The organism is Micromonospora sp. CB01531 (assembly GCF_001905095.1).
Taxonomy (GTDB): Bacteria; Actinomycetota; Actinomycetes; order Mycobacteriales; family Micromonosporaceae; genus Micromonospora.
On sequence record NZ_LWLS01000096.1, the window covers coordinates 1 to 54,670 of the forward strand.

A 54,670-nucleotide genomic window follows, 5' to 3' on the forward strand; every position below is an offset into this window, starting at 1 on the left:
TGCCAACGGCTGACCCGACAGCTCCCATTAGGCGGCGGGGGCGAGGAACTCCAGGCGGTTGCCGTGCGGGTCGTGGGTGTGGAATCGGCGCATGCCGGGGATCTCCTCGTCGCCCCAGAACACGGGGTGGCCGGCGGCGACCAGCCGGGCGGCGAGCGCGTCGAGGTCGGGGCGGAGCAGGGCCGGGTGCGCCTTGCGGGCGGGCCGGAAGTCGTCCTCGACGCCGAGGTGCAGTTCCGCGCCGTACCCGGTGAACCAGCAACCACCACGGGCGGCGAGGACCGGCGGCTTGGCCTTCTCGACGAGGCCGAGCAGGCCGACGTAGAAGGCCCGGGACGTCTCCTCGGAGCCCCGTGGGCAGGCGAGCAGGACGTGATGGATCATCATGGCACCTCCTCGTCCCGAACCCTGGCACGAAGTTGCGCGAGTAGCAAGACGGACGTACGGTTTTGTTGAGCGCCGAGCGCAGGTAAGTGTCGCCTAACCACGGCAACACCTGGGCCGGTGCGACAGACTGCTCAGGACTACTCACGGTCGCTGGTGTGAAGGAGTACGACGTGGCGAGCCTCGACACCTTCGGTGCGAAGACCCAGCTACGCGTCGGAGACGCGAGCTACGAGATTTTCAAGATCGGCAAGGTGGAGGGCCACGACCGGCTGCCCTACAGCTTGAAGATCCTGCTGGAGAACCTGCTGCGGACCGAGGACGGCGCAAACATCACCGCCGACCACATCCGCCAGCTCGGCGCCTGGGACCCCACCGCCGACCCGAGCGTGGAGATCCAGTTCACCCCGGCCCGGGTGCTGATGCAGGACTTCACCGGCGTGCCCTGCGTCGTGGACCTGGCCACCATGCGGGAGGCCGTCCGCGACCTCGGCGGCGACGCCACCAAGGTGAACCCGCTCGCCCCGGCCGAGCTGGTCATCGACCACTCCGTCATCGCCGACCTGTTCGGCCGCGAGGACGCCTTCCAGCGCAACGTCGAGCTGGAGTACGAACGCAACAAGGAGCGCTACCAGTTCCTGCGCTGGGGCCAGACCGCGTTCAACGAGTTCAAGGTCGTCCCGCCGGGCACCGGCATCGTGCACCAGGTCAACATCGAGTACCTGGCCCGTACGGTCATGGAGCGCAACGGCCAGGCGTACCCGGACACGGTCGTCGGCACCGACTCGCACACCACCATGGTCAACGGCCTGGGCGTGCTGGGCTGGGGCGTCGGCGGCATCGAGGCCGAGGCGGCGATGCTCGGCCAGCCGGTCAGCATGCTGATCCCGCGGGTCGTCGGCTTCAAGCTCTCCGGCGAGATGCCGGCCGGCACCACCGCCACCGACCTGGTGCTGACCATCACCGAGATGCTGCGCAAGCACGGCGTGGTCGGCAAGTTCGTCGAGTTCTACGGCCCCGGTGTGAGCGCGGTGCCGCTGGCCAACCGGGCCACCATCGGCAACATGTCCCCGGAGTACGGCTCCACCGTGGCGATCTTCCCGGTCGACGCCGAGACCGTCCGCTACCTGGAGCTGACCGGCCGCGACCCGCAGCAGGTCGCGCTCGTCGAGGCGTACGCCAGGGAGCAGGGCCTCTGGCACGACCCGGCCCGCGAGCCGGAGTACTCGGAGCGCATGGAGCTGGACCTCGGCACCATCGAGCCGTCCCTGGCCGGCCCCCGGCGCCCGCAGGACCGGGTGCCGCTGGGCAGTGCCAAGACGCTGTTCCGCTCCGCGCTGACCGACTACGTGGCCGAGGAGGCCGCCGGCGTGGCGAAGGAGCTCAGGCCGGGCGTGGCGCGCGAGCAGCTGCCCCGCGGCGCCGCCGGCCCGGCCGACGAGGCCAGCGCCGAGTCGTTCCCGGCCAGCGACCCGCCGGCCAACGAGTTCAGCGACCCGGCCGACGAGCCGCGCGACCTGGAGACCGCCGCGGCGGGTGCCGGTGGCCGCGCCACCAACCCGATCCGGGTCACCGGCGCCGACGGCGTCGAGTACGAGCTGGACCACGGCGCCGTGGTGATCGCGGCGATCACCTCCTGCACCAACACCTCCAACCCGCAGGTCATGATCGGCGCCGCGCTGCTGGCTCGCAACGCTGTGGAGAAGGGCCTGTCCCGCAAGCCGTGGGTGAAGACCACCCTGGCACCGGGCTCCAAGGTCGTCATGGACTACTACGACCGGGCCGGCCTCACCCCCTACCTGGAGAAGCTCGGCTTCAACCTGGTCGGCTACGGCTGCACCACGTGCATCGGCAACTCCGGCCCGCTGCCGGAGGAGGTCTCCGCCGCGGTCAACGAGGGTGACCTCGCTGTCGTCTCGGTGCTCTCCGGCAACCGGAACTTCGAGGGCCGGATCAACCCGGACGTCAAGATGAACTACCTGGCGTCCCCGCCCCTGGTGGTCGCGTACGCGCTCGCCGGCACCATGGACATCGACCTGGCCAACGAGCCGATCGGTGAGGACAGCCAGGGCAACCCGGTGTTCCTGCGGGACATCTGGCCGAACAGCGCCGAGATCCAGGACGTCATCGCCTCGGCGATCGGCGCCACCGGCTTCAGCTCCGCGTACGCCGACGTCTTCGCCGGCGACGAGCGGTGGCAGTCGCTGCCGACCCCGACCGGCGACACCTTCGCCTGGGCCGGCGAGTCCACCTACGTCCGCAAGCCCCCGTACTTCGAGGGTATGGAGCGGGACCCGAAGCCGGTGCGGGACATCGCCGACGCCCGAGTGCTGGCCAAGCTGGGCGACTCGGTGACCACCGACCACATCTCCCCGGCCGGTTCGATCAAGGCGGACTCCCCCGCCGGCAAGTACCTGGCCGAGCACGGCGTCGCCCGGCACGAGTTCAACTCGTACGGCTCCCGCCGGGGCAACCACGAGGTGATGATCCGGGGCACCTTCGCCAACATCCGGCTGCGCAACCAGCTGGTGCCGGGCGTCGAGGGCGGGTTCACGGTCAACCACCTGACCGGCGAGCAGACCTCGATCTACGACGCCGCGATGGCCTACCAGGATGCGGGCGTCCCGCTGGTCATCCTGGCCGGCAAGGAGTACGGCTCCGGCTCGTCCCGCGACTGGGCGGCCAAGGGCACCATGCTGCTCGGGGTCAGGGCGGTCATCGCCGAGTCGTACGAGCGGATCCACCGCTCGAACCTGATCGGCATGGGGGTGCTGCCGCTGCAGTTCCCGGTCGACACCACCGCCGAGTCGCTGGGGCTCACCGGCACGGAGACCTTCTCCATCGCCGGCGTGACCGCGCTGAACGACGGCGAGACCCCGCGTACGGTGAAGGTCACCACCGACACCGGTGTGGAGTTCGACGCCGTGGTCCGGATCGACACCCCCGGTGAGGCGGACTACTACCGGCACGGCGGCATCCTGCAGTACGTGCTGCGTCGCATGATCGCCAGCTGACGGCGTACCCCGGAACGGGCCCCTTCCCGCGCTTGCGGGGAGGGGCCCGTCGGCGTCGTACGGGGCCTCGTCAGTCGGCTGCGGTCCGGCCGGTCATCGCGCCGGACTCTCCCCGGTGGCAGGTTCCCGGGTCGGCGTGGCGACGAACCGGCCCACCCGGGTGACCAGCATCGCCATCTCATACGCGATCAGGCCGACGTCGGCGTCCTCGGCGGCCAGCACGGCCAGGCAGGCGTTGCGCCCGGCCGCCGTGACGAAGAGGAACGACGACTGCATCTCGATGATCGTCTGCTGCACCTGGCCGCCGCCGAAGTGCTTGCCCGCGCCCCGGGCCAGGCTCTGGATGCCGGCCGCCATCGCCGCCAGATGCTCGCCGTCGTCCCGGCTCAGCCCCCGGGACGCGGCCATCAACAGGCCGTCGGTGGAGAGCGCCACGGCATGTTCCGCCTGCTTGACCCGGCCGACCAGGTCATCCAGCAGCCATGTCAGATCCGCGCTCGAAGCCGTCTGCTGCCCCACTCGTCGTCCTCTTTTCCCCTGCTGGTGTGCCGTGCTCGTCTGGGATGCGCCGGTTCGGCGGCCCCGTCAGGTCGCCTGCTCGTGGGAGATGCCCGGCGCACGGCCCGCCGCGCCGGTCTCGGCTTGGCGGGCGGCCGCCACCGGCGCGTCCACCGTGCTCCGTCCCATGCGGACGGCCGGCGACAGCCGCGCCGGCAGTCGCTCCCGGTCACCCGCCGACAGTCCGGACACGCTGGGCCTTGTTCCCGCCGGCGTCTGCGTCACGTTCACCGGGTCGTCCCCGGATGCCCCTGACGCCGAGCAGGAAGACGCCGCCCCGGCCGGGCCTGGGCCGGACCGAGGCGCGACCGGCGACACGAGCAGGGCGAACAACCCGGTACGGAGACTCCTACTACGGGAACCCATCACACCATCCTGGCCGGCCATTCGGTCACGTGCCCGATGGCGTACATCGACCCATCCGATCGACACCGGCGCACGCTAGCAGCGTCCGGACCTTCACTCAAGCGAACCTGATCATGGCGCTGCGAGCCGGCCCAGCGGCGCGCAGCGAGGAGAACCCGGGCGCGGCACCGCCCCCTGTGCCAAGCTTCGGGGCATGGACGACAAGACCATCCTGAACCGGATCTCCGAACTCGTCGACGAGGAGCACCGGCTGCGCGCGGCCGCGCAGGAGAACGAGGCCGGCACCGACGACACGGCCCGGGACCGGCTGCGGGCCCTGGAGGAGTCCCTCGACCAGTGCTGGGACCTGCTGCGCCGCCGCCGGGCGGCCCGCCAGGCGCACGGTGACCCGGAGGCCCAGGGCGCACGCCCGGTCACGGAGGTCGAGCGCTACCTCCAGTGACCGGCGGTCCCGGCGGCACCAGGCGGTGGCAGCGCCGGCGGCCGGGCCGACGGACCACGCACCGGCGTCCCGGGCGGGACAGCACCCGCCCGGGACGCGGCGCGCTCAGCGGATCCCCGCCTCCCGCAGCAGCAACTCGGTCAACTCGACCGGATCGGTGTCCGCGGCGGGCAGACCCCGGGCGGTGAACCAGGCGCCGACCACCCGGACGTCCCGGGCCAGGAACTCCGGCCCCTGCGGGTTGGCCACCACGTCGACCACCTGCGGCAGGTCGATCATGACCAGCCGCCCCCGGTGCACCAGCAGGTTGTACGGGGACAGGTCGCCGTGCGCGTACCCGGCCCGGGCCAGCACGACCAGGGCGTCGACCAGTTGCTCCCACAGGTCGCGCAGCTCGACGCCCTCGGGGCGAAGCTGGGCCAGCCGCGGCGCGGCCTGCCCCTCCTCGACGTCCCCGACAAACTCCAGCATCAGTTCGGTGCCCAGCAGCTGGACCGGGTACGGCACGGCGATGCGCCCGGAGGCGGCGCCGATCTCCCAGAGCCGGGCCAGGGCGGCGAACTCGGCCGCCGCCCACTGCCCGGCGATCATCTGCCGGCCGAACGCGGTCCGCCCGGCCATCGCCCGGTTCTCCCGGGACCGCCGGACCCGGCGCCCCTCCAGATAACCGGCATCGCGGTGGAACAGCCGGTGCTGGGCATCCCGGTAGCGCTTGGCCGCCAGCAGGCAGGAGCGGTCGGTGCCCGGCACGGCACGGCGGACCAGATGGACGTCCGCCTCCTTGCCGGTCTTCAGCACGCCGAGTTCGGTGTCCTTCGCGGCCAGCTCCGTGACCAGCCACGCGGGATGCGGCTCGGGCCCGTGCACGGCCTCGTCCCAGGAGGACCAGCGGTCCTCGGGGACGGGCTCGTCCTCGGGTTCGGCGAGGGCCGGCTCGGCGTGCCGGCCCCGCTTCAGGAAGTACGGTTCGTCGTCGTCGAAGCGGCTCTTGCCGCGGCCACGGCGCTGCGGCGCCGGGAAGTCGTTATCACGCACGGGTGGGTTGATCCTTCGATCGAGGCTGGTGGAGGCAGGTGGAACGACCCTGCAAAGACGGCCATGACCGACCTCCTCTCCTCGACCGGGCACCGCCCGGCTGCGCCCTTGCGCGGCACCATGCTCACCGCCGGACGCGGGCGGGTCAACCGATTTACGCCGCGCGGATGACGGCGGTCAGCCGGCCAGTACGGTGGCCACCGCGGCGATCAGCCCGTCCACCGTGCGGGTGGGGGCGAACCGGTTGTCCGACCAGCGGCGGCCACGGTGCAGCCAGACGCTGGGCAGGCCGACCGAGGTCGCCCCGCCGATGTCCGCCTCCGGGCTGTCCCCGACCACCCAGGCGCCGCGCAGCGGCATCCGGGCCCGCTGGGCGGCGAGCGCGAAGATCCTCGGGTTGGGCTTGCTGACCCCGGCTTCCTCGGAGATCACCCAGTCGGCGACGTACCGGTCGAGGCCGGTGCGGCGGATCTTCGCGTCCTGCTGGCGTACCGCGCCGTTGGTGACCACCACCGGCACCCAGCCGGCGTCGTCGGCGATCCGCAGCGCGCAGGCGACCAGCGGGTCCAGCCGGGTGTGGGCCACCAACCCCTCGTGCAGCTCCTCGACCAGGTCGATGGAGGGGATCCGCAGCTCGTACCGGTCGCGGATGGCGTCGGCGACGTCCCACCGGTCGGTCAGTCCGTCCGCGTCGACGGAGACCAGCCAGTCGAGGTCGGTGGGCGGGGCGCCGATGCCGTCCAGGAAGCGCTTTCCCCAGGCGCGGAACGGCCCATCCCGGTCCAGCACGGTGTTGTCCAGATCGAGCAGGAGCAACGGCACGCGGAGACCTTACGGGACCAAGGTGTCCGGCCGACAGGGCCGGCGACCGCGCCTTGTCAGGCGCGCACGGCCACCCGCGGAAGCCCCTGGTCGGCAGGGCGGTCGGTGAGCATGGTGTGCGCGGCGCGGGTGGCCGCCAGCGCGGCCGGGTCGAGGGTGGCCACCAGCACGTCCTCCCCCGTGTCCGCGCCCCGGGCGAGGGGTCGGCCCTCCGGGTCGTACACCGCGGCACCGCCGTTGAACCGCCACGGGTCGGCACCGTCGACCGCGTTGGCGAAGACCACGTACATGGTGTTGTCCAGGGCCCGGGCGGCGTAGTAGAGGTCGCGGCGGTGCTCCGAGCCGGCCAGGTAGCCGCTCGGGCAGAGGTAGCCGTGTGCGTCGTCGGCGGCGGCGGCCCGGCCGTGCTCGGGGAAGCAGCCGTCGTAGCAGATGCCGAGACCGAACCGCCAGTCGTCGACCAGCAGGGTGGCGCCGCGCCGGCCGGGGTCGAACAGCTCGCGTTCGCCGCCCCAGAGCTGCTGCTTGTCGTACGCCGCCCGCACCGCGCCGGCCGGGTCGACCACCAGCGAGGAGATGGTGCGTCGCCCGTCGGGGTGCCGGACCGCTGCCCCGACCACCACGGTCGTCCCACCGTCCCGGGCGGCCTGCCGCAGCGGGTCGAGCCGCGGGTCGTCGACCCAGCCGTCCGCGTCGGCCGCCACGTGGGTGCCGGCCGGGTCGGCCGCGAGGGTCGGCGGGTGGTACGCGGGCAGGAACAGCTCCGGCAGCACGACGATCCGGGTGCCGGCGGCCCGGCCGACGAGGCGGGCGGCGGTGGCGGCGTTGCCGGCGACGTCGCCGGGAACCGGCTCGGCCTGCACGGCGGCCACGGTCAGCGGGTGGGCGGGCGCGGTCATAGGCCGATCCTAACCGGGGCGGGATCCCGGGGTGATCATGCGAAAGCGCATCTCAAGCCGTACGTACGGTTTGCATCGGCGGGACCCACCTGGGACGATCGGTGCGTGCCCAGAGTAAGCCAGGACCAGCTCGACGCGCGCCGGCAGGAGATCCTCGCCGCCGCGCGCGCCTGTTTCGCCCGGCACGGCTACGAGGGTGCCACGGTCCGCCGCCTGGAGGAGGCCACCGGGCTGTCCCGAGGCGCCATCTTCCACCACTTCCGCGACAAGGACTCGCTCTTCCTCGCCGTCGCCGAGGACGACGCGGCGGTCATGGTGGAGACGGTCGCCCGCAACGGCCTGGTCCAGGTGATGCGGGACCTGCTGGCCCGGGCGGTCTCCCCGGACACCACCGGCTGGCTCGGCAGCCAGCTGGAGGTCTCTCGGCGGCTGCGTACCGACCCGGCGTTCGCCAAGCGCTGGGCGGAGCGCTCGGCGGCGATCGCCGAGGCCACCCGGGAACGCCTGCTCCGCCAGCGGGAGGCGGGGGTGCTCCGCGACGACGTGCCGATCGACGTGCTGGCCCAGTTCCTGGAGCTGGCGTACGACGGGTTGGTGCTGCACCTGGCGATGGGCCGCCCGGCCGGTGACCTGGGGCGGGTCCTCGACCTGGTCGAGGAGGCGGTCCGCCGCCACTGACCGCCCGCGCCGAATCTCGGTCCGGCAGCTCGGTCGACGGGCCGGATGCCCCCTGGCGGGTCTGCTCCACAATGGGCCGCGACCCCCTCGCGACAGGAGCAGAGAGAATGACCGTCCTCGCCGCACCGGGCGACACCTGGGGCATCCCCGGCCCCGTCTTCCTGCGCTGGTACCTCCTCGCCGCGGCCGTGCTGGTCGTGGGGACCCTGGTGCACCGGTTCCGCGCCCTGGCCGGCACTCCGGTCGACGGGGGCGCCGCGCAGCTCGGGCCGCAACAGGCCGCGTACCTCAACGGCGGCGACCAGCTGGCGGTCTGGACGGCGCTCGGCGGGCTGCGCCACGCCGGCGTGGTGACCGTGACCCCCGACCGGCGGCTCACCACCGCCGGCTCACTGCCAGCCGGGGTAACCCCGCTCGACCAGGCCATCTTCAACGCCGCCGCGCGCGGCGTGCACTCCCGGGAGCTACGCCACGACGAGTGGGTCACCCGCGCCCTCGAGCAGCTCCGCGACGGCCTCCAGCAGCGCGGCCTGGCGCTCGGACCGGACCAGCGGAACGCCCTGCGGCGCGGGCCGATGCTGATCGCCGCCCTCCTGGCGCTCGGGGTGATCCGGGCGTTCGTCGGCCTGTCCAACGGGCGGCCGGCCGGCTTCCTCCTGCTCAGCCTGGTGCCGCTGTTCATCGCCTTCCTGCTGCTCGCCCGGGTGCCCCGGCGCACCCGCGCCGCCGACCGGGCTCTCCACGAGCTGCGCAACCGGCACACCTGGCTGCGACCCTCCGCCGCACCCGCGTACGCCACGTACGGCCCGTCCGCCGCGGCGATGGGCGTGGCGCTGTTCGGCACCGCCACCATCTGGGCCATGGATCCGGGCTTCGCCGACCAGGCCGAGATCCAGCGCCAGGCGCTCGGCGCGAGCGGTGCTGGGTCGGCCGGTTCGAGCAGCTCCTGCAGCAGCGGGAGCTCGTGCGGCGGAGGCAGTTCCTGTGGGGGCGGCGGCGGATGCGGTGGCGGCGGGTGCGGCGGATGACCAGCGCCTCGCCGGAGCCCACCCCGACCGGGCCGTACGGGGTCGGCGTCGGGTGGCGACCGGAGATCGCCGGATTCGTGGCCGGCCTGCCCGGGCTGCGCTTCGTCGAGGTGGTGGCGGAGACGGTCAACCCGGCCGGCCCGCTCCCCGACGGCCTCGCCGAGCTGTGCGAGCGCGGGGTCACCGTCGTACCCCACGGGGTGAAGCTCTCCCTCGGCGGTGCGGAACCGGTCGACCCGGCCCGGCTGGCGCACCTGGCCGGCGTGGCTGCGGCGGTGAACGCCCCGCTGGTCAGCGAGCACATCGCGTTCGTCCGGGCTGGCGGTCTGGAGGCCGGTCACCTGCTGCCGCTGCCGCGCAGCCGGGAGGCGGTCGCCGCGGTGGTGGCGAACGTGCGGCGGGCGCAGGCCGAGCTGCCGGTGCCGCTCGCCCTCGAGCCGATCGCCGCGCTCTTCGACTGGCCGGACGACGAGCTGGACGAGGCCGACTTCCTCACCGAGATCCTCGACGCCACCGGGGCGCTACTGCTGCTCGACCTCGCCAACGTGCACGCCAACGCCCGTAACCGGGGCGGCGACCCCCGCGCGCTGCTGGACCGGCTGCCGCTGGACCGGGTCGCCTACGTCCACGTGGCCGGCGGCGCCGAGCAGGGCAACTTCTACCACGACACGCACACCGACCCCGTCCCCGTCGAGGTGCTCGATCTGGTCGGTGAGCTGTGCGTCCGGCGCCGGCCCCCGGCGCTGCTGCTGGAACGCGACGGCCACTACCCGCCCGCTGCCGAGCTGCGCGGCGAGCTGGACGCGCTCGCCGCCGCCTCCGGCTATCCGGTGGTCACATGACCCGCACCCGCCGCGACCGCGCCGCCGGGGCGGATCCGGCCGCCCCGGGCGCGACGCGACCCGCCGCTCCCCCGGCCGGGCCGCCGCCCGCGCCCGGTGCCGCCCCGGCCGATTCGGGCGAGGGCCTGGCCGCACGACAGGCGGAGCTGGTCGCGGCGTTGGTCGCCGGTGGGCCGCTGCCGCCCGGGTTCGCCCCCGGGCCGGTGGCGGCGGCCCGCAGGGCCCTGCTGCGTAAACGCGCGGGCGACGTGGCCCGGCACTGGCCGCTGCTCGCCGCCGGCCTCGGCGCCGGCTGGTCGGCCACGTTCGCCGAATGGGCGGCCGGCCGGCCGACGAACGGGTCGCTACGCGACGGCTGGGACCTGGCCCGGGAGCTGCGCGACCACGGCAGGCTCCCAGCGCTGGGCGCGGAGGAGCTGGCCAGTCGCGAGGCCACCACCCGCTACGACGGCCGCACCACACCCCGCCCCCGCCGGCTGCCGGCCGTCGCCCGGGCCGGCGGCGCCGTCGCGGTGCAGCTCGCCGGTCGGGTACGCCTGCTCCGTCCGGCCCACCGCTGACAGCCGGTTCCGGGTACGGCAGGATCGGACACATGGATCTCGGACTCGCCGACCGGGTGTACGTGCTGACCGGCGCCTCCCGTGGCCTCGGCTTCGCCACCGCCGAGCAACTCGTCGCCGACGGGGCGCGGGTGGTGATCTCCGCCCGCACCCCGGAACGGGTGACCGCAGCGGTCGAGGCGCTCGGCGGGCCGGAGCGGGCGATCGGCCTGGTTGCCGACCTGACCGACCCGGGTGCCCCGGAGCGGTTGGTCGCGCTGGCGTGCGAGCGGTTCGGCCGGCTCGACGGGGCACTGATCTCGGTGGGCGGGCCGCCGCCGGGCAGCGCGGCCCGGGTGACCGACGAACAGTGGCGGGAGTCCTTCGAGACGATCTTCCTGGGCAGTGTCCGCACCGCCCGTAAGGTCGCCGCCGCGCTTCCCGACGGAGGCGTGATCGGGCTGGTCCTCTCCACCTCGGCGCGGAGCCCGCTGCCCGGTCTTGGCATCTCCAACGGCTTGCGCCCCGGTCTGGCCGGCGTGGCCAAGGACATCGCCGACGAGTACGGGCCGCGCGGGGTACGGGTGGTCTCGCTGCTACCGGGGCGGATCATGACCGACCGCAACAAGGAACTCCTGGCGGCCAGCGGCAACCCGGAGCGCGCCCGGGCCGAGGCGGAGGCCGACATCCCGCTGCGCCGGCTCGGCGATCCGGGCGAGTTCGGCCGGGTCGCGGCGTTCCTGCTCTCCCCCGCCGCCAGCTACGTGACCGGGGTGACCGTGCCGGTCGACGGCGGCGCGCTGCGCGGGCTGTGACGGCAGGGCGGCGCGGGTCCGGGGCGGGCCCGCCGGACGGGGCCCGGACGGCGGCGACCCGGTTCGGCACGGCCGGTGCGAGCCGGGCGGGGGCGTCCCGCGCCAGCGGGGACGGCCCGGGCCGGACAGCCGAGCCGCCGGCCGCACCGCGGTATCCCCGCCCGACGAAGGAGCAGCTCGCGGCGGCCGCCGGCAAGCTGCTGCCGGACCTGATCGCGCCCGGCCTGGACGTGCTGTTCGTCGGGATCAACCCGGGGCTCTGGTCGGCGGCCACCGGCTGGCACTTCGCCCGGCCGGGCAACCGGTTCTGGCCGGCGCTGCACCGGGGCGGCTTCACCCCGCGCCAGCTGCACCCCAGCGAGCAGGATGCGCTGCTCGCCCTCGGCCTGGGCATCAGCAACATGGTGGCCCGGGCCACCGCCCGCGCCGAGGAGCTGACCGCCGAGGAGTTGGTACGCGGCGCGGAGGTGCTGACCGGCAAGGTCGAGCGGTACCGGCCGCGCTGGGTGGCGGTGGTCGGGGTGACCGCGTACCGGGTGGGCTTCGCGCGGCCCAAGGCGGGCTTCGGCCCGCAGCCGGAGCCGCTCGGCGGCGCCCGGCTGTGGGTGCTGCCCAACCCCAGCGGGTTGAACGCGCACTTCACGCCGGAAACGCTCGGCGCCGCCTTCGGCGAGCTGTACGTGGCGACGAACGCCTGACGAGCCGCTCCGGTCGGCGCCGAGTCTCCGGCTAGTTGGCCGCGGCCGGCGGCAGCGCCTCCTGCGCCACGTACGTGCCGAGCGGCACGGTGGTGACCACCGGCTCCGGCTGGTCCGGCTCGGCGTACGGGGCCGGCGAGTCGGCCACCGCGAACTGGGTGCGGTAGAGCTCGGCGTAGAGGCCGCCCACGGCGACCAGTTCCTCGTGCCGGCCGCGCTCGACGATCCGCCCCTCGTCGAGGACGAGGATCTGGTCGGCATCCCGGACGGTGGAGAGCCGGTGCGCGATCACCAGAGCGGTACGCCCGGTCAGCGCCACGGACAGCGCCCGCTGCACGGCCGCCTCGCTCTCCGAGTCGAGGTGGGCGGTGGCCTCGTCGAGGATGACGATCGACGGGGCCTTGAGCAGCAGCCGGGCGATGGCGATGCGCTGCTTCTCGCCGCCGGAGAAGCGGTAGCCGCGCTCGCCGACCGTGGTGTCGAGCCCGTCGGGCAGGGAGCGGACCAGGTCGGCCACCTGCGCGCCGGCGAGGGCCGCCCAGATCTCGTCGTCGGTGGCTTCCGGCTTGGCGTACCGCAGGTTCTCCCGGATGCTCTCGTGGAACAGGTGGGAGTCCTGGGTGACCACGCCGATCTCGTCGCGCAGCGAGGCGAGGGTGGCGTCCCGGACGTCGACGCCGCCGACCAACACCTGCCCGTCGGATACGTCGTAGATCCGGGAGATCAGCATGGACAGCGTCGACTTGCCGGCGCCGGAGGGACCGACCAGGGCCACCATCTGCCCGGGATCGACGCTGAACGAGACGCCCTTGAGCACCGGCTCGTTGACCGTCCGGTCCAGCGTGGCGACCTCTTCCAGCGAGGCCAGCGACACCTCCGCGGCGCTCGGGTAGCGGAACCGCACGTCCCGGAACTCGACCCGGCCGCTGCCCCGGGGCACCGGCACCGCGGCGGGCTTCTCCTCGATGCCGGGCCGCAGGTCGAGCACCTCGAAGACCCGGTCGAAGGAGACCAGCGCGCTCATCACGTCGACCCGGACGTTGGAGAGCGCGGTGAGCGGCCCGTAGAGCCGGGTGAGCAGCAGCGCGAGCTTGACCACGGTGCCGGCGCTGACCGCGCCGGTGACGGCGAGCCAACCGCCCAGGCCGTACGTGAGGGCCTGCGCGAGGGAGGCGACCAGCAGCATGGCCACGAAGAAGGTCCGCGAGTACATGGCGGACTGGATGCCGATGTCCCGGACCCGCTCCGCGCGGCCGGCGAACCGGCGTGCCTCCACCTCGGGCGAGCCGAAGAGCTTGACCAGCAGCGCGCCGGCCACCCCAAACCGCTCGGTCATCGTCGCGTTCATCTTCGCGTCGAGGTTGTACGACTCGCGGGTGATCTCGGCGAGCCGCCGGCCGACCCGGCGGGCCGGGATGATGAAGATCGGCAGCAGCACCAGCGCCAGCAGGGTGATCTGCCAGGAGAGGATGAGCATCGCGCCGGCGGTGAGCACCAACTGGATGACGTTGCTGACCACCCCGGACAGGGTGGAGGTGAACGCCCGCTGGGCGCCGAGCACGTCGTTGTTCAGCCGGCTGACCAGCGCACCGGTCTGGGTGCGGGTGAAGAACTGCAGCGGCATCCGCTGGACGTGGTCGTAGACCCGGGTCCGCAGGTCGAGGATGATGCCCTCGCCGATCCGGGCCGAATACCAGCGCTGGGCCAGGGAGAAGAGCGCGTCGGCGACGGCCAGCGCCGCGATGATCAGGGCGAGCCGGACCACCGTCGAGCGCGCGTCGGGACCGCCCTTGGCGATCGCGTCGATGACGTCACCGGCGAGCAGCGGGGTGGCCACCCCGACCACCGCGGCGATCACCACGGTGAGCAGGAAGACGACGATGTCGCGCCGGTACGGCCGGGCGAACGCGACGATCCGCTTGGCGGTGCCGTGCTTGAGCTGGTGGGTGGAAACCTGATCGCGGTCACGCATCGACCGGAGCATGCTCCAGCCGCCCATGCCGCCACCGGCCATCGGGTTGGACACTCGTCACCTCCGGGTCGTCGAGCAGCCCTGGACCGTCGGGTCAATTCTCCCGACGACTACGACAACCTCGTGAGTAACCCGGATCTTCCCGTACGGTCCTTACTATTCTCCCCGCCCGGCCAGGTCGCGCAGTCGGCGGGTCTGCGCCTCCCGCTCGGCCCGCTGCTGCTCCGCGTGGCTGCGCCCGGCGGCGCCGGCGAGCAGCGCCTTGATCTCCACGATCGCGTCCCGGTTGTTGGCCAGCAGGCCGGCGGCCAGGTCCCGCACGGTGGCGTCCAGCTCGGCGGTCGGCACCACGAGGGTGGCCAGCCCGATCCGGTCCGCCTCGGCGGCGTCCATCCGGCGACCGGTGGCGCAGATCTCCAGGGCCCGGGAGTAGCCGACCAGATCGAGCAGGCGCTTGGTGCCGGCCAGGTCGGGCACCAGTCCGAGGGTCACCTCGGCCATCGAGAGCACGGCGTCCTCGGCGAGCACCCGCAGGTCACAGGCGAGGGCGAGCTGGAGCCCGGCACCGAGCGCGTACCCCTGCACGGCCGCGATGGAGATCACGTCCGGGCGGTGCAGCCAGGTGAAGCCGGCCTGGAAATCGGCGATCCGGTCCGCGCACTCCTGCTCCGGCAGCGTGGCGAGCTCGGCGAAGGAGCCCGGGCCGGCGGCACCGGCCACCGACAGGTCGAGACCGGCGGAGAAGGCCCGCCCCTCGCCGCGTACGACCACGACCCGGACGTCGCCGGGCAGATCGCGGGAGAATTCGCTCATCGCGCGCCACATCGCCGGGGTCTGCGCGTTGAGCACGTCGGGCCGGCACAACGTCACCGTCGCAACCGGCCCGTCGCAGTCGAGTCGCACTCCGGTCGTTGCGGAGGTCACGGGACCATCCGGAGTACAACGCTGATGGACGACGCTGGTGAGCGGGTCACGCCTTCTTGCGACGCCGGGCACCGCCACGCTGCCGCAGCTGCACCCCGGACTCGGTCAGCACCCGGTGGATGAACCCGTAGGAACGGCCGGTCGAGGCCGCGAGCGCACGGATGCTCTCACCCGAGGTGTACCGCTTTACCAGGTCCTTGGCGAGCGTCTGGCGCTCGGCTCCGACGATCCGGCGACCTTTCTCAGTGCTGGTGGCTGTGCCGGTGGCTGCCATGCTGATCCCTCACGTCCCAGACTGTGCGGTTCGGATACGGTCCCACCTATTAGACCGCCTCGAACGATCATGCGCCAGATATCAACTAATCGCCAACCGACACGCTATGCAATGTCAGCTTCCCGATAGAGTGATGCTACTGACCGGTTAGGTGGCCCCGCCCGGCTGGATCATGGTGAGCCGTCCGGCCGGCCGATCCGTCCGCTCCCTCGGGTGACTGATCTGCTCGGCTGCCCGGGGTCGGATCAGGCCAGTTCGACGAGTTCGAGAAGATCGTCGCTCCACGCGTCCTCGTCGCCGTCGGGCAGCAGGATGGCGCGGTCGGGCTTCAGCGCCGTCACCGCGCCAGGGTCGTGGGTGACCAGCACGATCGCGCCGGGATAGCGGGCGATCGCGTCGAGCACCTGCTCCCGGCTGACCGGGTCGAGGTTGTTGGTCGGCTCGTCGAGCAGCAGCACGTTGGCGCCGGAGCAGACCAGAGTGGCCAGGGCCAGCCGGGTCTTCTCGCCGCCGGAGAGCACCCCGGCCGGCTTGTCGACGTCCTCGCCGGAGAAGAGGAACGCACCGAGGATCTTGCGCAGGTCGGTGTCGCTCTGCTCCGGGGCGGCGCTGCGCATGTGCTCCAGAATCGTCCGCTCCACGTCCAGGGTCTCGTGCTCCTGGGCGTAGTAGCCGAGCCGCAGCCCGTGGCCGGGGCGCACCTCGCCGGTGTCCGGCTCCAGCAGGCCGCCGAGCATCCGCAGCAGGGTCGTCTTGCCGGCGCCGTTGAGGCCGAGGATGGCCACCCGGGAGCCGCGGTCCACCGCGACGTTGACGTCGGTGAAGATCTCCAACGACCCGTACGACTTGGACAGGCCGGACGCGGTGAGCGGGGTCTTGCCGCACGACGCCGGGGTGGGGAACCGCACCTTCGCCACCTTGTCCGCGACGCGTACCTCCTCCAGGCCGCTCAGCAGCTTCTCGGCCCGGCGGGCCATGTTCTGCGCAGCCACCGTCTTGGTCGCCTTGGCCCGCATCTTGTCGGCCTGGGCCATCAGGGCGCCGGCCTTCTTCTCGGCGTTGGCCCGCTCCCGGCGGCGGCGCCGCTCGTCCGTCTCCCGCGCCTCCAGGTACGCCTTCCAGCCCAGGTTGTAGACGTCGACCACGGACCGGGTGGCGTCCAGGAACCAGACCTTGTTGACCACCGCCTCCAGCAGCGACGCGTCGTGGGAGATCACGATCAGGCCGCCCTTGTGGTTGGCGAGGAAGCCGCGCAGCCAGGTGATCGAGTCGGCGTCCAGGTGGTTGGTGGGCTCGTCGAGCAGCAGGATGCCGCCGCCGTTCTCGCCCGCGTCCCGGAACAGGATCCGGGCCAGCTCGATGCGGCGCCGCTGGCCGCCGGAGAGGGTGCCGATGGTCTGCGCCAGGGCCCGGTCGGGCAGCCCGAGGTTGGCGCAGATCCGGGCCGCCTCGGCCTCGGCCGCGTACCCGCCGAGCGAGGCGAACTGGTCCTCCAGGGCGCCGTAGCGGCGGACCAGGCGCTCGTCGTCGGCGCCCTCGGCGAGCTTCGCCTCCAGCTCCTTCATCTGCGCCATCAGCACGTCCAGGCCGCGGGCGGAGAGCACCCGGTCCCGTCCGGTGACGTCCAGGTCGCCGGTACGCGGGTCCTGCGGCAGGTAGCCGATCGCGCTGCGCCGGTCGATCTGCCCGGCGTACGGCTGCCCCTCCCCGGCCAGCACCTTGAGCGTGGTGGTCTTGCCGGCGCCGTTACGGCCGACCAGGCCGATCCGGTCACCCGGCTGCACCCGCAGCGTGGTGTCGGACAGCAGGATCCGGGAACCGGCGCGCAGTTCCAGGCCGGTGGCAGTGATCATTTCGAGGTACTCGCTCTCGGGGTCCGGAAGGGCTGACTCAGGGCACGCGAAAGCGCCGGCGGGTCACCAGTTCCCGTCGGCGCGGGGCCGTTCAGCCTTCGCAGCGCAGCACGGAGGCAAGTGTACCGGGCGTGGCGCTCCCGTCCCGCCGGATTACCGGGCAAGATCATCGGGTACCGGAAACGCCGTCCGGACCCATTCCGGTACCGCAGCCACCACACACGGACGATCGGTGATCGGGGTCAACATGGAACTGAACGAGAACGCGCGGATCGACACCAGCCAGGTGGAGGATCGGCGAGGGTCCGGCGGAGGCGGCGGGATGGGCATTCCGATCCCGATCGGCGGCGGCCGGGGCGGGATCGTGGGCATCATCATCGCCGTCCTCGTGGCCCTGGTCGGCGGCGGCTTCGGCCTCAACGCGGCGACCAACGGCGGCGGCTCGGACCAGGGCGACAACACCGCGCTGGAGCAGAAATGCTCGGCGCAGGACGCGCTCAAGCAGCTCGACTGCCGCAACACCCTCTACGTGAACTCGATCCAGGCGTACTGGCGCACGGCCATGCCTGAGGTCTTCGGCGAGCAGTACCAGCCCTCCAGGACGGTCTTCTTCAGCCAGGCGGTGAGCACCGGCTGCGGCCGGGCCGACTCCGGCGTCGGACCGTTCTACTGCCCGGCCGACGACCTGGTCTACATCGACCTCACCTTCTACCGCCTACTGGCCGACCAACTCGGCGCGGAGGGCGAGTTCGCCCAGCCGTACGTGCTGGCCCACGAGTACGGGCACCACGTGCAGGACCTGCTCGGCACCGAGGCGCAGATGCGCCGCCAGCAGCAGCGCGACCCGAACAACGCCAACGCGCTCTCGGTGAAGCTGGAGCTGCAGGCCGACTGCTACGCGGGCGCCTGGGCGAAGAACGCCACCGGCACCTCGAACGCGCAGGGCCAGAAAATCTTCAAGAGCATCACGGACCAGGACATCCAGCAGGCGATCGACACCGCCGAGAAGATCGGCGACGACGCGATCCAAAAGCGGGCCGGGCGGCCGGTGAACCCGGACGAGTTCACCCACGGCACGTCCGCGCAGCGCCAGCAGTGGTTCACCAAGGGCTACTCCACCGGCGACCCGAAGGCCTGCGACACCTTCGGCGGCACCCTCTGACGGCCAGGGCAGGTCAGTCGCGGTCGTGGTCGCGGTCGCGGACCAGGACGTGCACCGCGCGGGCCGCGGCGATCGCGTTGACCAGCACCGCGTGCCGGGGTTCCGGCACGTCGAGCAGCCGATCGGCGCGCAGCGCTGCAAGCGGGGCCAGCCGGCGGTCGGCCAGCACGGTGTCCACCGCCCGGCGGTCACCACCGCCCACCAGGGCGGCCAGGGTCCCCGCCGCCGGCAGCAGCAGGCGTACCGCCAGCTCCACCGCGTCGCCCAGGGCCGCCTTGGCCTGGTTGTCCCGCCGCCGGGCGAAGCGCTGCTGCGACCAGCCACCGGCGGCGGTGCGGCCCTGCACGTAGCGGGTGTCCACCTTGGAGACGACCAGCTCGGTCCCCTCGGCGACGCCGACCGCCACGGCGCCCTTGCGGGCCAGCAGCAGGCCAAGCCGGCGAGGCGCGCCGGCGGCGGCCACGAACCCGGGTACGTCTGCGCCCGGCGGGACGCCGGGCGGGGTGTGCAGCTCGGCGGTCGCGCCGTCCGGGGCGGCGAGCAGCAGGCCGTACCCCTGGACGGTGGTGGTGGGTGGGCCGTGCCGGTCGGCGAAGCCCTCGACCCAGCGGGCGACGCGGGTCGGGTCCAGCTCGATCCACCGGCCGCCCCCGGCCGCGGGTCGACTGCTCATGCGACGACGGTACGGCATCGGACATCTTCCCGGCACGGCGGGAAATGGAACGCGGGAGGACACCGAGGTCGGCGTCCTCCCGCGCTACCGGTCGGTCAGTGGACGGTGAGGTTGCCACTCGTCAGGTTGACCTCGGCGGTCCCGTTCCCCGTCCAGTCGGACGAGAAGAGCAGGGCACCGCCGTTCCACAGGGTGACCGCGACGGTGTCGTCCCGGCCCGGGGCGCTCCGGTCGGTCACCGTCACCGCCAGCGTCAGGCCGCTGGCGACCAGCTTGCCGTTGCTGTCGTACAGGCTGGCCTGGTAACGCACCTGGGCTACCTTGCCGGCCGAGGTGACCCCGAGCCCGTCAACCGTGCCGGCCTTGATCGTGTAGGACTTTCCGCCGGAGCGGAACGCGATCTCAGCCTGGCCCGAGGCGGCCTTGTTGGCCGTGGCGGGCTTCGCGGTCAGGTCCACCGCGACCTTCGACTTCGTGTCGGCCGGGTACGCCCCCGCCGAGCGGGTGACGGTGATATCGCCGTCACCGGTGAGGAACCCGCCGTCGGAGGCGGCGACCGTCACCTGCGCGGTGGTGCTGCCGGTGTAGTTGCCACCGACCGTCGCGGTGACGGTGTGCGCGCCCTCCGAAAGGGTGGCCTCGCACGCCGCGGATGCGCTGGTGGTGTCCGTGCCGAGCAGGTCCAGCACGCCGGTGCAGAGCGGCACGCCACCCTCGGTGAAGGTGACCGTGGCGGTGCGGATGTCACCCGCGGTGGCGTCCGTCGCCGCCGGCAGCACCGAGCTGTCCTGGACGACGGCCCGCAGCAGGGCCTTGCCGGCGGCACCGCTGGTGGCGGTGGTCACCAGCGTGTCGCCGGCCCAGGTCGCCGCCGCGTCCTCGGCGGTGACCGTGACGGTGAACGAGGTGCTGCCGGCCAGGCCGGCGTCGTCGGACACCGTCACGGTGACCGGGTAGTCACCCGGGGCCGCCGTGGTGGTGCCGGTGACCGTCCAGCTCCGGGTACCAGGAAGGGCGTCCGCCGCGGAGGTGCCCGACACGGCCAGGGACAGGCCGGCGGGCAGCCCCGCGGCGGACGCGGTCAGGGCCGCGCCGGCGGTGTCGCCGTCGGTCGCGGTGATGGTGACCGACGGCGAGAGCGCGTCACTGTACTGGACACGCGCGCCACCGGCCGGGGCGTCGTTCGAGACCACCGGGGCGGACCGGATGGTGAAGTCGGCGTCGTTGACATCGAAGAAGATGTTGCCGATCGCCTCGATCTTGATCCGGGCCTGCTTGGTCGCCACGTTCGGCAGGGTCACCGTCGCGGTGCCGGTGTTCGCAGTCTGCCCGGCCAGCACGTACGGGAAGGTCAGCCCGCCGTCGGCGGAGAGCGAGATCTTCACCTGGCTGGCGTTCACCGGCGCCGCGTCGGTGCCGGCCACGTCCCAGGTCACCGTCTGGGTCGAGCCGCCGTCCAGGACGGCGGCGGTGCCCTGCGAGGTGACCAGGAACGGACCGGCGTTCGGGGCCAGCACGACCGCCACGTCGGCGCTGCCGACGCCGCCGCCGCCCAGCCGCCCGTCCCGGGCGGTGAGCTTGAAGTGCATGGTCCGGTCGTTGGTGAAGCCGACCCAGTCCCGGGTGGGCAGGAACTCGGAGTAGCAGTCGACGAGCTCGGTCGGCACGTTCGAGGCGCCCCCGGTGGGCGGCGGCGCCGGAGCGGCCGGGCAGGCGCCCGTCTTGGCGTTGGTGTTGCCCGCCAGGATCTGCTTCATGTCGGGGAACACCCGGGTCGAGTTGGTGGTCACCGCGTTCTGACCCGGCGAGTGGTACTTCAGGGTGTCGCTCGGCGACACGTACGCCGCCTCGCCGAACACCCGGAACAGCGGACCGTTGGTCTTGGTGTTGTTCACCAGCGCGGTGCCGGCGCTGGCGCCCCGGTCGTTCTGCTCCCACAGGTACGTCACCGTGTCGCCGTCGGAGTCGGTGGCGCTGCCGGTCAACGCGAACGGGGTACGCACCGGGATGGTGACGGTGCCCGGCACGGTCACCACCGGGGCGTGGTTGGCGGTCTCCTCGACCACGTGGCCGCCGTTGTCGATGGCGCCGCCCTTGGCCGTCTCACCGACGAAACCGGAGGCACCGGAGAAGTTGGTGAGCGCGAGCGACGCCACGTTGGTGTTGGCCAGCGTGCCGCCGAAGGTCACCTGGAAACCGGTGTCGTTCAGCGTGCCGCTGCCGCCGAAGGCGGCCACGGTGACGGTCGCGCCGGCCGGCCAGCCGGCGATCCCCTCGATGGCGGCCTTGATACCGGCGGTGGTGTAGTTGACTCCCCGCACGATCGACGCCGAGTCGTTGCCGGCGTAGTTGACGGTGAACGAGTCACCGTTGGTGTCGTAGTCGTACAGCGAGACGGTCTGCACCTCGCTGATCGCCGCACGGCTCGACGTGACATACGTGGTGATCTCGGTGTAGCTGCGGTGCGACCAGTACGGGTCGCTGTGCGGCTGAAGATTGTCCTGCTGGCAGATGCCGGCGTACGCCATGATGGACGACCCGCTGCCCGGCTCGTACGAGTTCGCCGCGCTGCGGTTGCCACCCGAGCAGTTGTACTGCGTGCCATTGAAGGTGTGGTTACCGGCGAACTGGTGACCCATCTCGTGCGACACGTAGTCCACCGCGTAGAAATCACCGATCGGCGTCGGCAGGCCGGTGCAGCCCTGCGCCTTGCTGTTGCCGCCGATCACGCCGAGGCTGGCCACGCCGCCGCCGTTCACGCCCAGGCCGATGTGGCCCACGTCGTAGTTGCTGGCGCCGACGAGCTGGCCGAGCACGATCCGGTTACGGCTGAGGGTGCCGCTGCCGCACGAGCTGAGCTGCGCCGTGGTGAAGCAGGCCGCCGCACCGCACGGGCCGTTCGGCTCGGTGGCCAGCGCCGGTGTGTTCAGGTTGGTCTTGTCGGTGTCGTTGATCAGGACGAGCCGGATCGCAGTCTCGTCCTCGTAGATCTGGGTGACCCGGTTCATCAGGGTGACCTTGGCGGCGGTGACGTTCTCCGCGCCGAAGAAGGTGGCGTAGGAGGGGTCGGTCACCAGCGCCACCCGGTAGGTGCGCAGCTTCACCAGCGGTCCGGCGGGAACCTCCGCCTGGGCCGCGGCAACCTCGTCCTCGAGCGCGTGCGCCGCGGACTCCACGTCCTCCCGCTCGACGAACTCGCCGTGCGGGTTCTCCAGGTCACGGGCGAAGTAGCTCGCGTACAGGCTCTGGTCGAGGTGGTAGTAGGGGTCGATGTACCAGTTGCCGGTCGCCGAGCGGACCGAGGCGTGGAAGCCGAGCGGGGTCAGGTCCGCCCGGATGGTCGCGCTCGGGTCGTCCAGGCCCTTGCCGGCGTACGTGGTGATCTCGGGGTGCGCGGCGGCCAGACCGGCCTCCATGACCGGCGAGTCGACCAGCTCGAAGCGCTGGAACGTCCCGTCGGGCGCCGGCAGCGACACCACCTGCCGCGCGGCGCGCGCCAGGCCGCGGCGCTGCTCCGCCGGCGCCTTGTCCAGCAGGCTCTTCATGCTGCCGCGGTCCAGCGTGTACGCCGCCAGCCGCTCGGCCTTGACGGCGGCCTTCCGGCCCGCCTTGGTCGGCGCCGGCTTGCCGTCGACCTTGTGCCACGGACCGTTGCCGGACGGTGCGGCGGAGGCCGGCGCGGGTGCCGCGAGGGCCGGCAGCGCCGCCGCGGCCAGCACGGCGACCAGGAGGGCAGCGATCCGCCCGCGCCGCGACCGGCTGTCCGGTTTCCGGTCGCGCGGCGGACGTACCAGAGTGATCCTCAAGTCGTCTCCCTGCTCAGTGGAGGGTGGAACCGACCCGCGCCCCCCGGGGGTGACCGGGCGTACGCGAGTGATTTACGAATTGGTCAGAGACCCTAGGCGCACGACGGACTTCGAACATCACCCGGAAAGCGGAGGCGGCTCTGCCAGGACGGCGTCCGGTGCCCGCCCGGCGGGCGGGTATCGGCGCAGGTCACCGTCACCCCGCGCCGGGGCGGCCCACCCGACGACTGAGCACCGGAGGTCGGAGACGGGAGCAAAAACCGTGCTTTCGGTCGGCTGAACTGCCGGTTCGCACGATGCCCGTGTCACAGACCTGCAGCGGTTCCGTCATGAGACTGTCATATTCCAACCGTCCATGATGGCCAGTGACTCGTCACCCGCTGAGCAGGGTGGCGACGGCGAGCGCCGCGATGATGGCGCTGGACAGCAACGCGGTCACCCGGCGCCCACGCGCACCGGTGAGCGCCCGACCGATCAGCGTGCCACCCCCGGCGATCACCAACTGCCAGCTGGCCGAGGCGAGGAACGCCCCGAGGACGAAGAGCAGGGCGGCACGCGGGCCCGAACCGCCCACCTCGCCGCGACCGAGGATCAGGGCCGCGAAGTAGACCACGGTGGCCGGGTTGAGCAGAGTCAGCGCGAGGATCGCGGTGAACGCCCGCACCGGGGTGTCCAGGCCACCCCGCCCGACGGCCGCCCGAGCCGGGACAGCGGGGCGCAACGCTCGCCAGGCCCCGTGCCCGGCGAGGGCGAGCAGCACCCCGGCGGCGACCCACCGCAGCGGTCCGCCGAACGGCGCGAGCCAGCCGGCCACCGCCGCGCCGCCGAGGGCCGCCACTGCGGCGTAGAGGCCGTCGGCGGCGGCCACCCCGAGCGCCGCCGCCGCGCCGACCCGGAACCCGGTACGCGCGCTCAGCCCGAGGATGAGGATCGCGATCGCGCCGACCGGAATGGCGACGCCGTAGCCGGCGACCAAGCCGGCGAGGAACGCCCCGCTCACGACGGTCGAAGGCGGGTCGAGGCGGACCCGGGCACGGTGCGCTGTCGACGCGCGACGGTCGCCGCGCGGACAGGAACCTGCTTCGGGTACGCCTCGATCACCCGGTCATCCTGCGCCCCTCTTCCCCTGCCCCGCCACCGCATTTCCCGCGCTCCGCGCCCCGCACACCCGGCACCCGGCACCTGGCACCCGAGATCGCACTAATTCCTAGATGTGGGGGCCTGGCATCGCCCCGAGGCCACCACATCCAGGATCGAGCGTGACGTTGGCGGGCCGGGCGGACAGGGGCGGCGAAAACGTGTCGAGCGCGACGCCCCGGAGGGCGCCGCGCTCGATAGCGGTGATCGGTCGGGTCAGACGTTGAAGCCGAGGGAGCGGAGCTGGTCCCGGCCCTCGTCGGTGATCTTGTCGGGGCCCCACGGCGGCAGCCACACCCAGTTGATCCGGATGTCGTTGACCAGTCCGCCGCCCGGGCCGGTGGTCAGCGCCTGCCGGGCCTGGTCCTCGATCACGTCGGTGAGCGGGCAGGCCGCCGAGGTCAGCGTCATGTCCAGGGTGGCGACGTTCTCGTCGTCGACGTGGACGCCATACACCAGACCCAGGTCAACCACGTTAATGCCCAGCTCCGGGTCGACGACGTCCTTCATCGCCTCCTCGATGTCGGCGATCGCGGCCTTGCCGGCCGGGGCTGCCCCGCCGGTGGCCGGCGTCGCCGCGCCGTCGGTCGCCACGGCGCCGGCCTCCGGCGTGGTGGTCTCGTCGCTGCTCATGCCTCTACCTCCGTCGGGCTCACGCCCACCCCGGCGCGTGCCGCCGCATCCTTGAACGCCATCCACGACAGCAACGCGCACTTCACCCGGGCCGGATAGCGCGCGACACCCGCGAACGCCACCCCGTCACCGAGCACTTCCTCGTCCGGCGTGACCTGGCCACGCCCGGACATCAACGCCACGAACGCGTCGTGCACCACGGAGGCGTCGTCCGCGGCCCGGCCGCGCAGCAGCTCGTGCAGGACGCTGGCCGACGCCTGGCTGATCGAGCAGCCCATCCCGTCGTACGAGATGTCGGTGAACACCTTGCCGTCGGTGGTCACCCGCACGGTGATCTCGTCGCCGCAGGTCGGGTTGACGTGGTGCGCCTCGCCGACCCGGGCGTCCGTGTCCGCCGCCTCCCGCAGGCCACGGCCGTGCGGGTGCTTGTAGTGGTCCAGGATGATCTCCTGGTAGAGCTGGTCGAGCTGCATCAGTCGAACACCTTCCGCACCTGCTCGAGACCGGCCACCAGCGCGTCGATCTCCTCCGTCGTGGTGTACAGGTAGAACGACGCCCGCGTCATGGCCGGCACCCCGAACCGGGTGCACACCGGCTTCGCGCAGTGGTGCCCCACCCGGACCTGCACGCCGAGCGAGTCGAGCACCTGCCCGACGTCGTGCGGGTGCACGTCGCCGAGCGCGAACGAGATCGTCCCGCCCCGGCCGACCGGCACGTTCGGACCGAAGATGCGCAGCCCCGGCACGGTGGCGAGGGCGTCCAGCGCGTACGCCGTCAGCTCCTTCTCGTGCCACTGGACGGCACGCATGCCGATCCCGCTGAGGTAGTCCACGGCCGCGCCGAGCGCGACGGCCTCGGCGATCGGCGGGGTGCCCGCCTCGAACCGGGCCGGCGGCGCGGCGAACGTCGACCGGGCCATCGTCACCGTCTCGATCATCGAGCCGCCGCCGAGCACCGGCGGCATCGCGGCGAGCAGCTCCGACCGGCCCCAGAGCACGCCGATGCCGGTCGGGCCGCACATCTTGTGCCCGGTGAAGACGATGAAGTCCGCGTCGTGGTCGACCACGTCCATCGGCATGTGCGGCACCGACTGCGAGCAGTCGAGCAGCAGCAGGGCGCCCACCTCGCGAACCCGCTGGGTGATCCGCGCGGTCGCGTTGACCGTGCCCAGGATGTTCGAGGTGTGCACCAGCGAGACGATCTTCGTCCGCTCGGTGACCAGGTCCGCCAGCCCGGACTCGTCGAGCCGGCCGTGGTCGGTGACCGGGAACCAGCGCAGGGTGGCGCCGGTCCGCTCCGCCAGGAGCTGCCACGGGACGATGTTCGAGTGGTGCTCCATCTCGGAGATCACGATCTCGTCGCCCGGGCCGAGCCGGAAGCGTGGGTCGGCGTCGGCGCGCAGCGAGGCGTTGGAGAACGCGTACGCCACGATGTTGATCGCCTCGGTGGAGTTCTTGGTGAACACCACCTCGTCCACGCTCGGCGCGTTGATGAACGCGGCGATCTTCGCGCGGGCCCCCTCGTACGCCTCGGTCGCCTCGGTGCCCAGGGTGTGCACCGAGCGCGACACGTTGGCGTTGTGCCGCGCGTAGTGCTCGGCGAGCACGTCGAGCACCTGCCGCGGCTTGTGGGAGGTGTTGGCGCTGTCGAGATAGACCAGCCGGTGCCCGTTGATCTCCCGGTCCAGGATCGGGAAGTCGGCGCGCACCGCGTCCACGTCGTAACGTGGCACGTCGTCGTACTGCGGCATTCCCGGCGGGATGGCGATGGTGGTCATATCCGCGGTCCTTCCGGCTCTCAGGCCCGCGCCGAACCGGCCCCGGCGACGTACCGCTCGTAGCCCTCTTCCTCGAGCTTGTCGGCCAGCTCCGGGCCGCCCTGCTCGACGATCCGGCCGGCCACGAAGACGTGCACGAAGTCGGGCTTGATGTAGCGCAGGATCCGGGTGTAGTGGGTGATCAGCAGCAGGCCGGTGTCGCCGGTGTCGCGGACCCGGTTCACGCCCTCGCTAACCACGCGCAGCGCGTCCACGTCGAGGCCGGAGTCGGTCTCGTCGAGGATCGCCATCTTCGGCTTAAGCAGCTCCAGCTGCACGATCTCGTGCCGCTTCTTCTCGCCGCCGGAGAAGCCCTCGTTGACGTTGCGCTGGGCGAACGCCGGGTCCATCTGCAGCTTCTCCATGGCGCCGCGCAGCTCGCCGGCCCAGGTGCGCAGCTTCGGCGCCTCGCCGTCGATCGCGGTCTTGGCGGTACGCAGGAAGTTGGCGACAGAGACGCCGGGAACCTCGACCGGGTACTGCATGGCCAGGAAGAGGCCGGCACGGGCCCGCTCGTCGACGGACATGGCCAGCACGTCCTCGCCGTCGAGGGTCACCGAACCGCCGGTGATCTCGTACTTGGGGTGGCCGGCGATCGAGTACGCCAGGGTCGACTTGCCGGAGCCGTTCGGGCCCATGATCGCGTGGGTCTCGCCCGACCTCACAGCCAGGTCGACCCCGTGCAGGATCGGCTTGAGCTCACCCTCGGGCAGCTTGACCGACACCTTCAGGTCGCGGATCTCCAGGGTGCTCATTATCGGGTCACTCCATTGCTCGGCGTCAGGCTGACGTAGATGTCGCCGTCGCGGACTTCGACGGGATAGACGGGAACGGGTTCGGTCGCGGGCAGCCCGGTGGGCTCACCGGTACGCAGGTCGAAACGGGATCCGTGCAGCCAGCATTCCAGCGTGCACCCCTCGATCTCGCCCTCGGATAGGGCCACCGCGGCGTGCGAGCACTCGTCGTACACGGCGTAGAAGTTGTCGTCCTCGCCGTGCACGATCGCGATCTGGGTGCCGTCGACGTCGGCGCTGATCGCGGTGCCCTTCGGCACGTCCTCGGTCGCGCAGATCCTGATCATCAGGCGCCGGCCTTGGTCAGACGGGCCTCGATCGCGTCGCCGAGCCGCTCGCGCAGCTCCTCGACCGGGATCTTGTTGATCAGCTCGGCGAAGAAGCCGCGGACCACCAGGCGGCGGGCCTCCGCCTCCGGGATGCCGCGGGCCATCAGGTAGAAGAGCTGCTCGTCGTCGAAGCGGCCGGTCGCGCTGGCGTGGCCGGCGCCGGCGATCTCGCCGGTCTCGATCTCCAGGTTGGGTACGGAGTCCGCCCGGGCGCCGTCGGTGAGCAGCAGGTTCCGGTTGATCTCGTACGTGTCGGTGCCGGTCGCCTCGGCCCGGATCAGCACGTCACCGACCCAGACCGTGTGCGCGCTGTCGCCCTGCAGGGCGCCCCGGTAGCCGACGTAGCTGCGGCAGTCCGGCACCGTGTGGTCGACCAGCTGCCGGTGCTCCAGGTGCTGGCCGGAGTCGGCGAAGTAGACGCCGTACAGCTCGGCCTCGCCGCCCCGGTCGCCGTACTCCACCGAGGTGTACTGCCGGACCAGGTCACCGCCGAGGCTGACCTGCACATGGATCACCTTGGCGTCGCGACCCAGCCGCACCTTGAGGTGCTGCGCCTGGACGGCGTCGTCGGCCCAGTCGGCGACGGTGACCAGGGTCAGCTTCGCGCCGTCGGCCACCGCCACCTCGACGTTGTCGGCGAGGGTGGCGGAACCGGCGTGCTCCAGCACCAGGGTCACCTCGGCGAACCGGCCCACCTCGACGAAGGTGTGGCCGAAGGCGAGCTTGTCGGCGCCCTCGCCGACCACCCGCAGGCGCGCCGGCGCGGTCACCACCGCGTCCCGGGCGACCTGCACCAGCAGCGCCTGCTCGACCCCGCCGTACGCCAGCGCGCTGACCCGGTCGAACGGGGTGAGCACGCTGCCCACCCGCGGGTCGTCCTTGCCGATCCGGCTGACGGTGACGCCCTCGGGCAGGTCGGCGTACTCGTGGCGGACCGTGCCGGTCGCGGCCTGCGCCCCGACCAGGCCGCGCAGGCGCTTGAGCGGGGTGAAACGCCACTCCTCCTCCAGGCCCGTCAGGGTCGGGAAGTCGGCGACGTCGTACGAGCGGAGCGCCTGCGACTTGGTGGCGGGCGGCGCGGAAGCCTGGGTAGTCATCTCTTCCTTGCTGTTCTGCGACGGCGGTGTTTCGTGCTGGGTCCGGCGGGCCGGTGTGACCGGCCCGCCGGGCGACCACTCCGGCCCGGCGCGTCTTCCGCCGCGCCGCGACCCGGAGCAGTCGTCGGGGTGGCCGGGATCAGCCGACCGCGCCCTCCATCTGGAGCTCGATCAGGCGGTTGAGCTCCAGGGCGTACTCCATCGGCAGTTCCTTGGCGATCGGCTCGATGAAGCCGCGCACGATCATCGCCATCGCCTCGTCCTCGCTCAGGCCCCGGCTCATCAGGTAGAAGAGCTGGTCCTCGCTGACCTTGGAGACGGTCGCCTCGTGGCCCATCGACACGTCGTCCTCACGGATGTCGACGTAGGGGTAGGTGTCCGAACGGGAGATGGTGTCGACCAGCAGCGCGTCGCACTTGACCGTGCTGCGGCTGCTGTGCGAACCCTCCAGCACCTGCACCAGGCCGCGGTACGAGGTGCGGCCGCCGCCCCGGGCGATCGACTTCGACACGATGGTCGAGGAGGTGTGCGGCGCGGCGTGCACCATCTTGGCGCCGGCGTCCTGGTGCTGGCCCTCGCCGGCCATGGCCACCGAGAGCACCTCGCCCTTGGCGTGCTCGCCGGTCATGTAGACCGCCGGGTACTTCATGGTGACCTTGGAACCGATGTTGCCGTCGATCCACTCCATGGTCGCGCCCTCGTGGCAGACGGCGCGCTTGGTGACCAGGTTGTAGACGTTGTTCGACCAGTTCTGGATGGTCGTGTAGCGGCAGCGCGCGTTCTTCTTGACGATGATCTCGACCACGGCGCTGTGCAGCGAGTCCGAGGAGTAGATGGGCGCGGTGCAGCCCTCGACGTAGTGCACGTACGCACCCTCGTCGACGATGATCAGCGTCCGCTCGAACTGGCCCATGTTCTCCGTGTTGATCCGGAAGTAGGCCTGCAGCGGGATCTCCACGTGCACGCCCTTCGGCACGTAGATGAACGAGCCACCGGACCAGACGGAGGTGTTCAGCGCGGCGAACTTGTTGTCGCCGACCGGGATGACCGTGCCGAAGTACTCCTTGAACAGGTCCTCGTGCTCGCGCAGTGCGGTGTCGGTGTCGAGGAAGAGGACACCCTGCTCCTCGAGGTCCTCACGGATCTTGTGGTAGACGACCTCGGACTCGTACTGCGCCGCGACACCGGCGATCAGCCGCTGCTTCTCCGCCTCGGGGATGCCCAGCTTGTCGTAGGTGTTCTTGATGTCCTCGGGCAGGTCCTCCCAGGAGGCGGCCTGCTTCTCCGTGGACCGGACGAAGTACTTGATGTTGTTGAAGTCGATCCCGGTGAGGTCGGCGCCCCAGGCCGGCATCGGCTTGCGCTCGAACAGCCGCAGGCCCTTCAGGCGTAGGTCGAGCATCCAGGCCGGCTCGTTCTTCTTGGCCGAGATGTCCCGCACCACCGCCTCGTTCAGGCCGCGCTGGGCGGACGCCCCGGCGACGTCGGGGTCGGCCCAGCCGTACTCGTAGCGACCGAGGGCGGCGAGCTGCTCCTCCTGGGTCAGGGGCTGGACGATCTGCTCGGTCATCTATCTGTCCTCACAGTGGTGACGGTGTTACCGGACTTACGCGGCTGGGCCGGGATGTGCGTGGTGCACACCCCGTCGCCGTGTGCGATGGTGGCCAGGCGCTGCACGTGGGTGCCGACCAGACGGGAGATCACCGCCGTCTCGGCCTCGCACAGCTGCGGAAACTCGGCGGCCACGTGCGCCACCGGGCAGTGGTGCTGGCAGAGCTGGCCGCCGGAGGCGATCGTGGATGCGTTGGCAGCGTAGCCCTCGGCGGTGAGCGCCCCCGCGAGCGCCTCCGCCCGCGCGAGCGGGCCGTCGCCGGCGTCCTCCATGGCGGCCCGGCAGCGGGCCTCCAGCGCGGAGACCTGCTCGGCGGCGAACGCCTCGACCGCCTCCGGGCCGCCGGTGCGGGCGATCCAGCGCAGCGCGGCGGTGGCCATGTTGTCGTAGTGGTGGGTGCCGCAACGCACCCGGGCCGACTCGGTCAGCGCGAAGACCTTGGCCGGGCGGCCCCGCCCCCGGCTGCCCCGGACGACCTGCTCCCGGGCGACCACGTCGCCGTCGGCGAGCATCGCGTCCAGGTGCCGGCGGATCGCCGCCGGGCTCAACCCGAGCGCCGAGCCGAGCTGGGCGGCGGTGGTCGCGCCCCGCTCCAGCAGCAGCTGGGTGACCCGGTCGCGGGTGGAAAGATCGGCGGACGCGGCCTGCGACGACTCCACCTCGGCACGCCTGACGCCGTGGCGCGACCTGGGGCCGTCGCCGGCGACCTGCCCGGTCGCCGGCGGTTGCCCGGAGAGCGCCGCCGCGTTTTTCACAACGGCAACGTTACGTAATTCCCGGGGGGCCTGCAAACCGGTACCCCGGTGATTCCCGACACCGGGGTACCGGAGTCACCCGATCGGGGACCACTACGATGCGTAGGATTCGCTCCGTGAAGCCTTCCGTCCGGTTCCCGGTCTCCCCCGCGCTGCTGCGCCGCCTCGCGTACGCCTCGATCATCGCGAACGTGGCGATCGTGGTCACCGGCGGGGCGGTCCGGCTCACCGCCTCCGGTCTCGGCTGCCCCACCTGGCCCCGGTGCACCGACGAGTCGTACACCACCACGCCCGAGATGGGCGTGCACGGGGTGATCGAGTTCGGCAACCGGCTGCTCACCTTCGCGGTGGGCGTCATCGCGCTCGCCGTGGTGCTCGCCGTGCTGGCCCAGCGGCCCCGCCGGCGCGGGCTGCTGCCGCTCGCGGTCGGCGTGCTGTTCGGCATCCCCGCCCAAGCGGTGATCGGCGGGTTCACCGTGCTGACCAACCTCAACCCGTGGGTGGTCGGGCTGCACTTCCTCGCCTCGATGGTGGTGATCGCCGCCGCGTACGCCCTCTGGCGGCGGACCGGCGAGCCGGACGTCCCGGCGACCCCCACCGTGCCGGCGCCGCTGCGCACCCTCGCCGCGCTCACCACGCTGGTGAGCGCGGCGGTGCTGGTGATCGGCACCTGGGTGACCGGCAGTGGCCCGCACGCCGGCGACCAGGGCGCGGCGCGCAACGGGCTCGACCCGGAGTCGATCTCGCAGGTGCACGCCGACGGGGTCTTCCTGCTGATCGGCCTCTCGGTCGCGCTGGTCTTCGCGTTCCGCGCGGTGGGGGCCGAGCGGGCCACCCGGGCCGCCGTGGTGCTGGTCGCCGTCGAACTGGGTCAGGGCCTGATCGGCTTCGTGCAGTACTTCACCCACCTGCCGGCGGTGCTGGTCGCCGCGCACATGCTCGGTTCCTGCCTGGTGCTGCTGGCCACCCTGGCCGTGCTCTGGTCGACCCGGGAGCGCCGCCCGGTCGCCCCGGCACCGCAGCCCACCCGGGCCCCCGAGCCCGCCACCGCCGCCGCCTGACCCGCCCACCTTCCTGGCGGCCGCGCTCCCCGCGGTCAAGTTCCGCGCAATTTTCCCTGATGTAGTGGCCTCTGCGCGCGTGGTGGCCCCTACTTCCCTGACGTTGTGCGGATCTCGGCCGCGCCGAGCGGGGCGGGGCAGGCGGGGCCGGTAAGCGGGCGGGGCGACAAAAGGAACGGGTGCGTTTGTCGTCGCCGCGGCGACGACAAACGCACCCGAAGACGGTCAGCTCAGGTGGGTGGCGATCGCCTCGGCGAGGCGGTCGGGGGCGCCGTCGGCGTACCCGATGAACAGGCTGGGCTCGGTGAGCTCCAACTCGACCAGGACGGGCGACCCGTCCGGGCCCGGGATGAGGTCCGCCCGGGCGTAGAGCAGCCGCCCGGGGCCGCCGGGCAGCACGGCCAGGGTCTTCTCCGCCACGGCGAGTTGCTCGGGCGTGGTCGACCGGGGCGTGATCTCCTCGCGCTTGTAGAGTTCCGCGACGCCCAGGTCCGGACCGACCAGCATGGGACCCTTGCGGATCGCGTGGCTGAACGCCAGGCCGCCGGGCCCGGCCAGGAAGAGCAGCGCGGTCTCCCCGGCGGTGTCCACCGCGTCCAGGTACGGCTGGATCATGGCGACCCGGCCGGCGTCGGAGAGCCGCCGCACGTGCGCCTCGGCCAGTTCCCGGTGCGCCGGGTTGGCCAGGTCGTACCGGCCGGTGTCCTGGCTGCCGGCGCTGACCGCCGGCTTGATCACGTACTCGCCGGTGTCGGCGGGCGGCGTCCAGTCCCGCCCCGGCTCCACCCAGGTGGTCGGGACGGTCGGCACGCCGGCGGCGGACAGCTCGGCCAGGTAGCGCTTGTCGGTGTTCCAGGCGACCACGTCGGCCGGGTTGACGAGGCGCGGGACGGTCTGCGCCCAGGCGACGAACTCGTCGCGGCGCAGCGCGTAGTCCCACGGCGAGCGGAGCACGACCAGGTCGTACGCCGACCAGTCGGCGGTCGGGTCGTCCCAGACCACCACCTCGGCGGTGATGCCGTGGGCGGCCAGCGGGGCGAGCACGAGCCGGTCGTCCGGGTCGAGGTCGGCCAGCGCGGTACAGGTGACGAGAGCGACCCGGGGTTCCCCCCGGGTCGACTGGTGGTGGGTCATCTGTCGATCAACGGGCCATCGTGCGCCGGGCCATCGACCGCCAGAGGTCGTTGCTCGGACGCATCTGGTCCATCAGTTCACGCTCCCAGGCGTTCTCGACGGCGACCCCGGCCTTGGCGCAGGCCTGCCGCGCGACGTCGGTGTCGTCGGCGAACTGGTCGGCCCACGCACCGTCCTCACCCACGAGGACGATCCGCGCGCCGCGCTTGCCGACGTACTCGATGACCGCCTTCGCCCCGCCGTGCCCGACGGCGAACGACTTGATGCCCGCGACCAGGCCGTTTGGGGCCTGCTCGGCGGTCTGTTCAGCCGTCAGCGTCGTATCGGAACCATCTGCCATGACGCGAAGCCTAAGCAGACTTCCACCCACATGTGCGAGAACGATGAACCAATTGTGATGCCAATTACCTACGGGTTTAAGGAAGACCACAGGTTTTTCGCCCGGACATGTCGGATAAGGAAGGGCGAAGCGGGCAGGCCGAATCGGCCGGGTCTGTCCCGGTTGAACCCGCCCGGCGAACCCCGAAAAAAAATTCTGGAAAAATCCTCGACCCGGGGGATCCGCGTCCCCGCCGGGACGGCCGGATCACAGCAGGGCGTCGAGCGCGACGGCCGCGAAGAGGATGGTCAGGTAGGTGGTGGACCAGTGGAACAGCCGCATCGGCTTGACCGCCTCGCCCCGCGCCGCGCGGCGGCAGAGCTTGTGCGCCTCGACCACGAAGACACCGCCGACGACCAGTGCCGTCACCCCGTAGATCGGGCTCATCCCGAGCGGCCAGACGGCCAGCGAGGAGAGCAGGGTCAGCCAGGAGAAGATCAGGATCTCGGCGTTCACCCGACGGACCGAGGCCACCACGGGCAGCATCGGGATGCCGGCCCGCGCGTAGTCGGCCTTGTACTTGATCGCCAGCGCGTAGAAGTGCGGCATCTGCCAGAAGAAGACCACCGCGAACAGGCCCCACGCAGCGGGAGCCAACGACCCGGTGACCGCGGCCCAGCCGATCAGCACCGGCGCGGCGCCGCAGGCACCACCCCAGAAGGTGTTGGTCGCCGTGGTCCGCTTGAGCCAGAGCGTGTAGACCAGGTCGTAGTAGGCGATCGCGGCCAGGGTGAGCCCGGCCGCCAGCCAGTTGGTGAACACGGCCATCAGCGCGACCGAGATCACGGCGAGCACCAGACCGAAGATCAACGCGCTGCGCGGCGACACGGTGTGCGCGGGCAACGGCCGGCGCTTGGTGCGCCGCATCAACTGGTCGATGTCCCGGTCGATGTAGCAGTTGAGCACGCTGGCCGCGCCGGCGGCGAGCGAGCCGCCGACCAGGACCACGGCCATCAGCCAGAGCGAGGGCAGGCCCCCGTCGGCGAGCATCATCGCCGGCACGGTGGTGACCAGCAGCAGTTCGACGATCCGCGGCTTCGTCAGGGCCACGTACGCGGCCACCACGGCCCGCACGTCCCGCCGAGCGCCCGCCGAGGCCTCCGCCACCGCGCCCACCGGCGGCTGCCCGGCAGATTTGCTGACGGGGCGCTCGGTGATCATGCTCACGGATTGCCACCTTCCGGCTTGGCGGGGGAGGTCGGGGTCGGTCCGGACCCGTCGGGGTCCACACACCGACCCACAGACTACGCGTCGTCGTTTTGGCTGCCCCGGAGACCCAACAACGGTGCGGGCCGTCACAGTCAGCGGTGCACGACCGATCCGGTCGGACCGTACAGAAGAGCATGCGGAGATCCCCGGGCGTACGTTTAGGACCGCTCGATAGGGTCATCACTGAGGGTTCCGCCCATCTGCCGAGGAGCACAACCAACGTGGCTGCCAACCGACCCGAGCTTCCCGCTCTCAACTGGTCCGACCTCGACCGCAGGGCCGTCGACACGGTCCGCGTGCTGGCCATGGACGCCGTGGAGAAATCCGGCAACGGCCACCCGGGCACGGCGATGAGCCTCGCCCCGGCTGCGTACCTGCTCTTCAACCGGGTCATGCGGCACAACCCGGCCGACCCGAACTGGCCCGGCCGGGACCGGTTCGTCCTCTCCGCCGGGCACTCCAGCCTGACCCTCTACATCCAGCTCTTCCTCTCCGGCTACCCGCTGTCCCTGGACGACCTCAAGGCGCTGCGCCAGTGGGGCTCGCTCACCCCGGGTCACCCCGAGCACGGGCACACCCCCGGCGTGGAGACCACCACCGGCCCGCTCGGCCAGGGCCTCGGCAACGCCGTCGGCATGGCCATGGCGGCGCGGCGGGAGCGCGGCCTGTTCGACCCGGAGTCGGAGGCCGGCGACTCCCCCTTCGACCACGACATCTGGTGCATCGCCTCGGACGGTGACATCGAGGAGGGCATCAGCCACGAGGCCAGCGCCCTCGCCGGCCACCAGCAGCTCGGCAACCTCAGCGTGATCTACGACGACAACGAGATCTCGATCGAGGACGACACCCGCATCGCCAAGAGCGAGGACGTCGCGGCCCGCTACGCGGCGTACGGCTGGCACGTGCAGACGGTGGACTGGCGCCGCGGCGACGCCGACCAGGGCGACTACCACGAGGACGTCGAGGCGCTCCACCGGGCGCTGCTGGCCGCCAAGGCGGAGACCGCCCGCCCCTCCTTCATCGCGCTGCGCACCATCATCGGCTGGCCCGCACCCAACAAGAAGAACACCGGCAAGATCCACGGTTCGGCGCTCGGCGCCGACGAGGTGAAGGCCACCAAGGAGATCCTCGGCTTCGACCCGCAGCGGACCTTCCAGGTCGACGAGGAGGTGCTGGACCACGCCCGCCAGGTGATGGCGCGGGGCGCCGCGGCCCAGGCCGCGTGGACCACCGCGTTCGACGGCTGGGCGAAGGCCAACCCGGAGCGCCGGGCGCTCTGGGACCGGCTGGCCGCCCGCAAGCTCCCCGAGGGCTGGGCCGACGCGCTGCCGACCTTCCCGGCCGACGCCAAGGGCATCGCCACCCGGGCCGCCTCCGGCAAGGTCCTGGAGGCCCTCGCCCCGGTGCTGCCCGAGCTCTGGGGCGGCTCGGCCGACCTGGCGGAGAGCAACAACACCACCATGAAGGGCGAGCCGTCCTTCATCCCCGCGGTGCACGCGACGAAGGACTTCCCGGGCCACGAGTACGGCCGGACCCTGCACTTCGGCATCCGCGAGCACGCCATGGGCGCGATCCTCAACGGCATCGCCCTGCACGGCGGCACCCGCCCGTACGGCGGCACGTTCCTGGTGTTCAGCGACTACATGCGCCCCTCGGTGCGGCTCGCCGCGCTGATGAAGCTGCCGGTGGTCTACGTCTGGACGCACGACTCGATCGGCCTCGGCGAGGACGGCCCGACCCACCAGCCGGTGGAGCACCTGACCGCGCTGCGCGCCATCCCCGGCCTGGACGTGGTCCGCCCGGCGGACGCCAACGAGACCGCGTGGGCGTGGCGGCAGGCGCTGGAGCACGGCGACCGCCCGACCGCCCTGGCGCTCAGCCGCCAGCCGCTGCCGACCCTGGACCGCACCGACGTGGCCGGCGCCGAGGGCGTGACCAAGGGCGGCTACGTGCTGGCCGACGCCTCGACCGGCAAGCCGCAGGTGATCCTCGTCGGCACCGGCTCCGAGGTGCAGCTCTGCCTGACCGCCCGGGAGCGACTGGAAGCGGACGGCACCCCCACCCGGGTCGTCTCCATGCCCTGCCAGGAGTGGTTCTTCGCGCAGGACGAGGCCTACCGGGAGTCGGTCCTGCCACGCGGGGTAAAGGCACGGGTGAGCGTGGAGGCGGGTATCGCCATGTCCTGGCGGGGGATCGTCGGCGATTGCGGCGAGAGCGTGAGCCTGGAGCACTACGGGGCGAGTGCCCCGCACACGGTGCTCTTCGAGCAGTTCGGGTTCACCCCCGACCGGATCGTGGCCGCCGCGCACGCGGCACTGACCCGGGTGGGCGACATCACCGGTAACCCAACCGGCAACTGAGGGGAGCGTGGACGGCATGACGGACCGGCTGGGCGAGCTGAGCGCCATGGGTGTGGCGATCTGGCTCGACGACCTTTCCCGGGTACGACTGAGCTCCGGCGGGCTGGACCAGCTCCGCCGCGAGAAGCACCTGGTCGGGGTGACATCGAACCCGACCATCTTCGCGAAGGCGCTGAGCGACGCGGACGAGTACAACTGGCAGCTGAAGGACCTCGCCATCCGTGGGGTGGACGTCGAAGAGTCGGTCCGCATGCTCACCACGTACGACGTGCGGTGGGCCTGCGACGTGATGCGCCCCGCGTACGACGCCAGCGCGGGGGTCGACGGCCGGGTCTCGATCGAGGTGGACCCGCGGCTGGCCCACGAGACGGAGCGGACCGTCGCCGAGGCCGGGGCGCTGTGGTGGCTGATCGACCGGCCCAACCTCTTCATCAAGATCCCGGCCACCGAGGCGGGCCTGCCGGCGATCACCGCCACCCTGGCCCAGGGGATCAGCGTCAACGTCACGCTGATCTTCGGCCTGGACCGGTACTCGCAGGTGATGGAGGCCTTCCTGGCCGGCCTGGAGCAGGCGAAGGCGAACGGGCACGACCTGTCCAAGATCGGCTCGGTCGCGTCGTTCTTCGTCTCCCGGGTCGACAGCGAGGTGGACAAGCGGCTGGAGAAGATCGGCTCCGACCAGGCCAAGGCGCTGCGCGGCAAGGCCGCGATCGCCAACGCCCGGCTCGCCTACGAGCGGTACGGCGAGGTGTTCTCCTCCGACCGGTGGCAGGCCCTCGCCGACGCCGGGGCGCACCCGCAGCGCCCGCTCTGGGCCTCCACCTCGACGAAGAACCCGGACTACCGGGACGTCATGTACGTCGAGGAGCTGATCGCCCCCGGCACGGTGAACACCATGCCGGAGCCGACCATCCACGCCTTCGCCGACCATGGCGACGTCCGGGGCGACACCGTCACCGGCTGCTACGACGACGCCCGCAAGGTCTTCAGCGACCTGCAGGCGGTCGGCGTGGACCTGGCCGACGTGGTCGCCGTCCTCGAGCGCGAGGGCGTGGAGAAGTTCGAGGCGAGCTGGCTGGAACTGCTCGACGGGGTGAAGAAGTCGCTCGCCGAGGCGGCCAAGGGCACCGGGCGGCCGGGCAAGGCGGCCAAGGGCAGCGCGACGGCCGCCGAGCGGGCCGGGGGCAACGCGTGACGAACGGCGTGCGGCGTGTCCCGGGGCGACGCCCCGGGACACACCACGCCGTCGTCACCCCAGAGGTGGCCCCGTGAGCGCGAGGAGTGAGCCGGTTTTGCGAGCCCCGCAGTCGCGAACAGAGGTGACCCCGTGAGCGACCTGCTGGCCGGCCCGGCGGACATCGCCGCCGGGCTGGCCGTGCACGGCGCGGACGCGGTCGACCGGTCCGCGCCGGCGTCGGTGCGCGCGGACCTGGTCGCCCGGGACGTCCCCGCCCGGCTCGCCGCCAAGGATCCGACCCTGTGGGGCTCCGACGCGGAGGCGACGGCGCGGGTACGGCTCGGCTGGGTGGACACCCACCACCGCAGCCGGGAGCTCCTCCCTCAGCTCGCCGAGTTGACGGACGAACTGGCCGACCTCGACCACGTGGTGCTCGCCGGGATGGGCGGCTCATCGCTCGCGCCCGAGGTGATCGCCCGCACCCTCGGCCGCCCGCTGACCGTGCTGGACACCACCGATCCCGGGCAGGTCCGGGCGGCCCTGGCCGACCGGCTGGAGCGGACCGTGGTGGTGATCTCCAGCAAGTCCGGCACGACCGTGGAGACCGACAGCCACCGGCGGGCGTACTGGCAGGCGTTCCTGGACGCCGGGATGACCGAGGCAGAGGCGGCCCGGCACTTCGTGGTGGTCACCGACCCGGGCTCGCCGCTGGCGGCGACCGCTGCGGAGGCGGGGCTGGTCACCATCCCCGCCGACCCCGAGGTGGGCGGCCGGTACTCGGCGCTCACCGCGTTCGGGCTGGTCCCCGCGGCGCTGGCCGGGGTACCGGTGACCGACCTGCTCGACGACGCCGACGCGCTCGCCGAGTCGCTGGGCCGGGACCGGGACAACCCCGGCCTGGCGCTCGGCGCGGCCCTCGGCTCGGCGGCCACCACCGGTCGGGACGTGGTCGCCCTGACCTCCGACGGCACCGGCGTCGACGGGCTGGGCGACTGGGCCGAGCAGCTGCTCGCCGAGTCGACCGGCAAGGCCGGCGTGGGCCTGCTGCCGGTGGTGGTGGAATCCCCGGACGCTCCCGGCGCCGCCGGCCCGGACGTGCTCACCGTCAGCTACGGCGGCGCGCTCGGCCCGGGGGTGGCGCCCGGTGCCGGCAGCGCGGACGTGGCGGTCAACGGGCCCCTCGGCGCCCACTTCCTGACCTGGGAGTACGCCACCGCGATCGCCGGGGCGGTGCTCGGGGTCGATCCGTTCGACCAGCCCGACGTCGCCGAGAGCAAGCAGAACACCGAGCGCATCCTCGCCGCCGGGCCGCCGGCGGAGACGCCATCGTTCACCGAGGGGGCCATCGAGGTGTACGCCCCGCCCGGCGCGCCGGCCGACCTGGCCGGGATGCTGCGCCGGCTCCTCGACGGGTTGGGCGACGACGGGTTCCTGGCAGTGACGGCGTACCTGGACCGCCGTGGGGACGCGGCGGTGGCCGGGCTACGCCCCGTGCTGGCGCGGGCGACCCGCCGCCCGGTGACCTTCGGGTGGGGTCCGCGCTACCTGCACTCCACGGGCCAGTACCACAAGGGCGGCCGGCCGGTCGGGAGCTACCTTCAGGTGACCGGCGCGGTCAACGACGATCTGCCGGTGCCCGGCCGCCCGTACACCTTCGGGACGCTGCAGGCGGCCCAGGCCGCCGGTGACCGGCAGGCCCTGGCCGGCCGGGGTCGGCCGGTGCTGCGACTGCACCTGACCGAGCGGGCGGCGGGCGTCGCCCAGCTACTGGATGCGGCCGGACGGACAGGGACGTGACGATGATTGACGTGACAACAGCGGAGCGAGGAGACGGCATGAACCCGCTGCGCGACCCGCAGGACCGGCGGCTGCCGCGGATCCCGGAGCCGTGTGCTCTGGTGATCTTCGGGGTCACCGGTGACCTGGCCCGCAAGAAGCTGTTGCCGGCGGTCTACGACCTGGCCAACCGGGGGCTGCTGCCGCCCGGTTTCGTGGTCCTGGGCTTCGCCCGACGTGACTGGGGCGACGGCGACTTCGAGTCGCTGGCCTACGAGGCGGCGAAGAAGGGCGCCCGCACCCCGTGGCGGGAGGAGGTGTGGGCGCGGCTGGCCGGCAACATCAAGTTCGTCGGCGGCTCGTTCGACGACGACGCCGCGTTCGACCAGCTCGCCACCACCCTGGACGAACTGCGCGGCTCGCACGGCATCGACGGCAACGCCGCCTTCTACTTCTCCATCCCCCCGGCAGCCTTCCCCGTGGTGCTCAAGCAGCTCGCCCGTACCGGCATGGCGGACAATGCCAAGTCGGGTGGCTGGCGCCGGGTGGTGGTGGAGAAGCCGTTCGGCAACGACCTGCCCTCGGCGAAGGCGCTCAACGATCTGGTCGACGACGTCTTCACCCGCCAGGACGTCTTCCGGATCGACCATTACCTGGGCAAGGAGACCGTCCAGAACATCCTCGCCCTGCGGTTCGCCAACAACCTCTTCGAGCCGCTGTGGAACGGCAAGTACGTCGACTCGGTGCAGATCACCATGGCCGAGGACGTCGGCATCGGCTCCCGGGCCGGGTTCTACGACTCGGCCGGGGCGGCCCGGGACGTGCTGCAGAACCACCTGCTCCAGCTCCTCGCCCTGGTGGCCATGGAGGAGCCGACCAGCTTCGACGCCGACGAGATCCGGACCGAGAAGCTGAAGGTGCTCAAGGCCATCACGGTGCCGAAGGACGCGGCCCGGGACACCGTCCGGGGCCAGTACCTGCCCGGCTGGGTCGGCGGCGAACGCGCGGTCGGCTACCTGGAGGAGAAGGGCGTCCCGCCGGACTCCACCACGGAGACGTACGTGGCGGTGAAGCTGGGCATCCAGAACCGGCGCTGGGCCGGGGTGCCTTTCTACATCCGGGCCGGCAAGCGGCTGCCCCGGCGGGTCACCGAGGTGGCGATCATCTTCAAAGAGGCGCCGCACCTGCCGTTCAACCCGGCCGACGTGGAGTCGCTCGGCAACAACCAGCTCGTCATCCGGGTGCAACCGGACGAGGGTGTGGTGCTGAAGTTCGGCTCCAAGGTGCCGGGCACCGCGATGGAGGTCCGGGACATCGCGATGGACTTCCAGTATGGCGAGGCGTTCACCGAGTCCAGCCCCGAGGCGTACGAGCGGCTGGTGCTGGACGTGCTGATCGGTGACCGGACGCTGTTCCCGGACGCCGCCGAGGTGGAGCAGAGCTGGCAGGTGATCGACCCGTTGGAGCACGCCTGGGCGGGCACCAAGCCGGAGTCGTACCGGGCCGGCGAGTGGGGGCCCCGGGCGGCGGACGAGATGCTGGCCCGCGACGGCCGCTCCTGGCGGCGGGCATGACCGAGCACACCGGGAGGTTCCGTTGATCGGCCTGTGGGACACCACCGGTAACGAGGTGGTCAAGGCGCTCGCCGCCGAGCGGCGCAGCGCGGGCGGGGTGGCCAGCGGCATGGCGCTCAGCCTGATCGTGGTGGTGGACGAGAAGCGGGTCCGGGAGGCGGAGGCCGCGGCGACCATAGCGGCCGCCGCCCACCCGTGCCGGCTGCTCGTGGTGGTCCGCTCCGACGTCGAGCGGGACCGCAACCGCCTGGACGCGGAGATCGTCGTCGGCGGCCGGCTCGGCCCGTGCGAGGCGGTGGTCACGCGGATGTACGGCCGGCTCGCCCTGCACGCCGAGTCGGTGGTGCTGCCGCTGCTGGTGCCGGACGTGCCGGTGGTGACCTGGTGGCACGGCGAGCCGCCGGAGGAGATCGCGACCGACTTCCTCGGCGTGGTGGCCGACCGGCGGATCACCGACTCGGCGCAGGCCGCCGACCCGGTCGCGGCGCTGCGGCAGCGGGCCGCGGACTACGCCCCCGGCGACACCGACCTGGCCTGGACCCGGATCACCCCGTGGCGCACCCTCGTGGCCGGGGCGTTCGACACCGCCCAGGCCAAGGTCACCGAGGCGAGCGTGGTGGCGCCCGGGTCCGATCCCACGGCGGCGCTGATGCGCGGCTGGCTCGCGTCGCGGCTCGACATCGACCCGACCTGGGTACGCACCGACGAGTTTCCGCGGATGCGCGAGGTGCAGCTGCGCTGCGCCAACGGCGACCAGCTGACCCTGACCCGGGACGACAACGTGGCGACCTTCCGGCGTACCGGCCAGCAGGACCGGACACTGCCGCTGGTCCGCCGCCCGCTCGGCGACGAGCTGGCCGAGGAGCTGCGCCGCCTCGACGCAGACCAGGTGTACGCGGAGGCGCTCGGCGCGACCGCCGGCCTCTCCGGGCTGGAGGAACGCCCCACCCAGCGGGTACACGTGTGGAAGGACCCGGCGACCGCCCAGCGGGCCGAGGCCGGGATCAGCGCGCACGCCGGCGCGACCGCCAACCAGTGAGCGGACCGCCGGGCGGCACAGGCTGCCCGGCGGCCGGACAGCACCGGTGACCGCCGTGGGGCGGTCGGAGCACGAAGGCACGATTGGATGAGTGACGCGAGTGTCGCCGTACACGCCGACCCCGACCTGCTGGCGCAGGCCGTGGCGGCCCGCTTGGTGGTGAAGCTGCTCGACGCGCAGGCGGACCGGGGCCAGGCGTCGGTGGTGCTGACCGGCGGGCGGATCGCCGCGGCGGTGTACCGGGCGGTGGCGGAGCTACCCGCCCGGGACGCCGTCGACTGGTCCCGGGTCGACGTCTGGTGGGGCGACGAGCGGTTCCTGCCGGCCGGCAACCCGGAACGCAACGAGACGCAGGCCCGGGCGGCGCTGCTGGACGCGGTGCCGTTGAACCCGGCGCGGATCCATCCGATGCCGGCCTCGGACGGGCCGGCCGGCAACGACCCGGAGGCGGCCGCCGCCGGATACGCGCAGGAGCTGGCCCGGGCGGCGCGGCCCGGCACCGCCGCGCTCCCCCACTTCGACGTGCTGATGCTCGGCGTCGGCGAGGACGGGCACGTGGCGTCGGTCTTTCCGGAGCACCCGGTGCACCACGACAGCCGGCCGGTCAGCGCCGTACGCGGCAGCCCGAAGCCCCCGCCGGTGCGGGTCACGCTGACCCTGCCGGCGATCAACACCGCCGAGGAGGTCTGGCTGGTGGCCGCCGGGGCGGACAAGGCCCGGGCGGTGGGCATGGCCCTCGCCGGGGCCGGGCCGGTGCAGCTTCCCGCGGCCGGGGTGCACGGGGTGTCCCGTACCCTCTGGCTGCTCGACCGGGCGGCGGCGGCCGACGTGCCGCCCCGGCTGCGCAGCCTCCGCTGAGCGTCCCTGATCAGCTTAGCGATCCTGAGTCGGATGGGGTTTCCGGGATCGTTTCCCACCGTGGTGGGGTCGCGTGGGCGTGCAGGTGAAATCCCGCGCCCAAGGCGGCTCCTCGTGGCCGGTGGCCGGCGGTGGTGGGTGTGCTGATCGTGTTCACGCCCTGGTGTCGGTGGGCTGCGCGGGGCAGCCCCCGGTCCGTTGGTGCGTGTCCCTCCGGACGCTTGCCCGCCTGACCGTGGGGCCGGGTGGGGGAGGGTGCCCTGCGTCGCCTGGGCGCGGGGCGTGAAGCGTGGGGCCGGGTGGGGCTGGTCTTCGACCGGTCCCTCCGACTGCCTGTGGTGGTGGGAGTGACGACGGCTGCGGCTTCGAGCGTGTCCATCACCGACCGGATCACCATCTGCCCGCTGGTCTTGTCGATGACGGTCTTGCCCTGATGGGTGAGTCCGCGGGCGGCGATTCGCCGCCAGGCGCCGTGGTCACGGTCGCCCTGCCAGCGGCAGGACTGGTTGGGGCAGATGGCCCACTTCCATCCCGACGTCAGCGGGCGGAGGGCGAGCCGGCGCGGTCAGGCGCCCCGGCGGCGGCGTAGCGCGGCCAGGGCCTCGGCGAGGAGGGCTTCCCCCTGTTCCGGGGTACGCCGCTCCTGCACGTACGCCAGGTGGCTCTTGTAGGGCTCCGAACGCGGTCGGCCCGGCGGGTTTCCCGGGTCCGGGCCGGCCGGCTGGCCGCACCGGGGGCAGTCCCACGCCTCCGGCGCCTCCGCGTCGGCGGCGATGAGGAACTGGACCTCGTGAGCGTTGCCGCACCAGTAGGTGACCGGCCGGCGCGGGGCCGGCTCGTACCGCTGGTCGAAGCGCTCGGGGGCGGACCCGATCCGGGTGCCGCGGACGACGTTGTCACCGGGCATTGGCTGCTCGCTCCTGTCGTCGGAGGGGACCGCCGCGCGGGGTGGACGGCGGGCGACGCGGTGCAGCGGGAAAACAATCTGCGCGCGGTCCGTGACGGACCGCGCGCAGATTGTACGCTCGACGCGCTGACTCAGGCGCCGCTGCTCAGCTGGAGCCGGAGCCAGAGCCCGATCCCGACGATGCACGCAAACCAGATGATCCCGACCAGAACGGTGTAGCGGTCGAGGTTCTTCTCGGCGACCGAGGAGCCGGCCAGGCTGGAGCTGACGCCGCCGCCGAACATGCTCGACAGCCCGCCGCCCTTGCCGCGGTGCAGGAGGATCAGCAGCGTGAGCAGGACGCTCGTGATGACCAGCAACACGATCATCGTGTAGGCGAACCAGATCGGCATGGCGGGGGTTTGTCCTCTCGTTGCGATCACTGCCCGTCCTGTCGGGCACGGTGGCACCGACCGGCGGACGGGCAGCGTCAAGGATAGCGAGCTATCAGCGAGCGATGTGCTCCGGGAACCGGCAGATCTGCGCGAATTCCTCGGCGTCCAGGCTGGCACCGCCGATCAGGGCCCCGTCCACGTCCGGCTGGGCCATGATCGCGGCGATGTTCGACGCCTTGACCGAGCCGCCGTAGAGGATCCGGACCTGCTGGGCGGTGGCCTCGTCGAAGGTGTCGCCGAGCCGCTTGCGCACCTCGCCGCAGACCTCCTGGGCGTCCTCCGGGGTCGCCGTCTTGCCGGTGCCGATCGCCCAGACCGGCTCGTACGCCACGACGACCTTGGTCACCTGCTCCGCGGTGAGCCCGCGGAGCGCGCCGTCGAGCTGGTCGCAGCAGTGCGGCACGTGCCGGAGCTGCTCCCGGACCTCCAGCCCCTCGCCGATGCAGAGGATCGGGGTGAGCCCGTTGGCCAGCGCGGCGTTCACCTTGTCGTTGACCAGTGCGTCGTCCTCGTTGTGGTACTGCCGCCGCTCGGAGTGGCCGACCACCACGTAGGTGCAGCCCAGCTTGGCGAGCATCGACCCGGCGATGTCCCCGGTGTACGCGCCCGACTGGTACGGCGACAGGTCCTGCGCGCCGTAGCCGATCAGCAGCTTGTCGCCGTCCACCGCCGTCTGCACGGTCCGCAGGTCGGTGAAGGGCGGCAGGACCACCGTCTCGACCTCGGTGAGCTGCTTTTCGGTGAGGCTCGCGGCCAGCTTCTGCACCAGCAGGTTGGCCTCGAGGTGGTTCAGGTTCATCTTCCAGTTGCCGGCCATCAGGGGCCGGCGGGTGGGGCTTGCCATCACTTCTCCAGGGCCGCGATGCCGGGGAGGGTCTTGCCCTCCAGGTACTCCAGGGAGGCGCCGCCGCCGGTGGAGATGTGATCGAACGCCGACTCGTCGAGCCCGAGCGTCCGCACCGCCGCCGCCGAGTCGCCGCCGCCGACGACGCTGAACGCACCGGACGTCGCGATCGCCTCGGCGACCCCGCGGGTCCCGTTCGCGAAGGCGGCCATCTCGAACACGCCCATCGGACCGTTCCAGAACACCGTCCGCGCCTGCTTGAGGGCGGCGGCGAAGCCGGCCACGGTCTCCGGGCCGATGTCGAGCCCGACCCGCTTGTTCGGGATGCCGTCCACCCGGACCGTGTGGTGCTCGGCGTCCGGCGCGAAGGCGACCGCGGCCACCACGTCGACCGGGAGCATGATCTTGCCAGGCTCGCGTTCCATCAGGTTGCGGCAGGTCTCGACCATCTCCTGCTCCAGCAGCGAGCTGCCCACCTCCAGGCCCTGGGCCTTGAGGAAGGTGAAGCACATCCCGCCGCCGATGAGCAGCCGGTCGACCTTCGGCAGCAGCGCCTCGATCACGGCCAGCTTGTCGGAGACCTTGGAGCCGCCCAGCACCACCACGTACGGCCGCTCCGGGTCGCCGGTCAGCTTGCTGAGCACCTCCACCTCGCGCAGCACCAGCCGGCCGGCGAAGTGCGGCAGCCGGGCCGGCACGTCGTAGACGCTGGCGTGCTTGCGGTGCACCGCGCCGAAGGCGTCGTCGACGTACGCCTCGCCGAGGGCGGCGAGCTGGTCGGCGAAGGCGCCCCGCTCGGCGTCGTCCTTGCTCGTCTCACCCTTGTTGAAGCGGAGGTTCTCGAGCACGGCGACCTGACCGTCGGCGAGGCCCGCCACACATGCACGGGCCGAGTCGCCGACGGTGTCCTCGGCGAACTGGACCGGGGCACCGAGCAGCTCGCCCAGCCGGCCGGCCACCGGGCGGAGGCTGAACTGCGGGTCCGGCGCGCCCTTCGGGCGGCCCAGGTGCGAGCAGACGACCACCTTCGCGCCGGCTTGGACCAGCACGCTCAGCGTCGGCAGGACGGCCCGGATCCGGCCGTCGTCGGTGATCTCACCGGTCTGCTTGTCGAGTGGGACGTTCAGGTCGGCGCGCACCAGCACGCGCCGACCCGACACCCCCTCGGCGAGCAGGTCGTCGAGGTTGCGGATGCTCACAGAGCTAGCCCTCCGTTCGTGACTGGGCCTGCCTCAGCTCGCGACTGCGGGGCTCGCTCCGCTCGCTCGCGACTGGGGCTCGCAAGCTCACTCCTCGCACTCACAGGGAGCTACCCACCAGCTTGACCAGGTCGACCAGGCGGTTCGAGTAGCCCCACTCGTTGTCGTACCAGCCGACGACCTTGACCTGGTTGCCGATCACCTTGGTCAGCGGCGCGTCGAAGATGCAGGACGCCGGGTCGGTGACGATGTCGGCGGAGACGATCGGGTCCTCGTTGTAGACCAGGATGCCCTTGAGCGGGCCGTTCGCGGCGGCCTTCATCGCGGCGTTGACCTCGTCCACGGTGGTCTCCCGGCCGACCGTGACGGTCAGGTCGGTGGTCGAGCCGGTCGGGATCGGCACGCGCAGCGCGTAGCCGTCCAGCTTGCCCTTGAGCTCCGGCAGGACCAGGCCGATCGCCTTGGCGGCGCCGGTCGAGGTCGGCACGATGTTGAGCGCGGCGGCCCGGGCCCGGCGCAGGTCCTTGTGCGGCGCGTCCTGCAGGTTCTGGTCCTGCGTGTACGCGTGGATGGTGGTCATCAGACCCTGCTGGATGCCGAACGTGTCCTGCAGCACCTTCGCCATCGGGGCGAGGCAGTTGGTGGTGCACGAGGCGTTCGAGATGATGGTGTGCTTGGCCGGGTCGTACTGGTCCTGGTTGACGCCCATGACGACCGTGACGTCCTCGTTCTTCGCCGGGGCGGAGATGATGACCTTCTTGGCGCCGCCGTCGATGTGCGCCTTCGCCTTGGTGGCGTCGGTGAAGAACCCGGTGGACTCGATGACGACGTCGACGCCGGCCTCGCCCCACGGCAGCTTGGCCGGGTCCTTCTCGGCGTACGCCTTGATGGTGTGACCGCCCACGCTGATCTCGTCGTCGGTGGCCTTCACCTCGTGCGGGAGGCGGCCCAGGATGCTGTCGTACTTGACAAGGTGGGCGAGCGTCGCGTTGTCGGTCAGGTCGTTGACCGCCACGACCTCGACGTCAGCGCCGGATGCCAGCACTGCCCGGAAGAAGTTGCGGCCGATCCGGCCGAAGCCGTTGATGCCAACCCGGATGGTCACAGGTCCCATCTCCTCGCGTTCTGGTCCGCCGGCGTCAGAACAGGGCCGGCGGAGGTGTGTGCGCCGACCGTTGGAGCCGGCCGTTGACGGTTCATCTCGGCCACCCCGCCGCGGTCCTGAGGACCTGACCGCCCGAGGCGGTGAGCACGGCGAGGGGTGCCTGTGCCGGCCCCCTTGCCGTACGCAGCGACCTTATCCGAGCGTGCCGCATCGCGCTGCGGCGGGTGGTGAACCCGCCAGCAGGTGACGCCCCACCGTCCTATCAGACCACGAGCATGTCCGGCGTGACGGCCGCTTCCGTATCCGGGATGCCCAGGTCCCGGGCCCGCTTGTCGGCCAGCGCGAGGAGCCGGCGGATCCGCCCGGCGATGGCGTCCTTGGTCAGCGGCGGATCGGCGAGGGCGCCCAGCTCCTCCAGCGACGCCTGCCGGTGCTCCAGGCGCAGCCTTCCGGCGGAGGTCAGGTGGTGCGGGGCGTCGTCGGCGAGGATCTCCAGGGCCCGGGTGACCCGGGCGGCGGCGGCCACCGCGGCGCGGGCCGAGCGGCGCAGGTTGGCGTCGTCGAAGTTCGCCAGCCGGTTGGCGGTCGCCCGGACCTCCCGGCGCACCCGGCGCTCCTCCCAGGCCAGCACGCTGGCGTGGGCGCCGATGCGGGTGAGCAGGGCGGCGATCGAGTCCCCGTCCTTGACCACCACCCGGTCCACCCCACGGACCTCGCGGTTCTTGGCGGTGATCCCGATCCGTCGGGCCGCGCCGACCAGGGCGAGGGCCGACTCGGGGCCGGGGCAGGTGATCTCCAACGCGCTGGAGCGGCCCGGCTCGGTGAGCGAGCCGTGGGCCATGAACGCGCCCCGCCACGCGGAGACCGCGCAGCAGACGTTGGCCGCGACGACGTGCGGCGGCAACCCGCGCACGGGGCGGCCCCGGACGTCCAGCAGACCGGTCTGGCGCGCCAGCGCTTCGCCGTCCTTGACCACCCGCACGATGAAGTGGCTGCCCTTGCGCAGCCCGCCGGAGGCGAGCACGTGGATCTCGCTCGGGTAGCCGTAGACCTCGGCGATCTCCCGCCGCAGCCGCCGGGCGACCGCGCCGGTGTCCAGCTCCGCCTCGACCACCACGCGACCCGACACGATGTGCAGGCCGCCCGCGAAGCGCAGCAGGGCGGCCATCTCCGCCCGCCGGCAGCAGGGCTTGGGCACGTCGACCCGACTTAGCTCGTCCTTGACCGCCGCCGTCATCGCCATAGTGCGCCCCCTCACGGACCGGTTCCGGCGTGTCGCCGTTGATTACGTACGTGTCTAACGATCGGCACCCAGGACAGGCACCAGCGCGGCGCCCAGGGCGGCTGGATCATGACGGGGCGCGCCGTCGAGGACGGCGACGGGGGCGAGGACCAGCCGGGCACCCAGCGATTCTGCCGCACCCGCGACCGCCTCGGGGTCACCCACCGCCGTGGAGTCCGCCAGCACCATGTCCACCTTCAGCTCGGGCAGATAGCGCCGCAGGGTGTCCAGATGGTCGGCCAGGGAGAGCCCGTGGGTCTCCTTCTCCGCCACCAGGTTGAGCGTGACCAGCCGCCGCGCCGGACTGGAGACGATCGCGTCGGCCAGCTGCGGCACCAGCAGGTGGGGCAGCACGCTGGTGTACCAGCTGCCCGGCCCGAAGATCAGCCAGTCGGCCGCGCGTACCGCCGCGACCGCCTCCGGGCAGGCCGCCGGCGCGGCCGGGGTGAGCCGCAGCGACTCGACCCGGCCGGAGGTGACCGCCACCTGGTGCTGGCCGCGCACCGTGCGTACCTCGTCGGGGTGGCCCGGGTCGGCGCCGCGCACCCGGGCCTCGATGTCGACCGGCTGGCGGGACATCGGCAGCACCCGGCCGACCGCGCCGAGCATCGCGCCGGCGTGGTCGAGCGCGGCCACCGGATCGCCGAGCAGCTCCGTCAACCCGTTGAGCAGCAGGTTGCCGACCGCGTGCCCGGCCAGCGAATCGCCCGCTTCCGCGCTGTCGCCGGCGGCGAAGCGGTGCTGGAAGAGCGCCGCGCTGCGCCGGGTGGCCGGGTGGTCGCCGGCCAGCGCGACCAGCGCCTGCCGCAGGTCGCCCGGCGGCAGCCCGCCGCGCTCGGCCCGCAGCCGGCCGCTCGAGCCGCCGTCGTCGCCGACGGTGACCACCGCGGTGATGTCCAGGTCCAGCTCGGGTACGCAGTGCCGCAGCGCCCGCAGGGACGCCGAGAGCCCGTGCCCGCCGCCGAAGGCGACCACCCTGGTCGGGATCATTCCCGCCCCAGGTCCCGGTGCTGCGCGTGGGCGGCGATGCCGGACTGGCGCAGCCGGGCGGCTAGTTCCTCGGCGATGGCGACGCTGCGGTGCTTGCCGCCGGTGCACCCGACCGCCACGGTCAGGTAGCGCTTGCCCTCCCGCTCGAAGCCGGCGGTGGTGGCGTTGACCAGGTCGGCGTAGCCGGTCACGAAGGCTTCCGCGCCCTCCTGGCCCAGCACGTACGCGCTGACCGCCTCCTCGCGCCCGGTGTGCTCGCGCAGCTCCGACACCCAGTACGGGTTGGGCAGGAACCGGGCGTCCATCACGAAGTCGGCGTCCGGGGGAAGGCCGTACTTGAACCCGAACGAGAGCACGGTGATCCGCAGTCGACGGGAGTCCTCCCCGCCGAACAGCTCCTCGACCCGGCGCCGGAGCTGGTTGACGTTCAGGTGGCTGGTGTCGATGATCACGTCGGCCTGGTCCCGGGCCTCCTCCAGCAGCGCGCGCTCGACGGCGATGCCGTCGGCCAGCCGCCCGTCACCCTGCAGCGGGTGCGAGCGCCGGACGCTCTCGAACCGGCGGATCAGCACCTCGTCGTCGGCGTCGACGAAGACCACCCGGGGCTGGAAGCCGCGCTCCCGCAGCTCCCGGATCGCGCCGGCCAGGTCGGTGGAGAAGGCGCGGGAGCGGACGTCCAGCACCATGGCCGTACGCCGGGCCGCGCCGCCGGCCTTTAAGGCCAGCTCGGCCATGTCCAGCATGAGCGCCTGGGGCAGGTTGTCGACCACGTAGTAGCCCACGTTCTCCAGCGCCCGGGCCACCGTGCTGCGGCCACCGCCGGAAAGGCCGGTCACCACCACCAGGGTGGTGTCCACCTCGGCCGGCGCCGGCCGTCCGAGGGCTGTCTCCGTACCTTTCGGCACCAGGTCTCCCGGCGTCCGCGCCTCGCTCACCCGTTACCCCCAAGCCGTGGCGCCGCGGCCGCTCGGCCGCGCGTGGTCAGTCAGCGACTCTAACGGCTGCGACCCGGCCCGGGATTCCACGGGTGACGACTGGAACACCTGCTTGTCCGGTTTGTCGTCGTCTCGGTACTGGTTTCCGCCGGTCCCGCCGGAGACGGTCGCACTTCCGACAGCGTCAGCGACTGCTGACGGTCGGTGACCGCTCCCGCGCCATCGGTGGGTGTGCCCACCCCGGCCGTCCGGCCGGCCCGGCGTGGCCCGGGCCGGCCGGGCCGCGCGGACCCCGCGACGCGCTCGCCGGAGCGGGGCGCTGTCGGGGGGCGCTCGTAGACTGCCCGGATGGTCTCCCCCACCGATCAGCGGACCGAGGACGCGCTGCGGGTGCTCCGCCGGGTGTTCGGCTACGACGCCTTCCGGGGCTTCCAGCAGGAGGTCGTCGAGCACGTGGTGGCCGGCGGAGACGCGTTGGTGCTGATGCCGACCGGGGGCGGCAAGTCCCTCTGCTACCAGATCCCCGCGCTGGTCCGGGACGGGGTCGCGGTGGTCGTCTCGCCGCTGATCGCCCTCATGCAGGATCAGGTCGACGCGCTCACCGCCGTCGGCGTCCGCGCCGGGTTCCTCAACTCGACCCAGGAGCCGGCGGAGCGGCGGCGGGTGGAGTCCGCCTTCCTCGCCGGCGAGCTGGACCTGCTCTACCTCGCCCCGGAGGCCCTGGCCGGCCGCGCCACGGTCGGCCTGCTGGAGCGGGGCCGGATCGCGCTGTTCGCCATCGACGAGGCGCACTGCGTCTCCCAGTGGGGGCACGACTTCCGCCCCGACTACCTCAACCTCTCGATGCTGCACGAGCGCTGGCCGGGGGTGCCGCGGATCGCGCTCACCGCCACCGCGACCAAGGCCACCCGTACGGAGATCGCCACCCGGCTCCAGCTCACCGACGCCCGACACTTCGTGGCCAGCTTCGACCGGCCCAACATCCAGTACCGGATCGTGCCCAAGCGGGAGCCGCGCAAGCAGCTGCTGAGCCTGCTGCGCGACGAGCACCCGGGCGACGCGGGCATCGTCTACTGCCTGTCCCGCGCGTCGGTGGAGAAGACGGCCGAGTTCCTGGTGGCGAACGGGGTCCCGGCCCTGCCGTACCACGCCGGGCTGGACGCCCGGACCCGGGCCGCCAACCAGCAGCGCTTCCTGCGCGAGGACGGGCTGGTCATGGTCGCCACCATCGCGTTCGGCATGGGCATCGACAAGCCGGACGTACGCTTCGTCGCCCACCTCGACCTGCCGAAGTCGGTCGAGGGCTACTACCAGGAGACCGGCCGGGCCGGGCGGGACGGCCTGCCGTCGACGGCCTGGCTGGCGTACGGGCTCCAGGACGTGGTCCAGCAGCGGAAGATGATCGAGACCTCCGAGGGCGACCTGGCGCACCGGCGCAACCTCGCCGCCCACCTGGACGCGATGCTGGCCCTCTGCGAGACGGTCCGCTGCCGCCGGGCGCAGCTCCTCGAGTATTTCGGCGAGACCGGTGTGGGCGGCTGCGGCAACTGCGACACCTGCCTCGAACCACCGGAGTCCTGGGACGGCACGGTCGCCGCGCAGAAGCTGCTCTCCACCGTCTACCGGCTGGACCGGGAACGCAACCAGCGGTTCGGCGCCGGGCACTGCGTGGACATCCTGCTCGGCAAGCGCACCGACAAGATCGACCAGTACGGCCACGACTCGTTGACCACCTTCGGCATCGGCACCGAGCTGCGCGAGGCGGAGTGGCGGGGCGTGGTGCGGCAACTGCTCGCCGAGGGCCTGCTCGCCGTCGAGGGCGACTACGGCACCCTCGCCCTGACCGAGGCCAGCGCCGAGGTGCTGGGCCGCCGGCGTACGGTCACCATGCGGCGGGAGCCGGAGAAGCCGGTGTCCGCCCGGTCGGCGAAACCGCGGGGCGCGGCCACCGTCGTCGCCGACCTCACCCCTGCCGCGGCCCCGGTGTTCGAGCGGCTGCGGGCCTGGCGGGCGGCCACCGCCAAGGATCAGGGCGTGCCCGCGTACGTCATCTTCCACGACGCGACTCTGCGCCAGATCGCCACCGAGGCGCCGGCGTCGCTGACCGAGCTGTCCCGGATCAATGGCGTCGGCGAGAACAAGCTCGCGAAGTACGGCGAGCAGATCCTCGCCGTACTCGCCGAGGCCGACGCACCTGCCTGACCGCCACGCGCCGCCGCCACCGGTGCGGCCGGTCGGCATCCGGAGACGTCGAATGGCCGGCCGTCTTGTTGGGGGTCGGTTGTTTCTGGGTGTGTTGAAGGGCCGGCCCCTTGGTGGGGCCGGCCCTTCGTGGTGTTGCTTTGGTCAGGAGGCGGAGTAGCCGCGGGTGGCGATCCAGTCGGCGAGGTTGTCGACGCTGATGCGGTAGGAGGCGGTGTTGGGGTTGGCGGAGTCGGCGATGGTGACGGTTTTGCCGTTGTTCTGGTAGCCGACGACGCTGATGTAGTGGCCGCCTTCGAAGGAGTGGGTGTTGCCGTCGGTGTCGGTGGCGGTGCCGGCGATGTTGGCGACCACGGCGCGGCCGTTGTCGATGGTGCGGACGATGTCGGTGCGCAGGGTGTCGGTCTGCTTGTCGTCGGCGTTGGGGTTCTTGATCTCGACCGAGTGGTAGGCGTTGGTGCTGCCGGTTTCCTTGTTCAGGACGGGGGTGATGTCGTTGATGCTGTTGGTGCCGTTCTCGGTGGTGCCCATTTCCTTGGCCATGGCGTCGACGTTGATGTTCTTGCCCTGGACGGAGAGGGCGTTGCGGGTGGCGGCGGGGCCGCAGTAGTAGAAGTTCGGCTGGGCCTCGTAGCGCACGTTCAGTTCCCGCTCACCGTTCTTACCGGCCTGCGCCTGCGCCTGGGCGGGCTTGGCGGGGGCGGCGTGGGCGGCGATGGCGGGTCCGGCGATGCCACCGGCGGTGGCGGCGATGCCGGCAGTGGTGAGCAGGGTCTTACGCAGGATGGTGTTGGTACGCATGGTGATCAGAACCTTTCAGTTCGGGGGAACGGCACACACACGCACAAGGGGGGTGCGCGGGTGCCGCGTGAAAGGGAAAGTCAGAAGAAGGGGGGATCCGCCCGGCGGCCTGAGGGGGCCTGCACGGGGCGTTCCGGGTGTAACGACCGGGGGCCGGGGATCATTCCACCGGGCTCCCGGGGGCCGGCCCTGGGGTGCTGCACGGGGCGGCCGGAGATGTAACGACCGGGGGTCGGGGATCATTCCACCCGGGCTACCCGGGCGCCTGGCCGAGGCGTCGCGGCCTGCTCGACGGCCCGGGGGATGTAACGACGGCCGGGGGCCGATCATTCCGCCGCAGCCGGGGCCACCATCAGGCGGGCCGCAGATCCGGCGCGGTCAGCCATGTTCAACGCCCCCGACCCGGATCTGATTCCACCGGGCCACCCCCGGCCACCGGACAGCCAG

The 54,670-nt window shown here is 72.3% G+C and carries 50 protein-coding genes; 17 read left to right on the forward strand and 33 right to left on the reverse strand.

Going from position 1 to position 54,670, the window contains the following annotated elements; all coding sequences use genetic code 11:
- Positions 1-27: 27 nt before the first annotated feature.
- Positions 28-384: a glyoxalase gene (locus A6A27_RS29695; protein WP_073837993.1), complete on the reverse strand. Its 357-nt coding sequence runs from the start codon at positions 382-384 to the stop codon at positions 28-30.
- A 158-nt stretch (positions 385-542) separates the two neighbouring features.
- Between A6A27_RS29695 and A6A27_RS29700 the strand changes: the two genes are divergently transcribed.
- Positions 543-3,398: an aconitate hydratase gene (locus A6A27_RS29700; protein ID WP_073837954.1), complete on the forward strand. Its 2,856-nt coding sequence runs from the start codon at positions 543-545 to the stop codon at positions 3,396-3,398.
- Between the two features lie 93 nt (positions 3,399-3,491).
- Here A6A27_RS29700 and A6A27_RS29705 read toward each other — a convergent pair whose 3' ends face one another.
- Positions 3,492-3,917 carry a roadblock/LC7 domain-containing protein gene (locus A6A27_RS29705; protein ID WP_073837955.1) on the reverse strand — a complete coding sequence of 142 codons (426 nt, stop codon included), beginning with the start codon at positions 3,915-3,917 and terminating at the stop codon, positions 3,492-3,494.
- 66 nt (positions 3,918-3,983) lie between these two features.
- Complete coding sequence (locus A6A27_RS43585; RefSeq protein ID WP_143194244.1) at positions 3,984-4,187, reverse strand: hypothetical protein; 204 nt, start codon at positions 4,185-4,187, stop codon at positions 3,984-3,986.
- A gap of 328 nt (positions 4,188-4,515) precedes the next feature.
- On the opposite strand from A6A27_RS43585, the gene A6A27_RS29710 reads away from it, so the two are divergent.
- On the forward strand, positions 4,516-4,764 hold the full coding sequence (locus tag A6A27_RS29710; protein WP_073837956.1) for a DUF2630 family protein: 249 nt from the start codon (positions 4,516-4,518) through the stop codon (positions 4,762-4,764).
- A 105-nt stretch (positions 4,765-4,869) separates the two neighbouring features.
- On the opposite strand, the gene A6A27_RS29715 is transcribed toward A6A27_RS29710, so the two are convergent.
- From A6A27_RS29715 to A6A27_RS29725, 3 genes are all read right to left on the reverse strand, one after another.
- Positions 4,870-5,799 (reverse strand): RIO1 family regulatory kinase/ATPase domain-containing protein, encoded by a 930-nt coding sequence (locus A6A27_RS29715; protein WP_073837957.1) that lies wholly within the window; start codon positions 5,797-5,799, stop codon positions 4,870-4,872.
- Between the two features lie 177 nt (positions 5,800-5,976).
- Complete coding sequence (locus A6A27_RS29720; RefSeq protein WP_073837958.1) at positions 5,977-6,621, reverse strand: HAD family hydrolase; 645 nt, start codon at positions 6,619-6,621, stop codon at positions 5,977-5,979.
- Positions 6,622-6,677: 56 nt separating this feature from the next.
- Entirely contained in the window at positions 6,678-7,520 is an 843-nt protein-coding gene (locus A6A27_RS29725) for a carbon-nitrogen hydrolase family protein (protein ID WP_073837959.1), read from the reverse strand.
- A gap of 105 nt (positions 7,521-7,625) precedes the next feature.
- Here A6A27_RS29725 and A6A27_RS29730 point away from each other — a divergent pair, with 105 nt between their 5' ends.
- The 6 genes from A6A27_RS29730 to mug all read left to right on the forward strand — a co-directional run bounded on the left by A6A27_RS29730 (position 7,626) and on the right by mug (position 12,120).
- Entirely contained in the window at positions 7,626-8,198 is a 573-nt protein-coding gene (locus A6A27_RS29730) for a TetR/AcrR family transcriptional regulator (protein WP_073837960.1), read from the forward strand.
- A gap of 107 nt (positions 8,199-8,305) precedes the next feature.
- A complete protein-coding gene (locus A6A27_RS29735) occupies positions 8,306-9,226 on the forward strand; it encodes a TIGR04222 domain-containing membrane protein (RefSeq protein ID WP_073837961.1) in 921 nt (306 codons plus the stop codon).
- Positions 9,223-10,068 (forward strand): DUF692 domain-containing protein, encoded by an 846-nt coding sequence (locus tag A6A27_RS29740; protein ID WP_073837994.1) that lies wholly within the window; start codon positions 9,223-9,225, stop codon positions 10,066-10,068. Before A6A27_RS29735 ends, A6A27_RS29740 begins: the two co-directional genes overlap by 4 nt.
- Positions 10,065-10,628 (forward strand): hypothetical protein, encoded by a 564-nt coding sequence (locus A6A27_RS29745; RefSeq protein WP_241825517.1) that lies wholly within the window; start codon positions 10,065-10,067, stop codon positions 10,626-10,628. The genes A6A27_RS29740 and A6A27_RS29745 overlap by 4 nt, the downstream gene beginning before the upstream one ends.
- A gap of 32 nt (positions 10,629-10,660) precedes the next feature.
- Positions 10,661-11,422 carry an SDR family oxidoreductase gene (locus A6A27_RS29750; protein WP_073837962.1) on the forward strand — a complete coding sequence of 254 codons (762 nt, stop codon included), beginning with the start codon at positions 10,661-10,663 and terminating at the stop codon, positions 11,420-11,422.
- Between the two features lie 197 nt (positions 11,423-11,619).
- The gene (mug, locus tag A6A27_RS29755; protein ID WP_073837996.1) at positions 11,620-12,120 is read left to right on the forward strand and encodes a G/U mismatch-specific DNA glycosylase; all 501 of its coding nucleotides are present in this window, start codon (positions 11,620-11,622) and stop codon (positions 12,118-12,120) included.
- Positions 12,121-12,151: 31 nt separating this feature from the next.
- Here the strand turns inward: mug and A6A27_RS29760 are convergent, their stop codons facing one another.
- The 4 genes from A6A27_RS29760 to A6A27_RS29775 all read right to left on the reverse strand — a co-directional run bounded on the left by A6A27_RS29760 (position 12,152) and on the right by A6A27_RS29775 (position 17,143).
- Positions 12,152-14,134: an ABC transporter ATP-binding protein gene (locus A6A27_RS29760; protein WP_073837997.1), complete on the reverse strand. Its 1,983-nt coding sequence runs from the start codon at positions 14,132-14,134 to the stop codon at positions 12,152-12,154.
- A 114-nt stretch (positions 14,135-14,248) separates the two neighbouring features.
- Positions 14,249-15,016 (reverse strand): enoyl-CoA hydratase/isomerase family protein, encoded by a 768-nt coding sequence (locus A6A27_RS29765; protein WP_073837963.1) that lies wholly within the window; start codon positions 15,014-15,016, stop codon positions 14,249-14,251.
- A gap of 46 nt (positions 15,017-15,062) precedes the next feature.
- Positions 15,063-15,290: a helix-turn-helix domain-containing protein gene (locus tag A6A27_RS29770; RefSeq protein ID WP_007462679.1), complete on the reverse strand. Its 228-nt coding sequence runs from the start codon at positions 15,288-15,290 to the stop codon at positions 15,063-15,065.
- 245 nt (positions 15,291-15,535) lie between these two features.
- Positions 15,536-17,143 carry an ABC-F family ATP-binding cassette domain-containing protein gene (locus A6A27_RS29775; protein ID WP_073837964.1) on the reverse strand — a complete coding sequence of 536 codons (1,608 nt, stop codon included), beginning with the start codon at positions 17,141-17,143 and terminating at the stop codon, positions 15,536-15,538.
- Between the two features lie 247 nt (positions 17,144-17,390).
- Here A6A27_RS29775 and ypfJ point away from each other — a divergent pair, with 247 nt between their 5' ends.
- Positions 17,391-18,305 carry a KPN_02809 family neutral zinc metallopeptidase gene (gene ypfJ / locus A6A27_RS29780; RefSeq protein ID WP_073837998.1) on the forward strand — a complete coding sequence of 305 codons (915 nt, stop codon included), beginning with the start codon at positions 17,391-17,393 and terminating at the stop codon, positions 18,303-18,305.
- Between the two features lie 13 nt (positions 18,306-18,318).
- Here the strand turns inward: ypfJ and A6A27_RS29785 are convergent, their stop codons facing one another.
- From A6A27_RS29785 to A6A27_RS29835, 11 genes are all read right to left on the reverse strand, one after another.
- A complete protein-coding gene (locus tag A6A27_RS29785) occupies positions 18,319-18,978 on the reverse strand; it encodes an acVLRF1 family peptidyl-tRNA hydrolase (protein WP_274534601.1) in 660 nt (219 codons plus the stop codon).
- Positions 18,979-19,073: 95 nt separating this feature from the next.
- Entirely contained in the window at positions 19,074-22,784 is a 3,711-nt protein-coding gene (locus A6A27_RS29790) for a M12 family metallo-peptidase (RefSeq protein WP_241825518.1), read from the reverse strand.
- A 373-nt stretch (positions 22,785-23,157) separates the two neighbouring features.
- The gene (locus A6A27_RS29795; protein ID WP_073837966.1) at positions 23,158-23,784 is read right to left on the reverse strand and encodes a LysE family transporter; all 627 of its coding nucleotides are present in this window, start codon (positions 23,782-23,784) and stop codon (positions 23,158-23,160) included.
- A gap of 353 nt (positions 23,785-24,137) precedes the next feature.
- Positions 24,138-24,554 carry a metal-sulfur cluster assembly factor gene (locus A6A27_RS29800; RefSeq protein ID WP_073837967.1) on the reverse strand — a complete coding sequence of 139 codons (417 nt, stop codon included), beginning with the start codon at positions 24,552-24,554 and terminating at the stop codon, positions 24,138-24,140.
- Positions 24,551-25,027, reverse strand: a complete 477-nt coding sequence (gene sufU, locus A6A27_RS29805) for a Fe-S cluster assembly sulfur transfer protein SufU (RefSeq protein ID WP_073837968.1) — start codon at positions 25,025-25,027, stop codon at positions 24,551-24,553. The genes A6A27_RS29800 and sufU overlap by 4 nt, the downstream gene beginning before the upstream one ends.
- Positions 25,027-26,331, reverse strand: a complete 1,305-nt coding sequence (locus tag A6A27_RS29810; RefSeq protein WP_073837969.1) for a cysteine desulfurase — start codon at positions 26,329-26,331, stop codon at positions 25,027-25,029. Before A6A27_RS29810 ends, sufU begins: the two co-directional genes overlap by 1 nt.
- 20 nt (positions 26,332-26,351) lie before the next feature.
- Positions 26,352-27,125 (reverse strand): Fe-S cluster assembly ATPase SufC, encoded by a 774-nt coding sequence (gene sufC, locus A6A27_RS29815; RefSeq protein WP_073837970.1) that lies wholly within the window; start codon positions 27,123-27,125, stop codon positions 26,352-26,354.
- A complete protein-coding gene (locus A6A27_RS29820) occupies positions 27,125-27,451 on the reverse strand; it encodes a non-heme iron oxygenase ferredoxin subunit (protein WP_073837971.1) in 327 nt (108 codons plus the stop codon). The genes sufC and A6A27_RS29820 overlap by 1 nt, the downstream gene beginning before the upstream one ends.
- The gene (gene sufD / locus A6A27_RS29825) at positions 27,451-28,590 is read right to left on the reverse strand and encodes a Fe-S cluster assembly protein SufD (protein ID WP_073837972.1); all 1,140 of its coding nucleotides are present in this window, start codon (positions 28,588-28,590) and stop codon (positions 27,451-27,453) included. Before sufD ends, A6A27_RS29820 begins: the two co-directional genes overlap by 1 nt.
- 139 nt (positions 28,591-28,729) lie before the next feature.
- On the reverse strand, positions 28,730-30,160 hold the full coding sequence (gene sufB / locus A6A27_RS29830; protein ID WP_073837973.1) for a Fe-S cluster assembly protein SufB: 1,431 nt from the start codon (positions 30,158-30,160) through the stop codon (positions 28,730-28,732).
- Positions 30,157-30,957, reverse strand: a complete 801-nt coding sequence (locus tag A6A27_RS29835) for a helix-turn-helix transcriptional regulator (RefSeq protein ID WP_073837974.1) — start codon at positions 30,955-30,957, stop codon at positions 30,157-30,159. Before A6A27_RS29835 ends, sufB begins: the two co-directional genes overlap by 4 nt.
- A 98-nt stretch (positions 30,958-31,055) precedes the next feature.
- Here A6A27_RS29835 and A6A27_RS29840 point away from each other — a divergent pair, with 98 nt between their 5' ends.
- Entirely contained in the window at positions 31,056-32,018 is a 963-nt protein-coding gene (locus A6A27_RS29840) for a COX15/CtaA family protein (protein WP_073837975.1), read from the forward strand.
- A 225-nt stretch (positions 32,019-32,243) separates the two neighbouring features.
- Here the strand turns inward: A6A27_RS29840 and A6A27_RS29845 are convergent, their stop codons facing one another.
- The 3 genes from A6A27_RS29845 to A6A27_RS29855 all read right to left on the reverse strand — a co-directional run bounded on the left by A6A27_RS29845 (position 32,244) and on the right by A6A27_RS29855 (position 34,698).
- Positions 32,244-33,152, reverse strand: a complete 909-nt coding sequence (locus A6A27_RS29845) for an ATP-grasp domain-containing protein (RefSeq protein WP_073837976.1) — start codon at positions 33,150-33,152, stop codon at positions 32,244-32,246.
- A gap of 7 nt (positions 33,153-33,159) precedes the next feature.
- Positions 33,160-33,492 (reverse strand): hypothetical protein, encoded by a 333-nt coding sequence (locus tag A6A27_RS29850; protein WP_073837977.1) that lies wholly within the window; start codon positions 33,490-33,492, stop codon positions 33,160-33,162.
- 246 nt (positions 33,493-33,738) lie between these two features.
- Positions 33,739-34,698, reverse strand: a complete 960-nt coding sequence (locus tag A6A27_RS29855) for a heme o synthase (RefSeq protein WP_073837978.1) — start codon at positions 34,696-34,698, stop codon at positions 33,739-33,741.
- 263 nt (positions 34,699-34,961) lie between these two features.
- On the opposite strand from A6A27_RS29855, the gene tkt reads away from it, so the two are divergent.
- The 6 genes from tkt to pgl all read left to right on the forward strand — a co-directional run bounded on the left by tkt (position 34,962) and on the right by pgl (position 43,524).
- Positions 34,962-37,100 carry a transketolase gene (gene tkt / locus A6A27_RS29860; protein ID WP_073837979.1) on the forward strand — a complete coding sequence of 713 codons (2,139 nt, stop codon included), beginning with the start codon at positions 34,962-34,964 and terminating at the stop codon, positions 37,098-37,100.
- 16 nt (positions 37,101-37,116) lie between these two features.
- Positions 37,117-38,295: a transaldolase gene (gene tal, locus A6A27_RS29865; protein WP_073838000.1), complete on the forward strand. Its 1,179-nt coding sequence runs from the start codon at positions 37,117-37,119 to the stop codon at positions 38,293-38,295.
- A 132-nt stretch (positions 38,296-38,427) separates the two neighbouring features.
- The gene (locus A6A27_RS29870) at positions 38,428-40,074 is read left to right on the forward strand and encodes a glucose-6-phosphate isomerase (RefSeq protein ID WP_073837980.1); all 1,647 of its coding nucleotides are present in this window, start codon (positions 38,428-38,430) and stop codon (positions 40,072-40,074) included.
- Between the two features lie 38 nt (positions 40,075-40,112).
- On the forward strand, positions 40,113-41,627 hold the full coding sequence (gene zwf, locus A6A27_RS29875; RefSeq protein WP_073837981.1) for a glucose-6-phosphate dehydrogenase: 1,515 nt from the start codon (positions 40,113-40,115) through the stop codon (positions 41,625-41,627).
- 22 nt (positions 41,628-41,649) lie between these two features.
- Positions 41,650-42,666, forward strand: coding sequence for a glucose-6-phosphate dehydrogenase assembly protein OpcA (locus tag A6A27_RS29880; protein ID WP_073837982.1), 1,017 nt, complete (start codon positions 41,650-41,652; stop codon positions 42,664-42,666).
- An 87-nt stretch (positions 42,667-42,753) separates the two neighbouring features.
- The gene (gene pgl, locus A6A27_RS29885) at positions 42,754-43,524 is read left to right on the forward strand and encodes a 6-phosphogluconolactonase (protein ID WP_073837983.1); all 771 of its coding nucleotides are present in this window, start codon (positions 42,754-42,756) and stop codon (positions 43,522-43,524) included.
- Between the two features lie 565 nt (positions 43,525-44,089).
- Here the strand turns inward: pgl and A6A27_RS29895 are convergent.
- The 8 genes from A6A27_RS29895 to rapZ all read right to left on the reverse strand — a co-directional run bounded on the left by A6A27_RS29895 (position 44,090) and on the right by rapZ (position 51,190).
- Positions 44,090-44,431, reverse strand: coding sequence for an RNA polymerase-binding protein RbpA (locus A6A27_RS29895; RefSeq protein ID WP_073837984.1), 342 nt, complete (start codon positions 44,429-44,431; stop codon positions 44,090-44,092).
- Between the two features lie 131 nt (positions 44,432-44,562).
- On the reverse strand, positions 44,563-44,823 hold the full coding sequence (gene secG / locus A6A27_RS29900) for a preprotein translocase subunit SecG (protein WP_073837985.1): 261 nt from the start codon (positions 44,821-44,823) through the stop codon (positions 44,563-44,565).
- A 94-nt stretch (positions 44,824-44,917) separates the two neighbouring features.
- Entirely contained in the window at positions 44,918-45,709 is a 792-nt protein-coding gene (gene tpiA, locus A6A27_RS29905; RefSeq protein ID WP_073837986.1) for a triose-phosphate isomerase, read from the reverse strand.
- The gene (locus A6A27_RS29910) at positions 45,709-46,908 is read right to left on the reverse strand and encodes a phosphoglycerate kinase (RefSeq protein WP_073837987.1); all 1,200 of its coding nucleotides are present in this window, start codon (positions 46,906-46,908) and stop codon (positions 45,709-45,711) included. The genes tpiA and A6A27_RS29910 overlap by 1 nt, the downstream gene beginning before the upstream one ends.
- A 100-nt stretch (positions 46,909-47,008) precedes the next feature.
- Complete coding sequence (gap, locus tag A6A27_RS29915) at positions 47,009-48,013, reverse strand: type I glyceraldehyde-3-phosphate dehydrogenase (protein ID WP_073837988.1); 1,005 nt, start codon at positions 48,011-48,013, stop codon at positions 47,009-47,011.
- A gap of 262 nt (positions 48,014-48,275) precedes the next feature.
- A complete protein-coding gene (gene whiA, locus A6A27_RS29920) occupies positions 48,276-49,256 on the reverse strand; it encodes a DNA-binding protein WhiA (protein WP_073837989.1) in 981 nt (326 codons plus the stop codon).
- 54 nt (positions 49,257-49,310) lie between these two features.
- On the reverse strand, positions 49,311-50,285 hold the full coding sequence (locus A6A27_RS29925; RefSeq protein WP_073837990.1) for a gluconeogenesis factor YvcK family protein: 975 nt from the start codon (positions 50,283-50,285) through the stop codon (positions 49,311-49,313).
- Positions 50,282-51,190, reverse strand: a complete 909-nt coding sequence (gene rapZ, locus A6A27_RS29930; protein WP_073838001.1) for an RNase adapter RapZ — start codon at positions 51,188-51,190, stop codon at positions 50,282-50,284. The genes A6A27_RS29925 and rapZ overlap by 4 nt, the downstream gene beginning before the upstream one ends.
- Before the next feature lie 378 nt (positions 51,191-51,568).
- Here rapZ and recQ point away from each other — a divergent pair, with 378 nt between their 5' ends.
- Positions 51,569-53,422 (forward strand): DNA helicase RecQ, encoded by a 1,854-nt coding sequence (gene recQ, locus A6A27_RS29935; RefSeq protein WP_073837991.1) that lies wholly within the window; start codon positions 51,569-51,571, stop codon positions 53,420-53,422.
- A 144-nt stretch (positions 53,423-53,566) separates the two neighbouring features.
- On the opposite strand, the gene A6A27_RS29940 is transcribed toward recQ, so the two are convergent.
- Complete coding sequence (locus A6A27_RS29940) at positions 53,567-54,223, reverse strand: C39 family peptidase (protein ID WP_073837992.1); 657 nt, start codon at positions 54,221-54,223, stop codon at positions 53,567-53,569.
- Positions 54,224-54,670 lie beyond the last annotated feature (447 nt).

What these genes read in the sequence shown, in the direction of transcription:
- A6A27_RS29695 (WP_073837993.1), bottom strand. Translation starts at nt 384, where the DNA reads ATGATCCATCACGTCCTGCTCGCCTGCCCACGGGGCTCCGAGGAGACG.
- A6A27_RS29710 (WP_073837956.1), top strand. Translation starts at nt 4,516, where the DNA reads ATGGACGACAAGACCATCCTGAACCGGATCTCCGAACTCGTCGACGAG.
- A6A27_RS29725 (WP_073837959.1), bottom strand. Translation starts at nt 7,520, where the DNA reads ATGACCGCGCCCGCCCACCCGCTGACCGTGGCCGCCGTGCAGGCCGAG.
- A6A27_RS29735 (WP_073837961.1), top strand. Translation starts at nt 8,306, where the DNA reads ATGACCGTCCTCGCCGCACCGGGCGACACCTGGGGCATCCCCGGCCCC.
- A6A27_RS29740 (WP_073837994.1), top strand. Translation starts at nt 9,223, where the DNA reads ATGACCAGCGCCTCGCCGGAGCCCACCCCGACCGGGCCGTACGGGGTC.
- A6A27_RS29745 (WP_241825517.1), top strand. Translation starts at nt 10,065, where the DNA reads ATGACCCGCACCCGCCGCGACCGCGCCGCCGGGGCGGATCCGGCCGCC.
- A6A27_RS29750 (WP_073837962.1), top strand. Translation starts at nt 10,661, where the DNA reads ATGGATCTCGGACTCGCCGACCGGGTGTACGTGCTGACCGGCGCCTCC.
- A6A27_RS29760 (WP_073837997.1), bottom strand. Translation starts at nt 14,134, where the DNA reads ATGGCCGGTGGCGGCATGGGCGGCTGGAGCATGCTCCGGTCGATGCGT.
- A6A27_RS29770 (WP_007462679.1), bottom strand. Translation starts at nt 15,290, where the DNA reads ATGGCAGCCACCGGCACAGCCACCAGCACTGAGAAAGGTCGCCGGATC.
- A6A27_RS29775 (WP_073837964.1), bottom strand. Translation starts at nt 17,143, where the DNA reads ATGATCACTGCCACCGGCCTGGAACTGCGCGCCGGTTCCCGGATCCTG.
- ypfJ (WP_073837998.1), top strand. Translation starts at nt 17,391, where the DNA reads ATGGAACTGAACGAGAACGCGCGGATCGACACCAGCCAGGTGGAGGAT.
- A6A27_RS29785 (WP_274534601.1), bottom strand. Translation starts at nt 18,978, where the DNA reads ATGAGCAGTCGACCCGCGGCCGGGGGCGGCCGGTGGATCGAGCTGGAC.
- A6A27_RS29800 (WP_073837967.1), bottom strand. Translation starts at nt 24,554, where the DNA reads ATGAGCAGCGACGAGACCACCACGCCGGAGGCCGGCGCCGTGGCGACC.
- sufU (WP_073837968.1), bottom strand. Translation starts at nt 25,027, where the DNA reads ATGCAGCTCGACCAGCTCTACCAGGAGATCATCCTGGACCACTACAAG.
- A6A27_RS29810 (WP_073837969.1), bottom strand. Translation starts at nt 26,331, where the DNA reads ATGACCACCATCGCCATCCCGCCGGGAATGCCGCAGTACGACGACGTG.
- sufC (WP_073837970.1), bottom strand. Translation starts at nt 27,125, where the DNA reads ATGAGCACCCTGGAGATCCGCGACCTGAAGGTGTCGGTCAAGCTGCCC.
- A6A27_RS29820 (WP_073837971.1), bottom strand. Translation starts at nt 27,451, where the DNA reads ATGATCAGGATCTGCGCGACCGAGGACGTGCCGAAGGGCACCGCGATC.
- sufD (WP_073837972.1), bottom strand. Translation starts at nt 28,590, where the DNA reads ATGACTACCCAGGCTTCCGCGCCGCCCGCCACCAAGTCGCAGGCGCTC.
- sufB (WP_073837973.1), bottom strand. Translation starts at nt 30,160, where the DNA reads ATGACCGAGCAGATCGTCCAGCCCCTGACCCAGGAGGAGCAGCTCGCC.
- A6A27_RS29840 (WP_073837975.1), top strand. Translation starts at nt 31,056, where the DNA reads ATGCGTAGGATTCGCTCCGTGAAGCCTTCCGTCCGGTTCCCGGTCTCC.
- A6A27_RS29845 (WP_073837976.1), bottom strand. Translation starts at nt 33,152, where the DNA reads ATGACCCACCACCAGTCGACCCGGGGGGAACCCCGGGTCGCTCTCGTC.
- A6A27_RS29850 (WP_073837977.1), bottom strand. Translation starts at nt 33,492, where the DNA reads ATGGCAGATGGTTCCGATACGACGCTGACGGCTGAACAGACCGCCGAG.
- tal (WP_073838000.1), top strand. Translation starts at nt 37,117, where the DNA reads ATGACGGACCGGCTGGGCGAGCTGAGCGCCATGGGTGTGGCGATCTGG.
- zwf (WP_073837981.1), top strand. Translation starts at nt 40,113, where the DNA reads ATGAACCCGCTGCGCGACCCGCAGGACCGGCGGCTGCCGCGGATCCCG.
- pgl (WP_073837983.1), top strand. Translation starts at nt 42,754, where the DNA reads ATGAGTGACGCGAGTGTCGCCGTACACGCCGACCCCGACCTGCTGGCG.
- A6A27_RS29895 (WP_073837984.1), bottom strand. Translation starts at nt 44,431, where the DNA reads ATGCCCGGTGACAACGTCGTCCGCGGCACCCGGATCGGGTCCGCCCCC.
- secG (WP_073837985.1), bottom strand. Translation starts at nt 44,823, where the DNA reads ATGCCGATCTGGTTCGCCTACACGATGATCGTGTTGCTGGTCATCACG.
- tpiA (WP_073837986.1), bottom strand. Translation starts at nt 45,709, where the DNA reads ATGGCAAGCCCCACCCGCCGGCCCCTGATGGCCGGCAACTGGAAGATG.
- whiA (WP_073837989.1), bottom strand. Translation starts at nt 49,256, where the DNA reads ATGGCGATGACGGCGGCGGTCAAGGACGAGCTAAGTCGGGTCGACGTG.
- A6A27_RS29925 (WP_073837990.1), bottom strand. Translation starts at nt 50,285, where the DNA reads ATGATCCCGACCAGGGTGGTCGCCTTCGGCGGCGGGCACGGGCTCTCG.
- recQ (WP_073837991.1), top strand. Translation starts at nt 51,569, where the DNA reads ATGGTCTCCCCCACCGATCAGCGGACCGAGGACGCGCTGCGGGTGCTC.
- A6A27_RS29940 (WP_073837992.1), bottom strand. Translation starts at nt 54,223, where the DNA reads ATGCGTACCAACACCATCCTGCGTAAGACCCTGCTCACCACTGCCGGC.